The sequence below is a fragment of the Nocardia sputorum genome (assembly GCF_027924405.1).
Classification (GTDB): Bacteria; Actinomycetota; Actinomycetes; order Mycobacteriales; family Mycobacteriaceae; genus Nocardia; species Nocardia sputorum.
Genome location: NZ_AP026978.1, coordinates 1,084,924 through 1,141,230 on the forward strand (window position 1 = coordinate 1,084,924; position 56,307 = coordinate 1,141,230).

The following is a 56,307-nucleotide window of genomic DNA, read 5'->3' on the forward strand; positions in this document are numbered from 1 at the left end:
GATGACGTGCGTGCCGATCACCTCTCCTGTCGCCGGATTGACCGACGTCAGTGCCGTGTCGTGATCGGCCGGTTTGGTGTCGGTGGATGTCACAGTGGGTCTCCTCTTGCCGTCTGCGGTGGACGGTCGATGCGCATGTCCGAGTGGACGGGCAGCCCGTCCTTCCGATGAGAGAATGCTATGCCACAACTCTCAACAGGTCACCAGCTATGCACTAATTGTCTCCGACGCTGTCGGTGGCAAGTGGGACTATCGGGATATGTGCGGACGATATGCGACCACGACCAACCCCGGCAGGCTCGCGGTCGAGTTGGATGCGATCGACGAGACCGGCCCCGCCGACCAGAGTTCTTTCACCAACTACAACGTCGCGCCGACCACGCAGGTGCTCACCGTGGTGGAGCGGCACGACCAGGGCCGTGCGGACGACGACCCGAAGCGGCGCATCCGGCGCATGCGCTGGGGGCTGATCCCGGTGTGGACCAAGGCCGCCGAGCCCGGTGTGCCGGTCAAGGGCAAGCCGCTGTTCAACGCCCGCGCCGACAAGGCGGCCACCACGCCCTCCTTCCGCGACGCGGTGAAGTACCGGCGCTGCCTGGTGCCGATGGACGGCTGGTACGAGTGGCTCGTGGAGCCGAACGGCGAGAAGGGCCCGAAAGGAAAGGTCGCCAAGCATCCGTACTACATGGCGAACGCGGACGGTTCCCGTCTCTACATGGCCGGTCTGTGGTCGGTCTGGCGTGACCGGTCGCAGCCGGAGAGCGAGCCGCTGCTGTCGTGCACCATCCTGACCACCGACGCGGTCGGCGACCTCACCCGGATCCACGACCGGATGCCGCTGCCGATGCCGCAGGAGCACTGGGACGCGTGGCTGGACCCGGATCACCCGGCCCCGGCGAGTCTGCTGGCGACGCCCTCCGAGGACGTGGTCGCCGGAATCGTGCCCCGCGCGGTGCCCACCCTGGTCAACAGCGTGCGCAACAACGGCCCGGAACTGCTCGCGCGAGTGGAGGATCGGAAGGAAGCCGAGCAGATCAGCCTGCTCTGATCGCTCGCTGCCACACCGTCCTTTCCGGCACCGTTCCGAGCGCCCAGCCCGGAGTCACAGCGCGGTCGAGCGCCACCCACGATATGGCTAGCTGCACCACGAGCCAGGCGTCCGGGCCCAACAGTGGACACGCGTCGAGGTGATCGCGACCGTCGTTCGCCACTACTCCCGGCTTCCGATCAACCCGCCTTCACCGGTGTCGGGCGCTGCGGCGTGGCAGACCCATCCGCGATTGGTCGAGAGGACGACCGATGCCACCGTCCAGCGAGCAACATCAGCCACCTGGTATCCCGGCAGAGTGCGAGAGCACGTCGCCGATCGACTGGCTGCCGTACCCCCGCGTAGACGTAACTTCCACTCGTCCTCCGGCAGTACTCCGCGAACTGAGGTGCCGGTGTCGCCGCTGCACGCGACCACACCAGCCCGACTGCCGGTTCCGAGCGAAGCGAGACCGAGCATGCGCCGTTCGCGGCCCGGCTCGTGTCCGAGTGGCCGCCGCGTCCGCGACGAAGTCGCCAGCGGTGGCCACTCGGACACGAGCCATAAGGGGCCGCGAACACGCAGCGCCGCAGTCGCTGCAAAAAAATTACAGCGAGCACTTCACGCTGGGTGAGGCGATATTGAGCCCGCACTTGATGATTCCGGCCACCAGGTCGATCAGCTTGGTGGTGACATTCCCGCTGAGTTTCTCGGCCTTCCCGGCCTTGTCGTCGCTCTTCGAGCCCTGACCGTCGAAGTCGAAGACGGAATCGCTGACGTGCACGACCGGTGCGTTGTCCGGCGCTGCGGCGGCCTCCGGCGCGAGCAGCGTTACCGAACCGAGGGCCAGGACGAGAGCTCCGGACAACGCGACGATCACGGTGCGCACCCGCTGGTGGGTAGACATTCGCATCACATCCTCTCGAGTCGGGTCGATCTGGCCAGTTCAGTAACGCACAGATCGCGCCGATCGTGGCCGAATTACGCCGATGTCACGGGCGCGGTCACCGCGGCGGTCAGCCGGATCAGGTCGGCGGGCGCCAGCTCGATCTCCAGTCCGCGCCGTCCCGCGCTGCACAGCATCCGGTCCCAGGCCAGCGCCGAGTCGTCGATCACGGTGGGCAGCAGCTTGCGCTGGCCGAGCGGGGAGATGCCGCCGAGCACGTATCCGGTGGTCTTCTCCGCCCGCGTCTTGTCCGCCATGCTCGCCTTCGACGCGCCGAGCGCGGCCGCCGCGGCTTTGAGCGACAACGTGTTCGGCACCGGGAGCACGGCCACCGCGAGCGAACCGGTGGACAGTTCGATGACCAACGTCTTGAAGATCTGCGCGGCGGCGACTCCGAGTTCGGCGCCCAGCGCGTCGACCGCCTCGGTGCCGTAGGAGTCGGCGCGCGGATCGTGCTTGTAGGCGTGCACGCGATGGGCCACCTTCGCCTGGGTCAACGCGCGGATCGCCGGGGTCGAGCCTGCTGCCATGGCCAAACCCTAACGGCGGCCGCAACGTGTTTTCCCGCGGTCCGCCGCGAGCCCGTGATCGGCGGGAACACCGGACGGGTCGCGCATGTTGTAGCCGGTACACCGCGCTCGGAAGGAATTCCACGGCGTGAGCAGGCCCTATGGAGATGTGAAGGAGATGCCTGTGCCCGTGCTGCTAGACGACCGTCCGGTGGGGACCGAGGTGTCCCCGGCGGACGGCGGATTCTCCTTCGATGTGCCGATGCCGGTAGATTTGGCAGGTACGGCGATCGAAGGGACAGGTGTGACGAGCGACGATGACGTGGCGGCCGACGATGTCGCCGCCGTCGACGATGCCGAGCTGGCGCAGCGGTTCGAACGGGACGCGCTCCCGCTGCTCGACCAGCTCTACGGCGCCGCGCTGCGCATGACCAGGAACCCGGCAGATGCCGAGGACCTGGTCCAGGAGACCTACGTCAAGGCCTATCAGGGCTTCAAGTCGTTCCGGGAGGGCACCAACCTGCGTGCCTGGCTGTACCGGATCCTGACGAATACCTACATCAACTCCTACCGCAAGAAGCAGCGCCAGCCCGCGCAGTATCCGACGGACGAGATCACCGACTGGCAGCTGGCCGCGACCGCCGAGCACACCTCGCAGGGACTGCGCTCGGCCGAGGTGGAGGCGCTGGACGCGTTACCGGACGACGACATCAAAGCCGCGCTGCAGGAACTGCCCGAGGAGTTCCGCATGGCGGTGTACTACGCCGATGTCGAGGGTTTCCCGTACAAGGAGATCGCCGACATCATGGGCACTCCCATCGGTACGGTGATGTCCCGGCTGCACCGCGGCCGGAAACAACTGAAGGGTTTGCTCGCCGATGTCGCGCGCGAGCGTGGATTCAACCGTTCGGGGGAACGCCAGGAGGTCAAGCAGTGAGTACCGAGCGGGACCCCGATATGGAACTCGATTGCACGGCGGTGCTCGCCGACGTGTGGTTGATGCTGGACGGGGAATGCGACGACGCGACCCGGGCGCGGTTGCAGCACCACATGGAGCACTGCAGTCCTTGTATCGAGGCCTACGGCATCGAGGAGAAGATCAAGAGCCTGCTCAGCCGCAAATGCGGCGGCGATCGCGCGCCCGCCTCGCTGCGTGAGCGGCTGACCATCGAGCTCCGCCGGACGGTCACCACGAAAGAGACTTCGGTCGAGACCTCCGAGTAGCCGTGCGAAACGCGAGCGGCACGCCTTCCTTACGGAAGTGCGTGCCGCTTCGTGCTTGCGGGCCGAGCGTCAGCTCAGGCGTTGGGCCGCTTGCCGTGGTTGGCTGCGTTCCCCTTGCGGCTACGCTTCTTACGTCCGCGCTTACCCATGAGTAGTCTCCCTTCTGATTGAAGGCCATTCTTTCACGTGTGGTTGGCTGTACCGTCAGCGGATACAGGCCAACGAGCGAATGGGGTGTCATGGCTGAGGAAGTGCTCGCCGAACTGGTATCGGTCGTCTACCAGGTGGTGGTCAAGGAAGGCGACGAAGTTCAGGAAGGCGACACTCTGGTGATCCTCGAGTCCATGAAGATGGAGATTCCGGTGGTCGCGGAGTCCAGCGGCACCGTGACGTCGGTCGGTGTGCAGGAAGGCGACGCGATCAAGGCGGGCCACCTGATCGCGGTCATCTCCTGATCGATTGCGGCGGTAGATCTGCATGGCGACACTGAGCGAGCTGCTGGCCGAGCACACCGACCTACCCGGCGTCGCCGTGGATCATCTGCAGCGGGTGGTGGGCGATTGGCAGCTGCTGGCCGATCTGTCCTTCGCCGATCTGCTGCTGTGGGTCGGTGCGGGACCGGTGACGGAGGGCGCGGACATCGTGTGTGTCGCGCAGTGCCGTCCCACCACCGCGCCCACCGTGCACCAGGAGGACCTGGTCGGCACGACCGCCCGGAAGGCCGACCATCCGCAGGTGTTCGAGGCGCTGACCAGTGGCGATATCGTGCGATCCGACAGTGAGGTCGAGGCGTCCGGCGTCTACCACCCGCATCCGGTGCACGCGGTCCGCGAGGCCATCCCGGTGCGCTGCGGCGACGACGTGATCGCGGTGCTGAGCCGGGACACCGATCTGCAACGCTCCCGGGTGCGCAGTCAGCTGGAGAGCGCGTACGTGGCGTGCGCGGACGATCTGTGCCAGATGATCGCCGACGGCACCTTCCCCACCACCGAGGATCGCGCGGCGACCCATTCCAGCCCGCGCGCGGGGGATGGATTCATCCGGCTCGACACCGACGGCATCGTCGTCTACGCCAGCCCCAACGCGCTGTCGGCCTACCATCGGATGGGCTTGCAGTCCGACCTGGCCGGGCAGGATCTGGCGGTCACCACCCGCTCGCTGATCACCGATCCGTTCGACGCCCAGGAAGTGGTCGGCGACATCCAGGCCGCGCTGGCCGGCCGGACCGGTCGGCGGATGGAGGTGGAGGCGCGCGGAGCCACCGTGCTGCTGCGCACCCTCGTGCTGCGCCCGCATGGGGAATTGGCGGGCGCCGCCGTGCTCGTCCGCGACGTCACCGAGGTCAAGCGACGTGATCGCGCGCTGCTGAGCAAAGACGCCACCATCCGGGAGATCCATCACCGGGTCAAGAACAACCTGCAGACCGTCGCCGCGCTGCTGCGCCTGCAAGCCCGCCGCACCGAGAACGAGGAAGCGCAGGTCGCGCTCACCGAATCGGTGCGCCGGGTCACCTCCATCGCGTCGGTGCACGAGATGCTGTCCATGTCGGTGGACGAAGAGGTAGATCTCGACGAGGTCGTCGACCGGCTGCTGCCGATCATGGCCGACGTGGCCACGGTGCACACCGCGCGCATCAAGGTGCGCCGCGCCGGTTCGCTCGGCGTCTTCTCCGCCGAACGCGCCACCCCGTTGGTGATGGTGCTCACCGAACTGGTGCAGAACGCCATCGAGCACGCCTTCGATTCCGGCGAAAACGGCACGGTGACAATCCGTTCCGAGCGTTCGGCCCGCTGGCTGGACGTGATCATCAGCGACGACGGTCGCGGTCTGCCGCCCGGGTTCAGCCTGGAATCCTCCGACCGGCTCGGCCTGCAGATCGTCCGCACGCTGGTCACCGCCGAACTCGGCGGTTCCATCGGTCTGCATCCCGGCGCCGACATCGGCACCGACGCCGTGCTGCGCGTGCCGCTGGGCCGTCGTTCCGGCCGCTGAGTTCGAGCCGACGGAGTCCTCCCGATCGGCTCGGCCGGCCTCGGCAGGGCGCGGTCCTCGGCCGATGGTCGGATCCGTGGCTGATCCCGGTGGATCGATGTGTTGCTCGGAGGTCGCGGGTGGCCGCTGCTCACGTGCCGTTTGCGGCTTGCGGCGTAGTGAGTGCTCGAATGTCCGTATCGAGCGGAATGCGAGGGTGCCGAGCGGATTGCGACCATCCCAACCCGATTGAGAACCAACCACTTTCCCACAGGTCTCGATCTTCCGCGAGTCGAACCGCGGCCGCTGTCGCGCGTAATCCGCGCAGCGGATATTGCGGTCCGGCGCAACCGCATTGGTCGGCTTCCGGGTTTCACCGCGAAGCGAGACCGATCATTTCCACTTCACTGTCCGGTGTGCAAAAACAACACAGCCCGGCACCTATGGGTGCCGGGCTGAAATGCGTTACCGGGCCGGGCTGAATGGCCCGGTAAGGCTTCGTCGTCTGATCAGACGACGGTGCGGGTGCGGGTGCGCGCGTTGCGACGCTTGAGCGCCCGGCGCTCGTCCTCGCTCATACCACCCCACACGCCGGCGTCTTGTCCGGACTTCAGGGCCCAGGACAGGCAGTCAGCGGTTACGGGGCAGCGAGCGCAGACCAGCTTGGCATCGGCAATCTGCGCGAGCGCCGGACCACTGTTACCCACCGGGAAAAACAGCTCGGGGTCCTCATCGCGACAGATGGCCTTGTGGCGCCAGTCCATTCCTCTGCTCCTTTGCTGGGCGCCGCGCAGGGCGCCTACGGTTTGTGGTTCGTTCACTTGTGCGACTCGAATGTTTCCGCACGGTTGCTTGTGAATGCTTTCACGAACACCGTAGATGTCAATAGGCACGCGGTGCACCGTGGGGAAGCTCACGCTCTGAAGGCCCCCGTGATGGGAAGCCTGCCCGGTCCTTTGTACTCGCTCCACCGGGATTTCGCAGCACTACCCGCCATGTTTTTCCCGGTGTTTCGCCCTCAGTGCGGCCGCGGAGCGACCACGGCGAGCACGTCGGGCACGGCAGTGAAATCCACCACGTTGCGCTTCCCGATGAAGTCGCCATCGATTTGCAGGCCGATGGGTTCTTTGGACTCGATTCGTACGGCGGGAACGTCGTCTTCGCGAAATAAATTGCGGGACTTGGGGTTTCCGTCGGCGGCCAGGAGCTGGCGCGCGAGCAGGAGGGTCGGCGCCACGCTCATGGAGCGCACCGCGAACACGCCGAGACCCGTTTCGAACCGGGTGCCGGGGTTGGTGTGCACCGGCGTGGCGTTCAGATAGGTCCACGGTGTGGTGTTGGTAACGAAGGCGTAATGCACGCCGTCTACGGGGTCCCGGCCGGGAATTTCGACCTGAACGCTCGGTTCCTTACGTTTTGCCCGGAAGAATTGCCGAACAGTTGTTCGAACATATCGCGCCGGAGTGGCGCTGCGGCCGCGGGCGCGGCTGGCGTCGATCGCCTCGCAGACGTCGGCGTCCAGTCCGACGCCCGCGCTGAAGCAGAACCAGCGGTCGTCGGCCAGCCCGAGGCCGATCCGGCGATCGGCGTCCAGGGTGAGCAGGTCGATGAGCTGATTGGTGGCGGTCACCGGGTCGGGGGAGATGCCGAGCGCCCTGGCGAAGACATTCGCCGAACCGCCCGGGATCACACCGAGGCGCGGCAACCAGGCTTGACCGTCGTCGAGGACGGGCAGCGGCAGGAAGCCGTTGATGGTCTCGTTGACCGTCCCATCGCCGCCGTGCACCACGATCAGGTCCATCTCGTTGGTGGCTGCCCATTGGGCCAGTTCCGCCGCGTGCCCGCGGTGCTGGGTGTGCGCAACGGTCAGCTGGGTGCGGCTCTCCAGCGCGTGCGCCAGTAGGTCCCGAGTCGCCGGCGTCGTCGAGGTGGCATTCGGGTTCACGATCAGCAGCGTCCGCACGATGGCAGCCTAGTTGGCGGCCGGCCCGCCCCGGAAAAGCGGCGAGCGATGCGCTGGGTGCCGTTGCGGGCGCCCACGCCAGGACGATCGCGCGGACGGGCGGGCCGTAGGCTTGCCGCGTGAACGAGCGTCAGCAAGGCAAGCGAGGACACCGTGCGCCGCCGCGCACGACGGAGCCGACTGCGGGCGGGGCGCGATCGTGAGCGACAAGAGTGCGGCGGTGCCGACGACGGTGCGGGCGGCAGGCGCCCTGGTGACGCTCGAAGGCGTCGTCGCCGTGGGCGTCGCGGTCGTGCTGGTGGTGCGGGGGCTGCTCGGTCACGACCAGTCCGCGACGAGCGGATACGGCACCGCGGCCTGGTTCGGCATCCTCGGCGGCGCGGTACTGGCCGCGGGTGTCGGCCTGCTGCTGGGGAAACGCTGGGGTCGCGCCATCGCCGTCATCGCGCAGCTGCTGCTGCTCCCGGTCACCTGGTCGCTGCTCACCGACTCGCATCAGCCCGTTTACGGCACGGCGCTGGGGGTGGTCGCGGTCGCCGCGCTGGTGCTGCTGTTCGCGCCGCCGTCCACCCGCTGGATGGCCCAGGACTACGGGGTCGAGCCGGAATAGTCCGCCGTGCGCAGCGCCGCCCGGCAGAGCTGGTCGGCGTGCCGGGTGGTTTCCGGCAGCCGGTAGCGCGGGGTCAGCGCGAGCACCTGTGCGCAGGCGGTGTCGAGGTCGATGCGATGTCCGACGGACACGAACACCGGCTTGACGCCGGTTCTGGTGCGCAACGCCCGCCCGACCACCGCGGCATCGAGGGTGATGTCGGTGGCCGCGCCGCGTTCGGGACCGGGTTCGACGTAGTCGCCCCACACGGTCTTCGCCACGCCGATCGTCGGCACGCCGGTGAGCAGTCCGAGGTGGCAGGCCAGCCCGAAGCGGCGTGGGTGGGCGAGTCCTTGCCCGTCGCACACCAGCAGATCCGGTGCGGCATCCAGCTTTTCGAGCGCCGCGAGGGTGGCGGGGATTTCCCGGAAAGCGAGCAGACCGGGAACGTAGGGGAAGGCGGCGACGCCGTGCGCGACGGCGGAGGAGACCGGGCGCAGGGTGCCCGCTGCCAAGACCACTACCGCCGCGGCCACCGCGCCGGTGTGGTCATAGGCGGAGTCGAGCCCGGCCACCGTGCGGAACTGCGCGCCCGGCGGGGTGCGCTCGGAGACCAGTGGCCGCAATTCGTCTTGCATCGCCATCGCCGCTTCGGCAGTGGTGGGCCAGGACGCCGGATCGAGCGGCGGGAACCACGACATACGCGCTACCGCGCGCCGGCGGCCAGCTTGCCGAGCGCGTCGCCCGCCAGCCGGTAGCCCGCCCATTCGGTCTGGGCCACGGCGCCGATCGACTCGTAGAAGTCGATCGATGGCTTGTTCCAAGTCAGCACCGACCAGGAAACGCGGCTGTAGCCGTGGTCCACCGCCTCCTTCGCCAGGGCCGTGAGCAGTGCCTTGCCGTAGCCCTTGCCCCTGGTCTCCGGCTTGACGTAGAGGTCTTCCAGGTAGATGCCGTGCACGCCGTCCCAGGTGGAGAAGTTGAGGAACCAGACGGCGCAGCCGAGCAGTTCCGACTCGTCCGCGACCACGTGCGCGAACACCTTCGGCTCCGGTCCGAACAGCGCGGCGCGCAGCTGCTCGGCGGTGACCGTGCATTCGTGCCGCGCCTTCTCGTAGTCGGCCAAGTCGTGGACGAGGCCGACCAGTCCGGGCACGTCGGCGGGGACGGCGCGGCGCAGCACGGCGCCGCCTAGGTCGACGGCGGTGGTGGCGGTGGGGGCGGGTCGGGTCACAGTGACGCTCCGTTGGGTACCAGGTTGTGCGCGCGGATCGCGCGCGCGTCGTGTTCGTAGCCGAGCACGGTCAGCGCGCCGGTCGACATGGCGAATCGGCGGCCCTCCCGGATGTCGAATTCGGCCCAGCGGGCGATCAGCGCGCGGGAGAAGTGACCGTGCCCCACCAGCACGATATCCCGCTCCGGCAGCGCGGGCGCCACGGCGGCCAGCACCCGGTCGGCGCGCTCCCGCACCTGCTCCCCGGTTTCGCCGTCCGGGACCGGGCCGGTCCAGATGGTCCAGCCGGGCACCGACTCGCGGATCTGCGGGGTGGTCAGGCCCTCGTAGGCGCCGTAGTCCCACTCGGCGAGGTCGTCGTCCACCACGGCGCCGGCGAGCCCGGCGAGTTCCGCGGTGCGCAACGCGCGCAGCCGTGGGCTGGTGCGCACCAAAGGGTTTCGCAGTTCCAGTGTGGCGAGCAAGCGGCCTGCCGCCGCGGCCTGTTCTTCGCCGCGCTCGGTGAGCGGCAGATCGGTGCGGCCGGTGTGCCGCCGCTGCGTGGACCAGTCGGTCTCGCCGTGCCGGAGCAGCACGACACGGGCGTCATCGAGTGCGGACATGCCTCCATGATGGTCCACCGATGATCATGGGGCCGCGCCGGATCGGCCGCCCCCTCGTTCCGGAGGCGACCGTGTCGACATGCCGTGCCGACCGCCGTGGGCTAGGACTCGACCGGGTCCCCGAGCTCGAGCACCACCAGTGGCAGCGGCCGCGAGACCTTGGACTGGTAGTCCGCGAGCAACGGATTGTTCGTCGTCACCCAAGTCGCGAACTCGTCGTACTCGGCTCCCTCCAGCGCCCGCGCCGTGCCGCGATAGGTGGTGGACCCCAGCTCGATGGTGACGGCGGAATCGGCTTTCACGTTGTGATACCAGGCCGGGTACCGGTCCTCGATGAACGAGCTCACGTAAAGGGTTTCGCCGCGGCGCAACAGGCCGAGCGGGACCATGTGCCTCTTACCGCTCCTGGCGCCGGTGGTGGTGAGCAGAATCAGCTCACCGCCTTCGTACGCGCCGCCGACCTTGCCCGCGTTGTCGCGGAACTCCTGGATCACGCCGTCGTTCCAGTGTGCGATGTCGTCGTCGGAGAACTTCTGGTTCCAGGGCGCGTCCGGGTCGTCGTAGGACGTGATGGCGGCGGTGTTTCCGGTTGTGCCGGGCAGGGTTTCGCTCATCCCCGCAGTGTGCCCCACGGCACCGACAAGTTCGCCGGCCTTACCCGAAGGCGTGGAGTTCGCCGTCCCGGAGCTCGAGAACGGTCGTCCCGATCACGGTGAGCGCGATGGGGCTTCCGGCATAGCCGGGCCGCTCCACCGGGATGCGCCCTGTTTCGGCTCCCGTGGCGGGGTCGAGGACAGTGAGCGCGCCGGTGGTGGGCAGCAGCAGCTTGCCCGCCATGAGCGCGGGGGATCCGAGGGCGCCGCCCGCGGTCCACAGGGGGTCGAAAGTGCTGCCGTTCAAGGCGATCAGGCTGTTGCCGGTGAAGACCAGGTAGGCCGATCCGATGCGGGTGGTCGTCGCCGTCTGGCTCAACGGCGCCGAGAGTTGATGCACCACAATCGGATTGCCGTTGCCATCGTAGACGGCCAAGCGCGGCGGCAGCGGCTCGGCGCCCGTCGCGGCGCCGGGGAAGTAGAGCACGATCCGGCTGTCGGACACCGCGATCACCCTGGCTTCCGGGGAATCGGCTCCGGGGCCGCTCAGTACGTGCGAGCCGTACTCCTCCGGCACCGTGTTGTCCTTGGGGGCCGGGTTGAGCACGGTGAGCCGCTCGGCCGGGTCCGCGGGGCAGCGTTCCAGCACGGCGAGCCGGGACGGGCTGGAACCGGACGACAGCAACGTGCAGCCTCGGCGCGGCTGGGTCTTGACGTTCACCGGGGCGTCGACGAAGCCGTACTCCACGGTGCGCACCAGGTCCGAGCGCCACATCTCCAGCCGCTGCGGTCCCTGCGCGAGCAGGTAGGTGCCGTCCACCGACAGCCGCACGTCGCGATCCATGTAGCTGCTGCGCGCGGTGCGACGGGCGCCGCTGTCGCCGGCCAGCATCGTGGCCTGGCTGCAGCCGCGCTCGTCGCGGTAGACGGCGATCACCATGCCGTACTGGCTCTCGACCCCGCACAACGGGATGTCGCGCCGGTACTTCCACAGCTGGTCGCCGGTGCGTGGATCGCGGCCGGTGACCGTGTCGCCGTCGCCGGTCACCACGACGCCGCCGGACACGAGCGCCCGCGCGCTCGCGCCGTCCGACGCGTGCCACAGCTCGCGCAGCGAGGCGGGTAACTGATCGGCCGCCGCCGGGGTCGGCACCGTGGAGGACGCGGTCACCGACTCGGTGCCGTGCGCGTCCCCGCGCACCCACACCACGGCCCCGGCGATCACCACGAGAATCGCGATCGCGACTGCGGAAAGGATATCGGCGCGCGTCCGCCGCTCGGGTGCGAGCACGAGTGCGAGACTAGCCGATCCGGGCGGTCAGGCCGATGCGGCGGCCGCGGGCTCGGCCGCGCTCCCGGTGTCCTCGGTCACCACGTCGCCCTCGCCCGACCGACGGCGCCTGCGCCTGCGGCGAGCGGGCCGGTCGGCCGCGTCGGATTCCGCCGCGGCGCTGTCGTCGTCCGAGGACTCGGCGCTCGGCTCCGCCGTGGCGGGGGTGTCGGTGGCGTCGCCGGTGGTCCTGCGCCGCCTGCGCCTGCGGCGTGCGGGCTTGTCGGCCTCGGCTGCCTGCTCCGTGTCCGCGACCTCGTCGCCCGCCGGAGCGTCGGTGTCGTCGGCGTCGGTGACGTTCGGTGTGCCGTCGATCGGCTGACCGCCGCGGGTGCGCTTGCGGTTGCGCTTGCGCGGGGTACGGGCGGGGCGTTCGACCACGACCGCGTCGGCGTCGCGTTCCGGCTTCGGCTTGCGCACCACACCGGTCACACCCTCGGGAATGCCGAGATCGGAGTACAGGTGCGGCGAGCGCGAGTACGTCTCGACCGGTTCGGGGATGCCGAGCCCGAGCGCGTTGTCGATCGAAGCCCAGCGGTTGAGCTCGTCCCAGTCGATCAGGGTCACCGCGACGCCGGTGCGCCCGGCCCGGCCGGTGCGCCCGATGCGGTGCACGTAGGTCTTCTCGTCTTCCGGGCACTGGTAGTTGATGACGTGCGTGACGTCGTCGATGTCGATGCCGCGCGCGGCGACGTCGGTCGCGACCAGCACGTCGATGGCGCCTTTGCGGAACTTGGTCAGCGCTTTCTCGCGGGCGATCTGTCCGAGGTCGCCGTGCACCGCGCCGACGGCGAAGCCGCGCTCGGCCAGGTCGTCGGCCACCTTCTGTGCCGTGCGCTTGGTGCGCGTGAAGATCATCGTGGCGCCGCGGCTCTCGGCCTGCAGGATGCGCGCGATCAGCTCGCTCTTGTCCAGGGCGTGCGCGCGGTAGACGAACTGCGCGGTGCGATCGTGCACCGCCGAATCGTGCGGTTCCTCGGCCCGGATGTGCGTCGGGCGGGTCAGGAAGGTGCGCGCCAGGGTGATGATCGGCCCGGGCATGGTCGCCGAGAACAGCATGGTCTGGCGCTTGTCCGGGACCATGCCGAGGATGCGCTCGATGTCCGGCAGGAAGCCGAGGTCGAGCATCTCGTCGGCCTCGTCCAGCACCAGCACGCCGATCTTGCCCAGGATCAGGTGCTGCTGATCGGCCAGGTCCAGCAGGCGGCCGGGCGTGCCGACCACCACGTCGACACCGTCGCGCAGCGCCGCGATCTGCGCCTCGTAGGGGCGGCCGCCGTAGATGGACGCGACGCGCAGCGGTCCCTGGTGGTTGGTCAGGTACTTGCTCGCGTTCTCCAGGTCCTTGGTGACCTGGATGCACAGCTCGCGCGTCGGCACGATGACCAGCGCTCGCGGCGTGCCGTCCAGCGGCGTGGTGCCGGATTCCGCGGTGGCGATCCGGTGCAGCAGCGGCACGCCGAATCCGAAGGTTTTACCCATACCGGTGCGGGCCTGACCGATCAGATCTTCGCCGGCGAGCGCCAGCGGCAGGGTCAGTTCTTGAATGGCGAAAGTACGTTCGATTCCGATCTCGCCGAGTGCGCGGACGATTTCCGCGCGCACGCCCAATTCGGCGAATGTCGGGGCGGTATGCGTTGCGTCCAGTTCGGCCGTCAACAGGGTCTCCGCCAGACCTGGTTCCTGATCGACTGTGATCTTGCTCAGGGTTCGTGCCTTCCTCGTAATCACGTCCCGCGCGCACGAGGTGGGGCGGACCGGGCGGTCCACGACGACCACGACTCCGCAGGCGATACTTCACCCGGCCACGCTCCGGATGCCGGGCGCCTGCCGCGAAAAGCGGCGGCTACCTCGCAAGACATCGGCGCGGCGCACTGGTGACGCGGATTGGTGCGCGCACATTTTCTTGTCCAACGAAAACTTCGCACTCGAAAGCGGCCGAGCGTCGCAGCGGCGTCTCCGCGGTGTGCGTGAGCGCGACGTCCGGCGACTCTGTCGAGCGAAACTTTCCGTTGTCCGACGCGATTGTAGCGTGATATTGTGCCTCGCTCGAATTGCCACTGCGGCGCGGTATCGAAAATCCCTCGCACCGCACGTGTGCTTTCGCCGTGCCGGGCGCCCACGTACGCTGCGCCACATGGGAATTCATCCGGCGCGGCAAATCTGGGCGACGCTCGAACCGCTACACGATGTCGTCTATTTCGGAACCGGCGTCAAGGAGGCGGGCGTCGGGATCGGGCTGCGCGGCTACTGGCAGACCTACTTCGCTTTCCGCGCCGCCCCGCTGGGCGCGGTGACGCCCGCCGCCGTGCAGGCGATCTTCGCCGGATTCCATCCCGACATGGTCCGTCGCGCGCTGCCGGAGGCGTGGGATCGGGCGACGCCGCAACGCTGCCTCGCCGCGCGGCTCGACCTGGCCACCGGCCTGCTGCGCGGCGTGGGCGCGGGTGACGCCGTCTGCGCCCGCGCGGTCGAATTGCTGACACCGGTGCAGCGCGCGGCCGATCCCACGGGGCGGGCGCTGTTCGCCGCGAACGCGGCCCTGCCGCTGCCCACCGACCCGGTGGCCGCGCTGTGGCAGCTGACCACCTCGCTGCGCGAGCACCGCGGCGACGGCCATGTCGCGGCCTTGGTGACCCACGGTCTCGATGGACGTCAAGCGCTGGTCGTGCAGGTGGCCGCGGGCAAGGCGCCCGAATCCGTGATGCGGCCCGCGCGCGGGGTGTCGGAGCCGGAGTGGGCGGACGCTTTCGACGAGTTGCGCGCCCGTGGCTTGGTCGCCGGAGAACCGGTCACGCCCACCCTCACCGGCAGCGGCGCGGCGTTGCTGGCCGAGGTCGAAGCCGAGACCGACGAAGCGGCGTGGACCGGGGCGCTCGCGGTGCTGTCGGCCGACGCGATCACGGAGCTGACCACCTCGCTCGCGCCCCTGGTGCGCGCTGTGCAGGAGGCGGTGGTCCCGCCGCTCAACCCGGTCGGCATGGGACCGCGGTGACGCCGTCCGGGAGTTGCCTGTTACCCGCGGTACCGAATATGAGACTCTCTTCGCTGTGAGCCTTGCCGACACCGTCACCCTCGCCGCGCGCAACGCGTGGGCCTTGACCTTCGGCTCCGGCATCGAGGCGCCGGACCCGACTCCCGCGACGATCCTCTGGGACCAGCCGCACCGGCAGCTGCGGCGATTCGAGCGAGCCGACGGAACTGTGCCGGAAGGGGATTCCGCCGTCCTGCTGGTCCCGCCGCTCGCCGCGCCCGCCACCTGTTTCGATCTGCGGCCCGAGCAGAGCTTGGCGCGCTTTCTGCTGGAGATCGGCCGCAGCCCGTACGTCGTCGACTACGGCGCGATCACCTTCGCCGACCGGCGTATGGGCTTCGAGGACTGGATCGACGACATCCTGCCCGAGGCGGTGCTGCAAACCAGCGCCGACCGCGACGGACGCGGGGTCGATCTGGTGGGCTGGTCCCTCGGTGGCACGCTGGCGTTGCTGACCGCCGCGGCGCACCCCGAGCTGCCCATCCGTTCGATCACGGCCGTCGGCTCGCCGCTGGACTACGACCGCATGACCGGCGTGCCGCAGTTGCGCGCCGTCGCGCGCCTCACCGGTGGCCGGGCCACCTCGACCGTCATCCGCGCTGCCGGTGGCGTTCCTGCGACACTGACTCGAATCGGCTACAAGGTCACCGCATGGGACCGCGAGCTCACTCGCCCGTGGTTCGTCGCGAGCAATATCGCGCGCACCGAGGCGCTGGCGAAAATGGAGACGATCGACCGGTTCATGGCCGAGATGCCCGGGTATCCGGGGCGCTTCTACGGACAGCTGTGGGGCAGGTTCATCCTGCACAACGACATCGGGCGCGGTGTCGTCGTCCTCGGCGGACGCCGGATCGAGCTGGCGCGGGTGACCGCGCCGGTGCTGCTGGTCGGCGGGCCCTCCGATGTGATCACCCCGGCTCCCGCCGTCGAGGCGGGCGCTCGCGTGCTCACCGGAGCGGCGATGGTCCGCTACGAGACCGCCCCCGGCAGCCACCTCGGCATTCTGGCCGCACCGACCGCACGGGACACGACATGGAGTTACCTGGAGAAGTTCCTGGCCGAGACCGCGTGAGCCGCGGCGAGTATTACGCTGGGCCGCATGGGAGCACAGTCACCTGCCGCGTTAGGTGTTTCGTCGACCGACCCAGCGAACCTCTTCATCCCCGCGAGCCATCCCGGCGTGACCGACCTGTTCGCGGTGCTCGCCTACGGCGAGATCTCCGCGTTCTACCGGCTGGCCGAGGAAGCCAAGCTGTCGCCGACCTTGCGGGGCAAGGTGGCGGTGGCGACGATGGCCGCGGCCGAGATGGAGCATTTCAAGACGCTGGAGTCCGCGCTGGCCGCGCGTGGTGCCGATGTCTTCGACGCCATGGCGCCGTTCGTGCGCGCGCTGGACGACTATCACGCCTCGACCGACCCCTCGACGTGGCTCGAGTCGATGGTGAAGTTCTATGTCGGTGACGGCATCGCCGCGGACTTCTACACCGAGATCGCGGGCGCGTTGACCCCGGACATCGCCGCGGTGGTCCGCGACGTGCTCGCCGAGACCAGTCATTCCGAGTTCGTCGTCGAGGAGGTGCGCCGGGCGGTCACCGAAAGCCGTTCCGAACGCGACCGGCTCACGCTCTGGGGCAGGCGGCTGCTCGGTGAGGCGATCACGCAGGCGCAATTCGTCATGGCGCAGCGCGACGAGCTCACCGATCTGGTCCTCACCGCCACCGGCGACCTCAACGGCATCGCCGCGCTGATCGAGCGGATGCAGGACAGCCACGCCGAGCGTATGGCGGTACTCGGTATCTGAGCGCGGCTACGCGTTCGCCGCGCGGTTGGGCACCAGCCGCAAACCGGGCGCGTGGGTGCTCGCCCGGTCGACCAGCCAGACGACGACGCTCTGGTCCCGGCGGTCGGATTCCAAGTTCTCGAACGGCACCTCGACCATGCCGTGCACCGGATGGTCCAGGTGCAACGTGCCGGCGCCGGGCGCGCCGACCCGATGCGGCTTCCAGCGGTCGGCGAAACCCGGCAGCCCGCGCAGCGCCTCGATCGTCTCGAGCAGCGCGTCGTCGCCGGGCCAGTGGAGTTTGGCGCGGCAGAGCGCGGAGGTGAAGGTGTCGGCGGCTTCCTCCCAGTTGCGCAGGACGCGCCGTGCCGCGGGGTGCGCGAAGGTATACCAGGCCAGGTTGGGCTGATCAGGTCCGTCCAGCAGGCCCAGCGGGGCGGCGAAATCGGCCCACGCCTGGTTCCAGCCCAGCACGTTCAGTCTGCGGCCGACCACGAAGGCCGGTGTCGGCTGCAACGCCTGCAGGATCGTCTCGATCGTCGCGGCCACCTGTTCCTGTGCGGCTTCGCCACCGGGGCATCGGGATTCGTTGCCGGAAGCCATCGCGAGCATGCCGAAGTACTGGCGGTCGTCGCCGCGCAGCAGCAGCGCGTCGGCCAACGCGTCGATCACCGCGAGCGACGGATTGGTGTCGCGCCCCTGCTCCAGGCGGGCCAGGTAGTCGGCGCTGACGCCCGCACGGACGGCGACCTCCTCGCGACGCAGCCCGGGTGTCCGGCGGCGTCCGCCCTCGGGCAGGCCGACGTCCGACGGCCGTAGCTCGGCGCGCCGGGCGATGAGGAACTCCGCGAATCCGTTAGTGGCCATAGGTCCCATCGTGCCCGGTCCGAGGACGGTTATCCGCGCCCTGTCAGGTCCAGGATAACGGCGGTCTGGCTACCGGACCGCGGTCCGGTCATTGTCGGAGGCATGACATCTACCTCGGAATCCACCACGCTGAAGTCCGGTTCGTGGGCGCTGGACGCCGCGCACTCCTCGGTCGCCTTCACCATCCGCCATCTCGGCATCGCCAAGGTCCGTGGCGGATTCACCCGGTTCGAGACCGAATTCGTGGTCGACGAGTCGGGCGCGGCCACCGTGGGCGCGACGATCTACCTCGACTCCTTCGACACCGGCAACGCCGACCGGGACGCGCACATCCGCACCGCCGACTTCCTCGACGTCGCCAATCGCCCCACGCTGACCTTCCGCGCCAACCATCCGGTGCTCGTCGCGGAGACCTTCGAGGTCGAGGGCGAGGCCACGCTCGGCACGATCACCAAGCCGGTCACCCTGGAGGTCGAGTGGGGCGGGGTGCAGGACTTCGGCCCGACCGGCGACCGGCACGCGGGCTTCTCCGCCACCGGCACCATCAAGCGAACCGATTTCGGCGTCGGCGGCCCGCTGCCCGGCATGCTCAGCGACACCGTGAAGATCGAGCTCGAGATTCAGCTCATCGAGCCGAAGTGAGCTTCTCCGGCGGCCACCACTAGCCTGGACTCGACAGCACAGGACTCTCAGGTTCGGAGGTTGGCCGTGGAGGTCAAGATCGGTATTTCGGATAGCCCGCGCGAGCTGGTGATCAGCAGCGCGCAGACCCAGGAAGAGGTCGAGGCGCTGGTGTCCGGTGCGCTCGGCGGCGACGGCGGCGTCTTGGCTCTCACCGACGAGAAGGGCCGCAAGTTCCTGATCCAGGCTTCGAAGGTCGCCTACGTCGAGATCGGCTCGACCACCGGCGGCCGCGTCGGTTTCGCCGCGGTCTGACTCCCGGTTTCCGGCCGACAAGCAACGAGCCCCTGTTCCCCGATCGCTCGGGGGCAGGGGCTCGTTCGTCGTTGTAACCGCTCAGTCGATGGGATGCAGCGGCACGTGCTTCAAGCCGCCCCACGCGAGGGAGACGGTGGTGTCGACCGCCTCCTCCTTCGGGATCGGCCGATCGGCCTCCAGCCAGTACCGCGCGGTGAACTGGCTCGCGCCGACCAGGCCGACGGCCAGGATGCGGGCCCGGTAGGGGTCCAGGCCCGAGTCGTGCGCGACCAGGTCGAAGACGGCGTCCACACAGGCCTCGGTGGCCTGCTCGACCCGGCGCTGCACCTGCGGCTCGCTGGTGAGGTCGGACTCGAAGACCAGGCGGAAGCCCTGCATCTCGTTGTCCACGAAATCGAAGTACGCCTGCACCGCCGCGCGGACGCGCTGCTTGTTGGAGGTGGTGGAGCGCAGCGCTTGGCGCACGCTGGACACCAGCATGTCCACGTAGTTCTGCAGCACAGCGAGATAGAGCTCCAGCTTGCTGCTGAAGTGCTGGTACAGCACCGGCTTGCTCACTCCGGCGCACTGCGAGATCTCGTCCATGCCCGCGGCGTGGTAGCCGCGCTGCACGAAGACTTCGCTTGCCGCCGCGAGTAGCTGTTGACGTCGCTCGTCGCGCGGAAGCCGGGTACCGCGTTTGGCGGGTGCCATGGCCTCGGACGACGATCGACGGGACGTCATCCGGTCCACGAGGTCAGTCATTTCGGCTCTCCCAGTCGATTCCCCGGCAAAGGGGTGTGCACCGGGTTATCTCATGAACGATACCCGGTTGTTGCCCGCCCGCGGATCGGGGCCGGACAACTGGTGCCACCCGGAGACACATTGTCGCACCGAAGGGGCCGCCGATGTGCCCGTCAGTGGGGATCCGCTGCTGTGAGACTCTGATGACCGTGACCGACCGACCGGAGCGACCACCCGGCGGGCGGCGTGGTGCGCGCCGCCCGGCTGGCTCCGGCGCGCCCGGTTCCGTAGGGTCGGACAGCATGGCGAGAACCTGGCCAGAGGCGCGAACGGATGGTGCGGCTCGGACCGGCGCAGCCAAGCGTTCCGGAGCAGGCGGCGGGTCGCCCGGCCGCAGGACGAGCAAGCGCAAGCGCGGCACGGCACCCGAAACTCCCGCGCCGCAGCCTGATTCGGACCGGCAGCAGTCCGATCAGGACGATGTCGAGGTCTACGATCCGCTCGGCCTCTACTCCCACAAGGCGGAGCGATCCCATCAGCCGCTGCGCGCCCGCTGGGATCCCACGTCACCCGACGACGGCAGGGACCGCGGTCGTCCCGAACGGGACGCCAAGAAGCAGAGCGCCCTCGGCAGATTCGTCTCCACCTACGGCTGGCGGGCATACGCGTTGCCCGTTCTGGTCGTGATCACCGTTCTGGTCGCCGTCGACGCGGTGCGCGCGGCCGACACCGCAAGCTCTGCCGGATCGGATCCGGGGCTCGGGCGACTCAGCCCGGCCACCGCCACCGCGGGCATCATCGGCGCCCCGCCGGGCGACGGGCACTTTCCCACCGATCTCCCCACCGGAGCACTGCCCGACGGCGGCGGGTTCGCCGAGACCGGCGCCGGCTCCTGGCACGTGGTGCCCGGCACCACGGCCCAGATCGGCACCGGAACCGCGACCGTCTTCCGCTACACCGTGGAGATCGAGAACGGCGTGGACACCTCCGGCCTGGGCGGTGACGAGGCCATCGCCAAGATGGTCGATTCCACCCTGGCCAATCCGAAGAGCTGGGTGCACGACCCCAAGTTCGCGTTCCGCCGGGTCGACCAAGGCGACGCCGACTTCCGCGTCTCGCTCACCTCACGCGGCTCCAGCCGCAAGGAGTGCGGTTTCGACATCCCGATCGACACCTCCTGCTACAACGCCGACGATCGCCGCGTGGTGCTGTCGGATGTGCGCTGGGTGCGCGGCGCGCTCGCCTTCGAAGGCGATATCGGCTCCTACCGGCAGTATCTGATCAACCACGAGGTCGGCCACGCCATCGGCTATCACCAGCACCAGGCATGTGAGACCGACGGCGGGCTGGCGCCGGTGATGATGCAGCAGACCTTCGGCACCAAGAACGACGACATCGCCGCCCTCGATCCGCACGGCGTGGTCCCGATGGACGGCAAGCGCTGCCGTTTCAACCCCTGGCCCTACCCGCGGGGGTAAGGGCGGGGCGGCTGTCACGCCGTATCCGGTATACGGAACGATGGACGGGAAGAACGGCCCGGTCGCCGGTGTTGCACAGTGGACCCAGCCCGCCACGGGCGTCATACCGCCGCAGCGATCGGCCAAGCGATTCGAGGAGTCCTGGACGTGTCATCACCCAAGTCCCTGCCGCCACTTGTCGAGCCGGCTGCGGAACTGACCAGGGATGAGGTAGCCCGCTACAGCCGACACCTGATCATCCCCGATCTCGGCGTGGACGGACAGAAACGTCTGAAGAATGCCAAAGTGCTGGTGATCGGCGCCGGTGGCCTCGGCTCGCCCGCCCTGCTGTACCTGGCCGCGGCGGGTGTCGGCACGCTCGGCATCGTCGAGTTCGACGAGGTCGACGCCTCGAACCTGCAGCGTCAGATCATCCACGGCGAATCCGACATCGGCCGCCCGAAGGCCGACAGCGCGCGCGACTCCATCCTGGAGATCAACTCCGGCATCGATGTCCGGCTGCACAAGCTCCGGCTGGAACCGGAGAACGCGGTGGAGCTCTTCCGCGAATACGACCTGATCGTGGACGGCACCGACAACTTCGCCACCCGCTACCTGGTCAACGACGCCGCGGTGCTCGCGGGCAAGCCGTACGTGTGGGGCTCGATCTACCGCTTCGAGGGTCAGGTCTCGGTGTTCTGGGAGGACGCCCCGGACGGGCGCGGCATCAACTACCGCGACCTGTACCCGGAAGCCCCGCCGCCCGGCATGGTCCCGTCCTGCGCCGAGGGCGGCGTGCTCGGCGTGCTGTGCGCGTCGATCGGTTCGGTGATGGTCACCGAGGCCATCAAGCTGATCACCGGCATCGGCGAGCCGCTGCTGGGCCGTCTGATGGTGTACGACGCACTGGACATGAACTACCGCACCATCAAGCTGCGCCGCGATCCGGAGCGTCAGCCGATCACCGAGCTGATCGATTACGAGGCGTTCTGCGGCGTCGTGTCCGAGGAGGGCCAAGCGGCCGCTGCCGGGTCCACCATCACCGCGCGCGAACTCGAGGAGTTGCTGTCGTCGGGTAAGGACATCGAGTTGATCGACGTGCGCGAGCCGGTCGAGTGGGACATCGTGCACATCGAGGGCGCCAAACTCATCCCGAAGGACCGCATCCTGTCCGGCGAGGCGCTGGCCGAGCTGCCCCAGAACCGTCCGATCGTGCTGCACTGCAAAACCGGTGTGCGCTCCGCCGAGGCCCTGGCCGCCCTGAAACGCGCGGGCTTCTCCGACGCCACCCACCTGCAAGGCGGCGTGATCGCCTGGGCCAACCAGGTGGACAAGTCGCTACCGGTGTACTGAGGCGGTAGACGCCGACGCCCCCTACCGGGGCATCGGCGGAGCGAGAACGCGTCGATCGCCGTCGCTCGGGCAGAAGCTGGGGCGCGGCAAGTGCTCGGCCGTCGGAATGGCCTGCGGTGTAGACGCTCAGTGTCAATGTGAGCGGCCGCTGCTGGATTCAGTGGCTGGTGCCCGCTGACCGGGATCCATCATGGCCGTGTGCACTCGGTGTGCGCGTTGCCGAATCCCGATCGCCGAGACCCCCGGTAGACGCGATGGGCGCGGAGCGACAACATATGCCCGACCACCGGTTTCGAGCGAAGCGAGACCGAGCATGTGCCGTTCGCGGCCCGGCTCGTGTCCGAACGGCCGCCGCGTACGCGACGAAGTCGCCAGCGGCGGTCGCTCGGACACGAGCCACAAGAGGGCCGCGAACACGGCGCGCCGGAGGCGCGCCAAATCAGACACGACGTACCGTACGGCCGTGACTTCTGTGGAACCTCCCGAGCATGTGCGTGCCACGTTCGGTCTGCGCGAAGTGACCCCGGTTTCGCTCGGTGACTGGGAAGGCGGTTGGCGCTTCGGCGACGTGGTGCTGAGTCCCGTCGCCGATCACGCGCGCGCGGCGTGGTCGGCGAAGATCCGTGAGACGTTGAAGGTCGATGGTTTGCGGCTGGCGCGTCCGGTGCGGGCGACCGACGGCCGCTACGTGGTGTCCGGCTGGCGTGCGGACACCTATCTGGAGGGCGCTCCCGAGCCACGGCACGACGAGGTGGTCTCGGTGTCGCTGCGCCTGCATCAGGCGACGGCGGATCTGGAGCGGCCGCGCTTTCTCGCCCAGCCACCGGTCGTGCCGTGGGTGGACATCGACGTGTTCGTCGCCGCCGATCGCGCCGCCTGGGAGCCGGTGCCCCTGCGCAGCCTGCGCGCCGGGGGCGCTTCGCTGTCGACCTCCCCGGACGGCCGGCGCAGCATCGAACTGATCGGTCAGTTGGCCACCCTGCGCAAGCCGGTGCAGACCCCGCCGCAGCTGGTGCACGGTGACCTGTTCGGCACGGTCTTGTTCGCGGGCGCGCAGGTCCCCGGACTCTCCGACATCACCCCGTACTGGCGGCCGGTGCCGTGGGCGGCGGCGGTGGTCGTGGTGGACGCCCTGTCCTGGGGCGGCGCGGACGACGGCTTGCTCGATCGCTGGGCGGACCTGCCGGAGTGGCCGCAGATGTTGTTGCGCGCGGTGATGTTCCGGTTGGCGGTGCACGCGCTGCATCCACGGTCGACGCCCCAGGCGTTCCCGGGTCTGGCGCGCACGGCGGACATGGTGCGCCTGACCCTCTGAAGACGAAGTCTCTCTCGGACAACGCGGTTCGATGCGCGGGGTCCTGCTCGTTCGATCCGGCGGGCATTCGGTCCCGGGTTCGGACGGATTCGCAGGTCGCCGCCCGTTGTCGCCAATGTCGGGAATGCCGGATACTCGCGGTAACGCATGTGCGCGCCGCATGTGCCAGGAGACTCTCGCCGAGAGAGGTTGACGAATGCTGTTTGTTATCCCGCGGAGGCCGACCGTGGGGACCGCGTCGGGTGGAGGGCGTGCATGACGACCTTGTCGGACTTGGATCTCCCTAACCTGCCATATCCCAAGTACGCCAGCGCCGGTCTCAATGCGGTCGTCGACGCGGCGAATGTGTATATGCAGAACTCGGTCTTGTTGTTCGCGTCCGGCTGGGACGGCGGGCAGAAGGACATGATCACTTGGCTGGCGGACAAAGATGTATGGGGTAAGGACGGCGGTCTGCTGACCTCGGCCGGCCGAAAGCTCACCCAGGACGGCGCCCAGACGCTCGATCCAGGATCGTCGGTGTTGGTCGACGACTACGAAGAAAAGCGCGGAGCGTTCCTGGACAAAACGTCGGAACTGCAGAAGCAGAACGACAACGTGCAGGAACGTGCTATCGCGAGTTTCGACACCTCGAACAAGGCGTTCCAGGACGTCGTAGAGATCGTCAATGGGCTCAAAAACGAGTTGGGTCGTGCACCCGGAGAGCATCAGCTGACCCAGCTGCCCGATGGAAATTTGCACTTGACCGCCGCCGAGGAAAACCGGTTGCTGCAGTTGATCCTGGAGGGCGTGGACCGTGTGCTCGACACGATCGAAGACGCGGACAGCGGCATGCAAAGGGACGCGGGGAATATCTACCAGATGATTCCGGACCTCCCGCGCAATCCCTACGGCAACGCGCCGGATCCCGGATACCGGGCTCCGTGGGCGCTGCCCGCGAGCGATGCCACCTGGACCCCAGGGAAAGGAACCCCCAACGATATTCTTGCGAAGGCTCGCGAGCAACTGGCGCTCGGTGTCTCCGAATCGGGCGGCAACAATATCCCGGTGTTCCGTGGTCCGAATGGCGAGCTTTACGAGGCGCCTTACAACATCAATGACGCGTGGTGCGCGGCCTTCTCCACCTGGGTGTGGGAGAAGGCCGGTTACAACGTCGACTGGTCCAACCCGAACTACGTGCCTTCTATCTGGAACGACGCCAAGCACATGGGGTTGGCGGCGAATATCTCGAACGCGCAAGCAGGCGACATGATCATTTTCGACTGGGAGGGTGACGGAAACCCCGACCATGTCGGGATCGTCGAGTCCGTGGATCCGCGCACCGGCCGGATCACCACCATCGAAGGAAATTCGGGGGATGCATTGAGGTCCAATCACTATTCCATGAACGCGGGATCGCTCGTCGGCGTCGTCAAGCCGCCGTCCAACCAGGCGAGGGCTTCCTGACGGCTCCGGTGCACCGCGCACGGACTATCGCGACAGTTCCGTGCGCGGCGCGCCGGCCAATGCGCGGCGGTATCAGCTCGACAGGTCGTTCACCGAAGCGGATTCACTGCCGGACAACGAGATGCCCAGGTTCGCGGCGGTGCGATCGACCTCGTCGTCACCGTGCTGGAACTCGATCGCCGAACCCGCCGACAGCACTTCGACGTTGAGGCACAGCGACTGGAGTTCCTTGAGCAGGACCTTGAACGATTCCGGGATGCCCGGTTCCGGGATGTTCTCGCCCTTGACGATCGCCTCGTAGACCTTCACGCGGCCGACGACGTCGTCGGACTTGATGGTCAGCAGTTCCTGCAGGGTGTAGGCCGCGCCGTAGGCCTGCATGGCCCAGCACTCCATCTCGCCGAAACGCTGGCCACCGAACTGCGCCTTACCGCCCAGCGGCTGCTGGGTGATCATCGAGTACGGGCCGGTCGAGCGCGCGTGGATCTTGTCGTCGACCAGGTGGTGCAGCTTCAGGATGTACATGTAACCGACCGCGATGGGATACGGGAAAGGCTCGCCGGTGCGGCCGTCGAACAAAGTTGCTTTTCCATCCGCTCCGACCAGCACGTCGCCGTCGCGGTTGGGCAGCGTCGAGGCCAGTAATCCGGCGAGTTCTTCCTCGCGGGCGCCGTCGAACACCGGGGTCGCGAGATTCGTGTCGGGTCCCGCCGACAACAACTCCTCGGGCAAACGCTCGGCCCACTCCGGGCGCGACCCGTCGGCGAGCTGAACGTTCCAGCCTGTCTTGCCGATCCAGCCCAGATGGGTTTCCAGGATCTGGCCGATGTTCATACGACGCGGCACACCGTGGGTGTTGAGGATGATGTCGACCGGGGTGCCATCCGGCAGGAACGGCATGTCCTCGGTCGGCAGGATCTTGCCGATGACACCCTTGTTGCCGTGGCGGCCTGCGAGCTTGTCACCGTCCTGGATCTTGCGCTTCTGCGCCACATACACCCGAACCAGCTCGTTGACACCCGGCGGCAGATCATCGTCGTCCTCCCGGGAGAACACCCGGATCCCGATCACCTTGCCGGACTCACCATGGGGCACCTTCAACGAGGTATCACGCACCTCCCGCGCCTTCTCCCCGAAGATCGCCCGCAACAACCGCTCCTCCGGAGTCAGCTCGGTCTCACCCTTCGGGGTCACCTTGCCCACCAGGATGTCACCGTCACGCACCTCCGCACCGATACGCACGATGCCACGCTCGTCCAGATCGGCGAGCACCTCATCGGAGACGTTCGGGATATCGCGGGTGATCTCCTCGGCACCCAGCTTGGTGTCACGAGCATCGATCTCGTGCTCCTCGATATGAATCGAGGTGAGCACGTCCTCCTCCACCAACCGCTGCGACAGGATGATCGCGTCCTCGTAGTTGTGCCCCTCCCACGGCATGATCGCCACCAACAGGTTCTTACCCAGCGCCATCTCACCGTTCTCGGTACCGGGGCCATCGGCGATGACTTGCCCGGCCTGGACCCGCTGGCCTTCGTCCACGATCGGACGCTGGTTGGCGCAGGTGCCTTGGTTGGACCGAGCGAATTTGCGCATCCGATAGCTACGCCGGGTGCCATCGTCATGCATGACGGTGACGTAGTCGGCGGAAACCTCCTCCACCACACCGGCTTTTTCGCTGACCACCACGTCGCCCGCATCGATCGCGGCGCGCAGCTCCATGCCGGTGCCGACGATCGGCGCTTCGGATCGGATCAGTGGAACCGCCTGCTTCTGCATGTTCGCGCCCATGAGGGCGCGGTTGGCGTCGTCGTGCTCGAGGAACGGGATCATCGCCGTCGCGACCGACACCATCTGGCGCGGCGAGACGTCCATGTAGTCGACCTCGGCGGAGTCGATGATCTCCACCTCGGAATTCCGGCGACGCACCGCGACTCGCGATTCGATGAACCGGCCGTCGGCGTCGAGTGGCTCGTTCGCCTGCGCCACGACATGCAGGTCTTCCTGATCGGCGGTCAGGTAGTCGACTTCGTCGGTGACCCGGCCGTCGACGACCTTGCGGTACGGGGTCTCGATGAAACCGAACGGGTTGACCCGCGCGTACACCGAGAGATACCCGATGAGGCCGATGTTCGGCCCTTCCGGGGTCTCGATCGGGCACATCCGGCCGTAATGGCTGTAGTGCACGTCGCGGACTTCCAGACCGGCGCGCTCGCGCGACAGACCACCCGGCCCGAGCGCGGACAGGCGGCGTTTCTGGGTGAGGCTCGCGAGTGGATTGCGCTCGTCCAGGAACACCGACAACTGGGAGGTGCCGAAGAACTCCTTGATCGCGGCGACCACCGGACGGATGTTCATCAGCGTCTGCGGCGTGATCGCTTCGATGTCCTGCGTGGTCATCCGCTCGCGGACCACGCGCTCCATCCGCGACAGCCCCAGCCGCATCTGGGACTGGATCAACTCGCCGACGGTGCGCAGCCTGCGATTACCGAAATGATCGATGTCGTCGACCTCGACCCGGACCTCGATGCCACCGGGCGCGGTCATGGTCTTGTCGCCCGCGTGCAGGCGCAGCAGATACTCGATGATCGTGACGAGGTCTTCCTCGGTGAGCACCGGTGAGCCGACCACTTCGCCGGCCTGCAGGCCGAGTTTCTTGTTCATCTTGTAGCGGCCGACGCGCGCCAGGTCGTAGCGCTTCTCCTTGAAGAACAGATTCTCCAGCAGGGTCTGCGCCGACTCCTTCGTCGGCGGCTCGCCCGGACGCAACTTGCGATGGATGTCGAGCAGGGCTTCATCGGTGCCCGACGTGCCGTCTTTCGCCAAGGACGTCATCATCACCTCGGAGAAGCCGAAGCGCTCGGCGATCCGCTCGTTCGTCCAGCCGAGTGCCTTGAGCAGGACCGTCACGGGCTGGCGGCGTTTGCGGTCGATGCGCACACCCACGGTGTCGCGCTTGTCCACGTCGAACTCCAGCCACGCACCGCGCGACGGGATCACCCGCACGCTGTGCAGGTCCTTCTCCGTACCCTTGTCCACACTGTGGTCGAAGTACACACCCGGCGAACGCACCAGCTGCGACACCACGACGCGCTCGGTGCCGTTGATGATGAACGTGCCCTTGTCGGTCATCATCGGGAAATCACCCATGAAGACCGTCTGGCTCTTGATCTCACCGGTGTTGTTGTTGATGAACTCCGCCGTCACGAACAGCGGAGCCGCATACGTCATGTCCTTGTCTTTGCACTCGTCGATCGAGGCCTTGACCTCCTCGAAGCGCGGCTCGGAGAGCGTCAGCGACATCGTCCCGGCGAAATCCTCGATAGGACTGATTTCCGCGAGCACGTCCGCCAGTCCGCCCGCGCTCCCACCGTGCGCCGCCCGCTCGCGCCAGGTAGGCGCACCGATCAACCATTCGAACGAATCGAGCTGGATCTCCAGCAACCCCGGGACATCCAGTGGCTCACGGATTTTCGCGAACGAGAGTCGGTTCGAGGCCCGGGAGAAACCGGCATCGGCAGGCATTGCGGCATCGACATCGGCCTGAGTCGAGACTGTCAAGATGCGTCCTTCCAGCACCTGGTACCGCCCACGCGTTCGCGTGGCCGGCACGTATCTGCTTGTCCTGTGGGCGGTATTCATCACGCACCGTGCTGGACTGTGCCCGAACATGCCTCGACAACAACGGGTAGAAGGTGACACGCAGACAGTGCCACTTTCCACGGTCGATTCGTATTTCGAGAGTTGGACAGCACGCGACCCGGCGCGAAGCCCTAAATTACACCCAAATGAGACCGATGTCGAGGACATCAAAAAATAGACACATGATTTCTTGTGTCTTCCCATGTTTATAGTGGCATCTCGATATGGGCTCCGTCAAGTCTATTGGCGGTAATTCGCCAAATTCACTCGACCGGGTCTCCTGTCGTGGCTGCGGCAGCCGGAGACGGGACGGGCCGTCCGGATACGCGGACGACGGTCACCGCGGCAATCGTGAAGACCGTGCCGCACCACAGCGCCTTCGCGGGCTCACCTGCGTGGTCGACGACCACAGCGGCGACGGCGGGGCCGACAACAGCGCCGATATTGAAGGCGGTGGTGGCCAGCGCGCCGGCGATTCGCGGTGCCGTGGGCGCGGCGGTCTGCACGATCGTGGTGATCAGCGTGGATCCAACGCCGAACGCGACCGCCCCGGACACCGCCGCCATGATCGCCACCCCGGGCAGGGTATGCGCGGTGAGGGCGGCCAGCAGCCACACGACGACGAGACCGCTCGTGCCCAGCGTGACGAGCCGCTCGCGATGGCGGTCGCTGTAGCGGCCGGTGAACGTCACGCCGGCGAACGAACCGAGGCCGAACAAAGCCAGCACGCCCGGAACCCAGCGGCCACCGGCCTCGCCGAGCCCGGCGGTGATCGAGCCGAGGAACGTGAATCCCGCGAAGGTCGCCGCGTTGACCAGGATCGCGACTAGAACCGCGATGCGAACCGGGCGTGTGCCGAGCACCGCCCACTCGTTCCGAAGCTGCGTTGTCGGCCGATCACCGGCTTCCACGGCACGGGGCGCCATCGTCCACACCGGGATCACCGCCGCACCGCTGATGACGGCGACGGCCCAGAACGCGGCCCGCCAGTCCCAGGCCTGCCCCAGCAGCGTCCCGGCCGGTACACCGGCGATGCAGGCCACCGTCACCCCGGATACCACCACCGAGGTGGCGCGCCCGACCATAGCGGGGTCGACCAAGCGCGGCAGGGCCGCCAGCGCGAGAGCGAGGAACCCGGCGTTGGTGACCGCCGCGACGACCCGGGTCGTCAGCAGTACCGCGAAATCGCTGGTCATCGCACCGGCGACATGGGTCACACAGAACAGCGCCAAGAAGGCGGCCAGCGACTGCCGGACCGGCAATCGGCCCGCCGCCATCGCCATCACCGGCGCCCCGAGCACCATGCCCGCCGCGAACAGCGAGGTCAGCAGACCGGCGGTACCGAGCGAGACGCCGAGGTCGACGGCGATCCGCTCCAGCAACCCGGACACCATGAATTCGGACGTGCCCTGCGCGAACACCGCGACAGCCAGCACGAACACCACAATGGGCATAGGAGAACTCCCCGGATACAGGGCGCCACGCAGACACGGCGCGGCGCCCGGGATGGTCGCGGAATTCGGGCGAACGTCGCCCGACCGCGGAGAAACCGACATCGTCCGGCGTTGCGAAAAACCCGCCGATCGCACTACGACCGGCAGTTCTGGACCCGCAACGCCGCCCAGCACATATGCCGGGCGGCTATCGTCTGGACGCCTCCGGAGAATTCACGCCCACACCATAACAACGCACCTCTGTCGGCCCAACGCATTATTCATCCTGCCTAAAGCCCGGTATTCAGTGCGACCGCAGACGAGATATGGCGAGGTGGTTCGCGTCGGGATCCAGAGTTATGGCCGCCGCCCAGACGTGTGCCGCGACGGCGCGCTGGTCGAAGAGGGTGACCCAGGTGTCGGTGGACTCGCGGGTGTCGGTCACCCAGGTGGGCGTCGGTCCGAGTTCGGGCAGGTGGGTGTACGTCAACGAGGTGTAGGCGCGTCCGCGCGCATCGAAAATCGTTGCGGCGCATACCGGGTCGGACGTGGCGCGTTCGCTGAGTCGGCCTGTCTCCGCGGCCTGGATCGCGTCCGGGGGAACGCCGTCGGCCCCGGTGAACATCTCGCCCACCGTCAGGTAGGCGAGGCCGAAACCCCACAGACGACCGGTGAATCTCCGGATCAGCCATTCGGCCGAATCAAGGATGGGAGAGCGCTCGGCATCGGGGTCGAGCACTATCGGGATGTGGGCCGCGTCGTGTGCGGTGATGCTTTCGGTGCGGGCGAATCCCCAGAAGTGCACGGTGTCGGTGTCGGGGGTGTCTGCGCGGCGCTCGGTCATCATTGCCGCGAGCATCGAATCGATCGTGGCGCGGGGTGGGTATCGGATGGTGGAATTCGTGGGCTTCCGCGGCTCGGGGCGCGGACGGTTTCGTCGCTTGGACATGTCCCTCTCGGTTGCTCGCACGGAGTGATGGACTGGGTCAGGCGAGATCGCCCGGCCGGGGTGGGGACGGATCCGGTGTTCGCGCCCGGCTCGCGGACAGCAGAACCTCCCAGAACTGGGCGCGTACCGCGTCCCACAGCCGGAAGTGGCGCGGGAACCATTCGCGAACCTGTGCCAGGTCCGGGAGTGCGCGCTCGTCGAATGCGACGAACCCGCTCTGGCCCAACGGAATCGGCACGGTGTCGCCGTTGTTGCGCAGCCGATAGGCAGGGGTCGGATCGGCGTCGTCACGCAGGAACACGACTTCGATGCGGGTCCCCACTATCCGCCATCCGGCCTGCGCGGTTCCCGCGGTGGTGCGATGCAATCGGGTCACCCTCGCGCGGATTCCGGCGGCGTCGCCAACGCCGACAGCCGTTCCAGCACAGCCTGAATCGTGGGCACATCGTGGAGGTGATCGGCCCTACGACCTTCGTCATGTGACGGGAACCGCATGCCACGTGCGGCGGCGCGTTCCCGGTGACTCACCGCCTGCGGTATCAGCCGTCCCGCGAACACAAGCGTGCGGTACGCCGCCGCCTTCCACGCACACCGCTCGATTCGGCAGGTCAGGTGAGCCCGCATCTGCTCGTGCGCCAGCTGGACGTCCGCGTGGCGGCAGATCTCGGGCGGGACGAGCAAGCCATCCGGTGCTCCACGACCGCCGTGCCGGTGCGACCCGGTGCCGTGCGTCGGCGGCCGGAAATCGCGCGTATTCGGGTCCGACGCGCGGAAATTCGTGACGAAATCGAGTTCTGTTCCGTGGTGTTCGGTCATGTGCATATGCTGCGGGCGTGCTCACGACGGGAGGCTCGAAACGGCAGGCGCGCGACAAACGGCGCATACGCGCCGAACGATTCCCGAGTTGGGCGCACATCGATTCTCGCCGTGGGAAAAAACACGTCACACCGTGGGAGAGCAGGGGAGGACACAGCGGAAATGGTCGGTAGCAAGTCGGACATCAGCCGGACGACGCTGCCGCGTCGCCAGTTGGGCCGCGCACTGCGCGACGCGCGTCAGGCCAACGGCTACACCCTCGAGCAGGTAGCCGAAGTCCTGGAGATCAGCCGATCGTCACTCGGACGGCTGGAGTTGGGGCAGAACGAGAAGGTCAAGGTTCGCGACATCGAGTTCATCTGCCAGTACTACGGGCTACCGGAGGAGCGCACCGGGTACCTGAAATCGCTGGCCGAGCAGGCGCGGGTGAAACCGTGGTGGGAGGACTTCCGGGATCTGGTGCGGCCCGGGTTCAATACTTATGTTCAATTAGAGGCTGCGGCAACAGGATTGCACTTTTTCCAGACGCTCATCATACCGGGTCTACTGCAGACTCCTGACTATGCCCGCAATGTGCGACCATCTGCGTCGATGGGCACATCCGAAGAGACCGACTGGGTAGTGGAACGGAGGATACGGCGATCAGCGATACTCACCCGCAAGCACAAACCGATGCAGGCCGAGTTCCTGGTGCATGAGTCCGCTCTGCGTACTGTTGTCGGTTCTACGCGAATCATGTCTTCGCAATACCGTCATCTCGCTGACATGGGGACGCGGGAGAACGTCTCGATCCGCGTCGTCCCCTTCACTGCCGGATTCCCTGGAGGGGTGGCGGTACCGCCGTACATCATCATCGACTTCCCACCTAACGAGCCGTCTGTTGTCTACACGGAAGGTGCCATAGGGACAATGATTTTCGAGGAGGAAGACGATGTGAACCGCTTCCGGGTGATTCACGAAGCCGTCAAGGGCGCTGCATTGGAAGAGCAACGATCGAGAGACTTGCTCAGGAATATGGCAAGGAGATACGAACAATGATCATCGACCTATCCGGAGCGAAGTGGTTCAAGTCTGTCCACAGTGGTGAGGCCGATCAGTGCGTCGAAATCGCGTGGCTCGGGGCTGGTCACGTCGGTGTCCGTGATTCGAAGAACCCGGCCGGTCCGGCGTTGATCTTCACACCGGGTCAATGGAGCTCTTTCACCGCCTGCATTACGGCTGGTGCGTTCGATCCGCGTTCCGATCTGTGACATCGCGACGAACGGCCCGGGCTTCGGCTTCGCAGCCGTCGTCCGGGCCGTCGTTGTCTCGACTTCTGACGGGCTCACGCCGCGTAACGGCGTTGCCGACGCGTCCACCTCAACGGCGGCTGAGCCAGACTGCTGCCAGTGGGTACGGAGCGATGATCGGGGTCCCGGCGAGGTTCACCGTTCCCGACCAGAGTCCCTGCCGGGGGTCGATGTCATGCAGGTCGAGCCCGAACGGAACGAAGTCGAACGAAACATACGTCTCGTCCGGCCCGACCGGCGTCTGATGCCCACCCCGGCTGGAACCGCCACAGACCAGCACCACCGTCTTCCCGTCCACAAACACTTGCAAGTCACAGTTCTCGAGCGGCGACCCGATCACATTGGAAGGCCCCCGCCCGATGTGATAGGTCCCCGGCGGGATGACACCGTTGCGCGGAAACTCCGGATCCTCAGCGGAGGCAACCGCGGGAACAACAGAGCCCGCCGCAACAGCAAGCACAAACCCAGCCAAGATCTTGCCCAACTTCATCATTCCAACTCCTCGAATAATCAGTCCAACCCAGCCGTATGTCCCAACCCTCACCCAACCCGTTACTGCACTGCCACCCTAGATGCGTGCCCAAACCCGCGACACCACAACGCCGAGAGCCCAATCCCGACCGCTGAGTCAGCCCTCGGCCTGCCATGTCTCGTCACCCAGCGCAGACAGGCGGCCACCAACTGACTGTCTGCTAGTGTTGGCGCACCTGAGTCGTCGCGGGTCGAGAGGGTGGGGATGAGTCGTCGAATCACGTTGGCACTGCTCATCGGTGCGCTGACAGCCGGAGTCGTCGCCTGCGAGGACACCACGAGCGGCACACCGACGACGAGGTCCAGTACGACTGCTGCCCAGGCTTTGTTCAACCCGTGCACGGGGATCCCCGACGATGCGTTGCGGGCAGCCGGGGTCGATCCGAAGACCGAGGAGTCGGGAATCGCCGGTGTGCCGCAATCCGGCTGGGAAATCTGCAGCTGGGATGGGCCCAAGTACTTCGTCACGGTGTTCTCGACAAGACGCACCGTGGCGGAGTTCGAGCGGAAGCCTGGGAATGTCGACTTCGAGGATGTCACGGTCGCAGGTCGTCAGGGTCGGCAATTCAGAGTGGAAGGTGCCTCCAAGAATCTCGATTGCGACGTTCTGTTCCCCGCAACACAGGGTGTCTTGCAGTTGAGGGTTCAGGGCCGGGCAGGTCGTGATGATCTAGAGAACCCGTGCGCGGTCCTCTATCGCGTCGGCGAGTCGATTGTGCCCACACTACCGCGTTGAACAGGGAGGGGACGCATGAGTGAGGAAAATGCATCGGTTTGGGGTCGGCTTGCTAGTCAAGCCAAAGCCGGAGAACTATACCTAGACGATCAGAACGCCGCACTTCTCTGTGCGCAAGCATGTGACACGCGAATCGCGGCGCTCGAATCCTTACGCAGGTTGGCGGGTAACGCACAGAACGTCTCCGGTTTCGGCGATTTCAAAATGGCCGACGATCTGGTCAAGAAGTTCTTGAAGCAAGCGGTGGGTGACTCCAACTCGATCGACCAGATCATCCTCGAACACATCGAGACCGTGAAGAACATGCGTGAGGTCATGGCGATCTCGTTCAAGCGGATCACCGGGCAGGACATCGAGAACGCGACGCAGATCGCGAGTACCACCGAGCAGGTGCGCTGATGGTCAATCCGTTCAGTAACCCAGCGGTCAAGGACGTGGGAGCTACGGTGCTCCGCAACGTTTCCAACTGGGTCTTCGACATCCAGCCGGATGCTGACCCCTTCGCTGTGCAGGACAAATATAACCAGCAGCGAGACGACGTACGCTCGCGGGCCGCCGGTCTGGGCTTCCAGGGCGAATTTCGGCCAAGGGAAGTCCTCGAGACGGATGAGTTCGAACGGTACGACGTCGCCACGCTGCGCAGCAAGGTCGATCAGATCGATCTCGCGACTGTCAGTGGCCTGGTCGAAGCGTGGAACACCATCGCGGAACGACACCAAGAGTCGCTGAGGACCTTCACCGAAGCAATGGCCCGTGCCACCGATGAAGGGGTGTGGCGCGGTGAAGCGCGTAACGCGGCGGCCAGCGCTGTCAGCGACTACGCCGCCCAGGGCGCACAGGTATCGAACGCGGCGCGCCTGACCAGTAGCAAGCTGGCCGAATTGCAAACCGGGTTGGAGCCGACGAAAGAATTGGTCCCGCATGCTCCGGATCATCGCAGTGGTTTCGAGAACGCGATCGGTCTTTTCGCAGGGCGTGCCTGGCGGAATGACGATGTGGCGCAACATAACGCGAAAGCCGAGGCGGTGCGGGTGTTGAGCACCGTCTACGCCCCGGTCGTCATGGAGTCCGACACGAACGTCCCCGTGATCCCCCGTCCGGCGTCGGCTACGAATCCGAGCGGCTCCGACGACGGCAGCATTCCGCGCGGGACGAACAATGGCAGCGGAAACCCGTCGGGGACGTCATCGCCCGGCTCGAATCCCTCCGAGTCGAATTCCATCGACGATCCGACGACTCCGTCGAGCACCGAGTCTTCAGACAACAGCTCCGAAACGCCGGAGTCGACTACGGCGTCCACTACGGAGGAGTCCACCACACCGGCTTCCACCACGCCTTCCGCGACGACACCTGCTTCGACGACGCCCACGCCGAGCACCTCACCGAGTAGTCCCGGCAGCCCGCACCTGAGCACGCCGGGCAGTCCCGGCAGTCCTGGAAGTCCCACCGCTCCGAACGCGCCGGGTGTCTCGGTTCCCTCCAAAGGCACACCGAACAACCCCACCGCGGTTCCGGCTGCCGCGCGGACCGGCGCGTCGCCCGGCCGCGCCGGTGCGAGCGGCATGGGTGGGATGGCTCCCGGTGCGCGGGGCGGCAAGTCGGACGAGGAATCCACCAAGGGGATCCCGGACTACCTGATCACCCAGGAACACGGCAATGAGCTCACAGGGCTCGACGATCTGCCCCGGACGGTACCGCCGGTCATCGGTGACAGCCAGCGGTAAGGACATCACCCGTGCCTGAGGTGCAGAGCTGGCGGTTCACCGCGCTCGAATTCCGGACGTTGTGGGAGTCCACCGGCCGGGATGTGCTGCCCTATCCCTTGCAGCACCAGTACACGACGGAGTTCCGGTCGGAGAGTCTGCGATTGCGGCAGGCCGCGGCGCAGTCGTTGCACCCGCGCATTGATGACGATCTGTTGCGTGCGGTGGAAGTGTTGCTGGCGCCGGAGGCTCGGGTGGAAGTGGCCGGATTCGCCGGCAAACGCAGGGATCGCAAGCTGCGGGCGCATGCGGGAGTGCACTCCCAGCACGGCGCGGTCGCGGTGCAGGAACCGGGACCGGACCCGGAGCACGGCGGTGACGTGGTGTTGACGTTGCTGTCCGCCGGTGAGGTGGCGCGGGCCGTGGTCGATGTGTTCCCGGTCTGCGGCCCGGGAACGGGAAAGCAATTGCAGGCTTCCGCAGAGGAACTCGCGCGGCCACGTCCGCCGGTCCGCGATGCCTGGCGCCCGACGCCGCGAGAGGAGTTCGAGCGGTTCTTCACCCGGGCGATGACATTGATCGGTCACGTCGGCGTCTACGCGATGGGAAGCGTGGACAATCGGCATATCGAGGGTCGCAAAGACTTTCAGCTCAATGACGTCGAAAACGACGGCCGCTACGTCACCTTCGGCACCGACCTGCTCACGATCAAACCCACCACCGCCGACCGCATCGCGGGCACCCTGCAACAAATGATCGCCAAGACCGTCAAGGAAGTGCGCGACGGAGTACACCTACCGTACTGAGATCGGAGGACCCGGGCCGAGCCGCGGGTGCAGGCTGGTGAGTCTGCGTCGGAGCTGGTCGGGGGTCTACCGCTGCTCGTGTTCATAGAAGGCTTCCACGCGACCGGCGTGCCCGTCCTGGTCGAGTTCGACGACATCCAGAACACGATTTCCGTTCTCGCGGCGGTAGAGCAACGCATACCCACCCGGCCGAATCAGCAGCGCCTCCTCGGTGAAGGTGAGGTCCGGCGCCAGAGACAGTCCGAGCTCGAAATGCTTGCGCAACTCCGCCTTGCCATGCAACCGCCCATCAGGACGGTCCCACCGGCGCGCGACGGTCGAAGCGACGAACTCGACCTCGTCCGAGTAGCACGCCATGATGGCGTCGAGGTCGTGCGCGTTCCACGCCGCCAGCCACGCATCTGCATGAGCACGAAAATCCATGCCCGCATTGTCCCAGCCGGATTCGCCACTCGACCCGGCTGCCGTTGCAGCATCAAGTCGTAGAACCCGCGAAACCGAACGCCCGCCCCTCGTCCCGGTGCAGGCCGGAACCCATTGCTGGACCCGAGAGCGGGCGATGGGCGGACGTTCGGCAGGGCGGTTCCGCCGGAGGGGGACGGCGGTTGTCGCGCCCGTGTCCCGCGGGGTCCGGACCGCGGGACAGGTCGGCGGTCAGACGTTCGCGTAGGCCAGCGAGGGGACGCGCTGGATGGCGAAGGAGGACCGCAGGTAGAACCACCAGGTGACGGCGGCCATGACCAGGAACGCCGCGGCGTAGCCCCAGAACGCGGGGGCCATGCTGTGCAGGTGGGTGTTCGACAGCCGCAGCGCCTGCTGCAACAGCCAGCCGCCGGAGGCGCCGACCGCGCCGATGACGCCGATCGCGGCGCCCGCCTGGCGTTTGGCCGACGCGGCGGCTTCGGCCGCGTCGAGGCCGTGCTCGGCGGCGTACTTCTTGGACTCCGCGCTGAAGATGGTCGGGATCATCCGGTAGGTCGAGCCGTTGCCGATGCCGGTGAGCACGAACAGCAGCAGGAACGCGACGAGGTAGAGCGGGAAGCTCTTCAGTTCCAGCCCGGCCATGATCAGCCCGACCGCGATCGCCATACCGCCGAACACGTACAGGGTGATCTTCGCGCCGCCGACCTTGTCGGACACCCAGCCGCCGAACGGCCGGCTGAACGACCCGACCAGCGCGCCGAGGAAGGCGAGGTTGCCGAGCGTGGTGATCCAGCCGATCTTGGCCAGATCCGGGAAGTTGGCCTTGATCAGCGTCGGGAAGGCGAAGGAGAAGCCGATGAACGAGCCGAAGGTGCCGATGTAGAGGACCGCCATCACCCAGGTGTGCCGGTTGGTGAGCGCGAGCCGGTAGGACTTGCCGTCCGACTTGGCGGTGCTGATGCTGTCCATGTAACGCAACGCGCCGAACGCCGCGGCCAGGATGAACGGCACCCAGACCAGCACCGACAGCGTGATGCCGAAGCGGTAGCCGCCCGGGTCCTTGGCCATGATGTGCGTGCCGAGGGTGATCAGCAGCGGCAGCACCAGCTGGGTCTGGGCGACGCCGAGGTTGCCGCCCGCGGCGTTGATGCCCAGCGCGGCGCCCTTCTTGCCCTCGGGGAAGAAGAAGTTGATGTTGGCCATCGAGGAGGAGAAGTTGCCGCCGCCGACGCCCGCGAGCGCCGCCAGCACCAGGAACACCCACATCGGCGTACCCGGCTGGTTGACGAAGTAGGCCAGGCCGAGCGTGGGGATCAGCAGCATCGCGGCACTGAACACGGTGAACGCTCGCCCACCGAAGCGGGGGATGGCGAAGGTGTACGGGATGCGCAGCGCGGCGCCGACGAGGGTGGGCGTCGAGGTCAGCAGCAGCGCGTTGCTCACCGCGGTGGGATTGCCCTTGCCGAGACCGGCGAGGAAGTCGAATCCGGCGGCGCCCATGCTGGTCACGACGGTGCCCCAGATGACCCAGATGCTGAAGCCGAGATTCTCGGCGAACACGGAGAACATCAGATTCTTGCGCGCGGTCTTCGCGCCACCGGATTCCCAGAACTTCGCGTTGTCCGGATCCCAGTGGTCGAGCCAGCGTCCACGTCGTTGATATTCGAAAGTCGTTGTCTGCGACTGCTGGCCGGTGGCTGCTACGGCGGTCATCGGCTTCCTCTCGATTCGGCTCGACCGGCCCTCATCGCGGCGGCGCCGCCGGCGGCTGTCGAGTGCTAGCTACGGTCGAGACAAAGGTATGAGCCGCTTGTTGCGTCCCCGTGGCCCGCGATGACGTTCCCGGCAAATCCGACTCACATCGCGCGGCCTCGAATGGTGACCACTCGGTTACCTGGCGCGATTCAGCGGGCGTCGGGATATTCCGCGATGAGAGAATTCAGGAAGCAGCGCGTCGCCGAGGCGGCCCGTTCGGGATCACCGTCGATCACGGCGTGCACCAATGCGGCGTGCTCCTCGGTGTAGGAGTCGTCGGACTTGGCGGTGCGGGCGCGGATGACCTGTTCGATGATGGGCAGCAGCGAATCGTAGAACTCGAGGTACACCGCGTTGTGACTGGCGACGACGATGGCCCGGTGCAACTGGACGTCCGCCTCGATCGCGGCGGCGGGGTCCTCGTCCCACTTCTTGTCGCGTTCGGACAGCAGGCGCAACAGATTCGCGATGTCGGCGTCGTCGCGGCGGCGCGCGGCCAAGCCCGCGGCGGTGACGTCCAGCGCGAGGCGCAGCTCGAGGACGTCGCGCTCCTCGGCGTCGGCGAAGTACTTGCCCAGGGTGCCGCCGAGGTCGGAGGCGGCGATCACATAGGTTCCGGACCCTTGGCGGCGCTCCAGCATGCCGGCGTGCACCAGCGCCTGGACGGCCTCGCGCACCGTGTTGCGGCCGGTGCCGGTGAGCTCGGTGAGCTCCGGCTCGGTCGGGATGCGGGCGCCGATCGGCCAACGGCCGGAACGGATCTCGGCACGCAGCTGTTCGGTGACCTGGGCGATGAGGCTGGTGCGCCGGACGGGTTGCACCTGGACAGAGTACCGCCCATCACAAATCGTTGCCGGTCTTCATCCGGTCATCCTATGATTTCTCGGTGACTGCGACCCTTCCCGAAACCGAGGCTCGCCAGGAATCAGTCCTGGTCGAGCGCCGTCGACGCGCGCTGACCGAGGGTCGCCTGCTGGTCCTCACCGCCATCGTGATGTCGGCGCTCACCCTGCGGGTCGCCGTCACCGCCTTCAGCCCGCTGGCCGAGCGGATCGGCGCCGAAATCGGTTACGGCGCCGCCGTTGTCGGCGTCTTCGGCATGATCCCCACCGCCATGTTCGCGCTGTCCGGACTGCTCACCCCGGTCTTGGCGGTCCGGCTCGGATTGGAGCGCACCGCGCTGACGGCCATGCTGATGGCGGGTGCGGGCATGGCGCTGCGCGTGCTGATGTCGGGCACCGCCGAACTGCTCGTCTTCTCCGCGCTCGCCCTCGCGGGCATGGGCATCGGCAACGTGGTGATCCCGCCGCTGGTGAAGCGCTACTTCCCGGATCGCCTCGCCGTGATCAGCTCGCTGTACATCGTGATGGTGCAGCTCGGCACGGTCGTGCCCGCCTTCACCGCGGTCCCGGTCGCCGACGCGTACGGCTGGCGCGTCTCGCTGGGGGTGTGGGGCCTGCTCGGCTTCGCCGCGGCGGTGCCGTGGCTGACGGTGCTGCGCGGCAGGCGCGGACGCGACGGTGCGGATACGACGGCGGTGCCGCAGCAGGAGCCGCATTCCGGGCGTGTGTGGCGCTCGCCGATCGCGTGGGGGATGGCGGGCATGTTCGGCATGACCTCGCTCACCACCTACGCCATGTTCACGTGGTTGCCGAAGATCCTGAGTGAGGCCGGCGCGAGCGCCGCGTACGGCGGAGCCATGGTCGGTCTGTTCGCCGTGGTCGGCTTGGTCGCCGCGCTCACCGCGCCGACCGTGGTCGCCCGGTTCCGCAATCCGTTCCCCGTCGTGGTGGGCTGCGCCGTGCTGTTTTTCATCGCGTTCACCGGGCTGCTCCTCGCGCCGATGGCCGCGCCGATCCTGTGGGTCGTCGTGCTCGGTCTCGGTCCGAGCACCTTCCCGATGGCGCTGACGCTGATCAACTTGCGCACCCGCACCCCTGCCGGGTCGGCCGCGCTGTCGGGCTTCACCCAGGGTGTCGGCTACGCGGTGGCCTGCGTGGGTCCGCTGCTGTTCGGCGTGCTGCACACGGCGACGGGTGGCTGGCTCGCCCCGTTCGCGATGCTCGCCGTGGCCGTGCTGGTGCTGCTCGTGGGCGCCTGGCAGGCGTGCAAGCCGCGCCTGCTCGAAGACACCTGGAATTGAGCCCGGCGGCTTGTCGGCGTGAAAACTCACAACTCCGGTTGCGCGGCTGTGCGAACGGAGTAAGGATGGGCGCAACGATTTTCGCGGAGTAGCGCGCGTCACACCTCACCGCGCGCCGAATTCGATATCGGCCCATTTGTGACGCACGGAAACCGTTGTGTCACACGCCTGAAACATTGGCGCGAAACTCACCCCGGATCGCGGGTAATCGTGAGCAACCGTTGATTTGACGGTCATTTCGCGCAGCATTTCGGCAATACCCCTTTCCTACCGTGGAGCCAACCGACATTGGGAGGCCCCGTTGAGCACGCTGACGCGTAACCGTCTGGAAGCGCTGGGACGGACGAAGATCCGCAGGCAGCAGATCGAGCACTGGGATGCCGAGGACGTCGCCGCCTGGGAAGCCGGCGGCAAGGACATCGCCCGGCGCAACCTGATCTGGTCGGTCTTCGCCGAGCACGTCGGTTTTTCCGTCTGGTCGATCTGGTCGGTGATGGTGCTGTTCATGCCGACCGACAAGTTCGGCATCGACCCGGCGGGCAAGTTCTTCCTGGTCGCCATGCCGACCCTGGTGGGCGCGTTCCTTCGGATTCCCTACACCGTGGCGACCGCGCGCTTCGGCGGACGCAACTGGACCGTCTTCAGCGCGGTGATGCTGCTGATCCCGACGCTGCTCACGCTGTACTTCGTCAACCAGCCCGGCACCTCGTACACGACGTTCCTCGTGGTCGCGGCGTTCGCGGGCTTCGGCGGCGGCAACTTCGCCTCCTCGATGACCAACATCAACGCGTTCTACCCGCAGCGGCTCAAGGGCTGGGCGCTCGGCCTGAACGCGGGCGGCGGCAACATCGGCGTTCCGGTGATCCAGCTGATCGGCCTGCTGGTCATCGCGACCCTCGGCAACGGCTACGCCTCGCTGATCTGCGCGGTCTACCTGGTGTTCATCGCGATCGCGGGGCTCGGCGCCGCGCTGTTCATGGACAACCTGCCCAACCAGAAGGCCGACCTGTCCTACATGCTCACGGCGCTGAAGGTGCCGCAGTCCTGGGCGATCGCGTTCCTCTACATCGGCACCTTCGGCTCGTTCATCGGCTACAGCTTCGCCTTCGGCCAGATCCTGCAGATCAGCTTCCGCGCGGGCGGCGACACCGTCGCGCAGGCCACGCTGCACGCCGCGCAGATCGCGTTCATCGGTCCGCTGCTCGGCTCGCTGGCCCGGCCCTATGGCGGCAAGTGGGCCGACCGCATCGGCGGCAGCCGCGTCACCCTCTATGTGTTCGGCGCGATGATGGCGGCGGCCCTGCTGGTCACCGTGGCGAGCACGATGGCCGACAACAACAACGGCGTGGCAGGCGGCGGCGTGATGACCGCTCTGGTCATCGGCTTCATCGCACTGTTCGTGCTCTCCGGCATCGGCAACGGGTCGGTCACCAAGATCATCCCGTCGGTGTTCGAGGCGAAGTCCAGGAGCCTGGACGCCACGCCCGCCGAACGGTCGGCCTGGTCGCAGAACACCTCCGGCGCGCTGATCGGTTTCGTCGGCGCCATCGGCGCCCTCGGCGGCGTGGGCATCAACTTGGTGCTGCGCTCCTCCTACGCGTCCACCAAGTCGGCCACCACCGCGTTCTGGGTGTTCATGGCCTTCTACGTGGTCTGCGCCCTGGTGGTCTGGGCGGTGTTCCTGCGCCGTCCCGGCCTGCGGGGCGTGCCCGCCGACTCCGATGTCGTGACCGAAGCCGAGAGCTTCGTCCTCGAAGCCGAGGCCGGTCAGTCCCAGTCCCCGTCCGCCGGCTCGGCCCGCGCCTGACACCCGATCCAGTCCAGGAGGACCCCCAGATGAACCCCACAGTCGCTCGCAAGACCGCGGTGGTCGTCGGCCACGGAATGGTCGGGCACCGGTTCGTCGAGGCGCTGCGCTCGCGCGACACCGAAGGCCGGTGGCAGGTGATCATCCTCAGCGAGGAGCAGCTGCCCGCCTACGACCGCGTCGGCCTCTCGTCCTACGTCGGCGCCTGGGACGCGAGCGCGCTCGCGCTGCCCGGCAACGAATACACCGGTGACGAACTGGTGGAGCTGCGGCTGGGCCAGAGCGCCGAGTCCATCGACCGGGCGGCGCGCAAGGTGACCACCTCCTCCGGCGACATCCTCGCCTACGACGCGCTGGTGCTGGCCACCGGTTCCTACCCGTTCGTGCCGCCGGTGCCCGGCCACGACCGGCCGGAGTGCTTCGTCTACCGCACCATCGACGACCTCGACGGCATCCGCGCCGCCGCCGAAGCCGCCGGCCCCGGCGCGGTGGGCGTGGTGGTCGGCGGCGGTCTGCTCGGCCTGGAGGCCGCGAACGCGCTGCGCCTGCTCGGGCTGACCCCGCACGTGGTGGAGTACAACACCCGGCTGATGCCCGCCCAGGTCGACGAGGGCGGCGGCGCGATCCTGGAACGCCTGGTCACCGACCTCGGCCTGCACGTGCACACCGGCGTGGGCACCTCCGCGATCGAGGCCGCAGGCCAGGGCGTGAAGGTCACGCTCTCCGACGAGACCGTGATCGATGCAGGGCTGGTCGTGTTCTCCGCCGGTGTCCGCCCGCGCGACCAGATCGCCCGCGACGCGGGACTCGAGGTCGGCCCCCGCGGCGGCATCATCACCGATCTCGGCTTGCAGACCTCCGACCCGAACATCTGGGCCATCGGCGAATGCGCCGCCGTGGAAGGCGTGTGCTACGGCCTGGTCGCCCCGGGCTACAGCACCGCCGAAATCGTCGCCGACCGCCTGTTGGGCGGCGCGGGCGAGTTCCCGGGCGCGGACATGTCGACCAAGCTCAAGCTGCTCGGCGTCGACGTGGCCAGCTTCGGTGACGCGCACGGCGTCACCGACGGCGCGCTGTCGGTCGTGCTGCACGACGCGGCCAAGGGCACCTACGCCAAGCTGGTCGTCTCCGATGACGCGAAGACGCTGCTGGGCGGCATCCTGGTCGGTGACGCCACCGCCTACTCGGCGCTGCGCCCGCTGGTCGGCCGCCCGCTGCCCGCCGAACCGGCCGCGCTGATCTCGCCCGCGGGCGCCGAACTGGGCGCCGACGCGCTGCCGGACGACGCGCAGATCTGCTCTTGCAACAACGTGTCGAAGGGCGCGATCTGCGGCGCGATCGCCGACGGCGCCTGCGACGTCCCGGCGATCAAGAGCTGCACCAGCGCCGGAACCTCCTGCGGCGGTTGCGTTCCCATGCTCAAGAAGCTGCTCGAGCAGTCCGGCGTGGAGATGTCCAAGGCGCTGTGCGAGCACTTCGAGCAGTCGCGCGCCGAGCTGTTCCAGATCGTGCAGGTCACGGGCATTCGCACCTTCTCCGGGCTGCTCGCCAAGTACGGCAAGGGCGCGGGCTGCGACATCTGCAAGCCGACCGTGGCGTCCATCCTCGCCTCCACCTCGAGCGACCACATCCTCGACGGTGAGCAGGCCGCGCTGCAGGACACCAACGACCACTTCCTGGCCAACCTGCAGAAGAACGGCACCTACTCGGTGGTGCCCCGGATGCCCGGCGGCGAGGTGACCGCCGAGCAGCTGATCACCATCGGTGAGGTGGCCAAGGAATTCGGCCTGTACGTGAAGGTCACCGGCGGCCAGCGCATCGATCTGTTCGGCGCGCGCGTCGAGCAGCTGCCGCTGATCTGGAAGCGGCTGGTCGACGCGGGCATGGAATCCGGTCACGCGTACGGCAAGTCACTGCGCACCGTGAAGAGCTGCGTCGGTTCCACCTGGTGCCGCTACGGCCAGCAGGACTCGGTCGGCATGGCCGTGCTGCTGGAGAAGCGCTACCGCGGCCTGCGCTCGCCGCACAAGCTGAAGCTGGCGGTGTCCGGTTGCGCCCGCGAATGCGCCGAGGCGCGCGGCAAGGACGTCGGCGTGATCGCCACCGAGAACGGCTGGAACCTCTACGTCGGCGGCAACGGCGGTCTCACCCCGAAGCACGCGGTGCTGCTGGCCGGTGAACTCGACGACGAGACGCTGATCAAGTACATCGACCGGTACCTGATGTTCTACATCCGCACCGCCGACCGTTTGCAGCGCACCGCTCCCTGGCAGGAGGCGCTGGAAGGCGGCATGGATTACCTCAAGCAGGTGATCTGCGAGGACAGCCTCGGCATCGCCGAGGATTTGGAAGCGGCGATGGCCCAGCACGTCGCCGGCTACCGCGACGAATGGGCCGCGGTGCTGGAGGACGAAGAGAAGCTTTCTCGCTTCGTGTCGTTCGTCAACGCCCCGGAGGAAGCCGATCCGACGATTTCCTTCGACGAAACCGGGGAGCGGAAGGTTCCCGTCCTGCTCGGACTGCCGGAAGTCCCGGTCGCCACGCAGGGGAAATGACCGCTTAACCGCTTGGAAACAGAACGTCGGTACCAATGAGTAAGGCGTTTGGAGGATGACACCGATGACCGTGATCGATACCCCCGGCATCGCCGCAGCAACCACCACGGGGTGGACGCAGGCTTGCCGTCTCGACTACTTGATTCCCGGCCGCGGCGTTGCGGTGTTGCTGAAAGGCGGCCGCCAAGCGGCCCTGTTCCTGCTGGAGAACGGCATGTTGTACGCCGTCGGCAATATCGATCCGATCGGCCGGGCGGCAGTCATGTCGCGCGGGATCGTCGGCGATCGCGGCGGGGTGCCGGTCGTGGCCTCGCCGCTGCTGAAGCAGGCCTTCTCCCTGGTCGACGGGCGTTGCCTGGACGACGAATCGGCGATGCTGCCGGTGTACGCGGTGCGCGTGGACGACGGCATCGTCTCGATTTCCAACGAGCCGGTGACGTCCGCGCTCGCGTCCTCGGATGGATGAACGCCAATGACAACAGTTGACGCGGGCGCGAGCCTGGCCGGATTCACGGTGGGCATCACGGCGGCCCGGCGGGCGGAGGAATTCGCCACCCTGCTGGAACGCCGTGGCGCGACCATCGTTTCGGCGCCGGCCATCCGGATCATCCCGCTGGCCGACGACAACGAGCTGGAGCGGGTGACCCGGCAGCTGGTCGCCGATCCGCCGCAGATCACCGTAGCCACCACGGGAATCGGCTTCCGCGGGTGGATGGAGGCGGCCGAGGGCTGGGGCCTCGCCGAGGAACTGCGCGCGACGCTGGGCACCACCCGCATGCTCGCCCGCGGCCCGAAGGCCAAGGGCGCCATCCGCGCCGCGGAGTTGCGCGAGGAATGGTCGCCCGCCTCCGAGTCCTCCGCCGAAGTGCTCGATCACCTGCTCGCCGAGGGTGTGGAGGGCGTCCGGATCGCCGTGCAGCTGCACGGGGCCACCACCGAGTGGGAGCCGGTGCCCGACTTCTGCGAGGTACTGCGCTGCGCGGGCGCGGATGTCGTGCCGGTGCCGGTGTACCGCTGGGTGCCGCCGGACGACCAGGGGCCGATGGATCACCTCATCGAGGCCGTCGTCACCTCCGGGATCGACTGCGTCACCTTCACCAGCGCTCCCGCCGTGGCGTCGATGTTGATGCGCGCCAAGGAAACCGGACTGCTGGAAGGGTTGCTGTACGCGCTGCGTGGCCGGGTGCTGCCCGCTTGCGTCGGCCCGATCACGGCCGCGCCGCTGGAGGAACTCGGGGTGCCCACCTCGATGCCGGGCCGGGCCCGGCTCGGCGCGCTGGCCCGCCACGTCGCCGAGGAACTGCCGCGACGGGCCAACCGGATCCACGCCGCGGGTCACATCATCAGCGTGCGCGGAGCGTGCGTGGTGGTCGACGGTCAGGTGCGTCAACTGGCGCCCGCGCCGATGGCCCTGATGCGCTCGCTGGCCCGCCAGCCCGGCCGGGTCGTCTCGCGCGAGGACCTGCTCGCCGCGCTGCCCGGCGGCGGGGACGACACGCACGCGGTGGAGACCGCCATCGCCCGGCTGCGCGCCGGACTCGGCACGCCGAAAGCGATTCAGACGGTGGTCAAACGCGGCTACCGGCTCGCGCTGGACCCGGCGGAATGTACCGACAACAATCCACGGCCCACCGCGACAGGAGGACCGCAGGTGCCCGGCGTCGGAATCCCGACCCGGGCACCTCGGTACATCCAGGCTGCGGGGAGCTGGTGAACGCGCCAGCCCTGGTCCTGGTGGCGCACGGGACCCGTAGCACCAAGGGCGTGCAGATGATCGCCGCGCTCGCCGAGGCCGTGACGAAGGAACTCGGTGCCGGGATTTCGGGGCCCGGCACCGAGACCGGGGAAACCCCTCGAGTGCGTACGGCTTTCGTGGATGTGCTCGGTCCGTCGCCCTCGGAAGTGCTGCGCGATCTGGTGGCTCCCACCGGTGAAGCCGTGCCCGCGGTGGTGGTTCCGGCGTTCCTGGCCTCGGGGTACCACGTCCATCAGGACGTACCCCGAGAGGTCGCCGAGAGCGACCATCCCGCCGTGACGGTCACGCCCGCGATGGGGCCGGATCCGGCGCTGGCCAGGATCATGGCGATGCGTCTGCGCGCGGCGGGCTGGTCCCCGGGCGATGCGGTGGTCTTCGCCGCGGCGGGCTCCTCGGACGCCCGTGCCCGCCAGGACGTCCGGCGCGCGGCCGCGCTGCTGGCCGAACGCCTCGGCAGCGGAGTCCGCATCGGCTACGTCGCCACCGGTGCGCCGCGCGTCCCGGATGTCGTCGCGGACCTGCGCGCGAGCGGGGCGAGCCGAGTCTTCGTGGCCTCGTATCTGCTCGCGCACGGCCTGTTCCAGCAGCGCCTCCACGAGTCGGGCGCCGACGGCGTTGCCGAGCCCATCGGCGTGCACCCGGCGGTGGTCCGGTTGATCGCCGACCGCTACCGGGTCGCGGCAGGGGAGCTGGTGCGAGCGCGGGCTCGCTGAGCGATCCACGGGAAAGTCACTCAGGCACGGCCGACGGCGCGGATCCCCAGTATCGTTGACCGAATACCGGCAGGGCTGGTGTCGGGCTCGGAGCGCGTGTGGACGAGTCGGTGCAGAGCCGGTCCCGTCGCAGATGCGCGATCATCGCCGCTTTCTATCGGGCCGCATAGGGATTCACCGGTCCCGACGCGACGAACTGCGACCACGTCTGCACGCCGTCCGGGTGATCCGGGCACGTGTTCAGCCCCGCCCGGAACGCACTCCCGATCCGGCCGGGCACCGGCAGCGGGACGATCCGGCGGGGGCGTTGCCTGGCGGCTTGCCAGACCTGCGCCAGCTGCGCCATCGTCCGTACTTCCGGGCCCCCGAAGTCGGGAGCTCGGCCGAGCGGCTCGCCCTCGGCCAGCTCGGCGATCCGCCGCGCCACATCGGCGGCGGCGACCGGCTGGAAACGGAAGTCCTTCGGCAGCGGCGCGACCGGCCATTTCTCGACCGTCTGCAGCACCGCCGCGATCAGTTCGTGGAATTGGGTCGCGCGCAGGACGGTGTGCGGCACACCGCTGTCGATGACAGCTTGTTCGCAGGCCAGCTTGTTGCGGTAGTACCGGAACGGGATGCGGTCGATCCCGACGATCGACACGTACAGCAGGTGCCGGACGCCTCGCGCGTGCCGCAGCAAGCTCTCGGTCTGGGCGAGGTCCGAGCCGCCCACCCGGCGGGCATCCGTGGCCGCGTGCACGATGACATCGGCGTCCGCCACGGCCTCCGCCAGACCCGCGCCCGTGCGCAGATCGCCCACGTGCGTGCCCGCCCCTGGACGACGGGACAGCACCCGTACGTCGTCGCCCGCTTCGCGCAGCCGCTCGACCACGAGCCTGCCCAGCGCACCGGTTCCGCCCGTGACGAGAATCTTGGTCATGGACAACTTCTACCGATGAATCCGGCGGGCGCGCGAAAACCCGTCGTCACAGTGGCGAGTCGCACAGCGATCGTCCGACCGGCCCGGCGACGACGCGCCGATGTGCCGCCGGATGTGTCCGATGGTCGTCGCGAGCGAAATTGATTGCAGGACAAATGGATCTGTTTCCGGTACGGAACACCGGCGCGATGGTTGAATCGGAGTGCCGGAACCTCGGCAGTCGGGGAGGAGGGCCTGATGCCGGTCGCAGGTGTGGAAGCCGGTTCGCGATGGTGGGCGGCGAGGGACCTCGGCACGTCGGTATCCGACGTGCCGGGGCGTATGGAGACGCTGTGTCGTCAGGGCGCAGGCAGGTCGAGTAGTCGTGTCGATCGGCGTGTTCGGCGACGTCTCGGCGGCGGGACAGCCGACGCGAACGCAGTAGGACGCGAGGCACGGTTGTGAGTGTGGTGCCGAGGCGTCGGACCACCCGTGCGGACACCGGGTACGGCGCGTTCCTGTCCTACAGCGGCGACCGGGACCGGGCGGTGCTTCCGCTGGTCCAGAACGCGATCGAGAAGCTGCCACGGCCGTGGTACCGCTTCCCGCGCATGCGCGTCTTCCTCGACTACAGCGGTGTCTCGATCGGTCCGGAACTCCGGGACAAGATCGTCGCGGGCCTGTCGCGTTCGAAGTGGCTCGTCGTGGTGGCTTCGCCCGAGGCTGCCGGGTCCATGTGGGTCGACCGCGAAATCGAGTGGTGGCTGGCGCATCGGTCTCCCGAGACGATACTGCTGGTTCTCAGTGCCGGGTCCCTGGTTTGGGACGAGGATGCCAGGGATTGGGACCGCGCGCGCTCCACCGCGCTGCCGCCTCGCCTGTTCGGGGTTTTCGCGGCCGAACCCGTATACAAAACGATCAAATGGCGTGAGGACGCGGATGGCGTCCCTCGTCCGGACATCGACGCCATCGCGGTCGGAATCGCCGCGGTGATTCGCGGTGTCTCCGAGGCGGACGTCAAATCCGAGGGTTATCAGCAGACCAGGCGGAACTTGCGCTGGGCGAAAACCGCGATCGGCGCATTGGTCCTCTTGCTCGTCGTGGCGCTGGTGGCGGCGGTCGTGGCCCGGGTGCAGAGCAATCGCGCCGAGGAGCAGGCCAGAATCGCCACGGCGCGGCTCATGGCTTCCGTCGCCGACACCAGGATGGCCACGGATGTCCGCGCCGCGCTGTTGCTGGCCGTCGCGGCGTATCGTCTCGACCCGAGTCCTGCTCACCATGCGGCCCTGCTGCGCGCGAATCTGGCCAGTCCGAGTGTTGCCCGTTACGGTGCCGCACCGGCGGAGGTCACCGTCTTGCAGAGCAGCGCCGACGGAAGGACGGTGGTGGCCGGACTCGCCGACGGGCAAGTCGTGACCTGGGCGCCTGGTGATCCGGCGACGACTTCGGTCGCGCGTCTGCCCGGCACGGTCCTCTCGGTCGCCGTCGCCGCGGACGGCCGGACGGTTCTCGCCACGGACGGCGCCTCGATCACACTGTGGGGCAGGGATTCCGGTCGGCCGGATATCGGCGTGCCCGCTGCGAGCAAAGTCGAGGTCGTCGCCATATCCGCGTCCGGCAGATTCGGCGCGGTGGATCGCACGGATACCAATGCGAGAGAAGGCACCGCAGGGGCGGTCGACATCATCGACACCGCCTCGGGGAAGGTCATCGCATCGCTTCCGACCGAGCGGACGATGACCAGCATGGTGTTCATCGATGACGCGACCTTGCGTCTTCTCGACACCTACGGCAGGGTGCGACAGATCTCGCTTCGAGACGGTGCCGCCGTTGACCTCTCACCTCTCGATACCGGCTACGCCTGCGGCACCGGCCAAGCCGTCGGAGAATTGTCGGCCGACGGGTCGTCGTTCACATGCGCGGTTCTGCCCGGAATTCCGGTGCCGGTTCTCCGGCCGCGTCCGGCGTCGGACGCCGCCCGTCCGGAGCCCGGATATGTAGGTGTCGTCCTGCCCAGCCGGTCGGCTCCAGCCGTGCTCAGCCGCTCGGCGCGCACGGCGGCGGTTCCCAGCGCGGACGCCGGGTTCTACGTAGCGCCCGTGACCGGCGAGATGACACCCCAGGAGCCGCCACCACTGATCACCGGTGCCGCTGTCGACTTCGACCGGAAGCTACTGCGCTTTCTAGGGACCTCTGAAACACAACTGGTCTCGGCGTCCGGGCGACTGATCACCCTGTGGGATCTCGCGCAGCGCGACCGGCTGGCGAAATCCATCCCGGTGCCGATCGTCAAGGGATGCAATGATTGTCCGCCCAGCTTGTCACTGTCCCCGGACGGGCGTACCGCGGCGGTCGCAGGCCAGCACAAGGACCCGGGAAGTTCGGCGCTGAACAGCGACGTCGTGATCATCCAGCAGCTCCGGCCGGACTCGTCCCGTCAATTCTCCATACCAGGCTTGTCCGCAAGCCTCGCGTGGCGCGCGGACAGCGGCATGTTGGTGCTCGCCGCGAATCCGGTCTCCGGCTACGACCGTCGCGTATCCGCCCACCGGCCATCGGTGCAAACGCCCTTCGAGGTGGCGGTGCTGTCGTCTCCGCCACCCACTCACACCGTCAGGGCGGCTGGCGTGTCCACTTCGGGAACCGCTGTGTCTGTGGACGACAGGGGAAGGGTGTACATGCACGACTTGGCCACCGGTGGTATTGATACGGAATTCATCCCCCTGGGCGGTGCGGTCGAGACCCACCAACTCCCCGATGCCCGGATCGATGCGGCCGGAGAATTCCTGGTCATGCGCGATGCCGACGACATATCGGTCTATGACTTGTCGCGAGGGGAGATCACGCACGATATCGACGGCAAAGACGTGCAGGCAATCGAGTTCGCGGGGCGGCATCTGCTGCTCCAGCGGAAGGACAGCATCGAGATATGGGATCGGACCGGCTCGACTCGTGAGCGGACGATCCCCTTCCGTGGCGTTGGAGTCGCGCACCCGCAAATCGCCGCCGCCGCGGACGTGACCGTGGTCGTCGCGAAAGGCGAGACAGGCCGATTGACCCTCTTCGCCGCCGACGGCACGAATCTCGGAGAGCTGGAACCGGATGCCGTCTGGCACGTCGAATCTGCGGTCGCCGTATCCGCTGACGGACGGTACCTTGTGACGGTGAATCCCGGTCCCGCATTCTCCGGCGGCGCGGATGGAACGTTGATCGAACGCGACATTTCACCGGACGGCCTGATTCGGACCGCCTGCGAGCAAACCGGTACCGACCTCACCGACTCCGAATGGAACGCCCTGATGGGAGTTGCGCGCCCCGCACAAGCCCGCTGTCCGTAGTGCGCGTTCGGCTTGCCCACGGGTGTGGCGGCTGCTTCACCGGCGATCGGCGGTCTGTCCTCCTGCGCCGACAGCCCTCGCGTTGCGGCCCGGGCGTTCGGGCGAGCGCGTGAACGACGCGCGGTAGCTGCTCGGAGGCACCCCGACATGGCGGATCATGTGCTGGCGTAGAGATTCCGCCGAGCCGATGCCGCTGTGCCTGGCGACCTGGTCCATCGGCAGCGTGGTGGATTCCAGCAGTTCCCTCGCGCGTTGCAGGCGCTGGTGCAGCAGCCATTTCTGCGGAGTGAGCCCGGTCTCCTCGTGGAAGCGGCGGGTCAGCGTGCGGACGCTGGTGCGCGCGTGGGCGGCCAGGTCGTCCAGCGACAGCGGTGTGTCCAGTCGTCGCAGCGCCCAGGCGCGGGTGTCCGCGAGCGTCAGGCCGTTCTCGGCGGGCAAGGGCGCGTCCACGAACTGCGCCTGCCCGCCCGGCCGCACCGGAGTGACGACGGCGCTGCGGGCGGCGGCGTTCGCTACCGTCGCGCCGTAGTCGGCGCGAATCAAATGCAGGCACAGATCGATTCCGGCCGCCGCGCCGGCGGCCGTGGTGATCGGGCCGTCCTCGATGAACAGCGCGTCGCTGCGAACCGACACGTCCGGATGGTTCGCCGCCAGTTCGTCGGCCAGGCCCCAGTGCGTGGTGGCGGTGCGGCCGGACAGCAGACCCGCCTGCGCCAGAACGAAGGCGCCGCTGCAGATCGAGGTGACGCGCTTGCCCGCGGCCATCGCGCGACGCAGGGCGGCCAGCGTGGCGGCATCGGCGTCGGCGCGGCTGCCGGTGCTCGGCACGATGACGATGTCCGCCTCCTCGATCGCCTCGAGTCCCCGGGAGACGACCACGTCGAAACCGCCCAGTCCGGCGGGCAGGACGCCGGGCACGGCGGTGCACACCAGAATGCGATAGCCGGGTGCACCGTCCACGATCGCCGCGCCGAGCACCGTTTCCGGCATGGCCAGGTCGAAAGCTTTCACCGGGGGAACCGCGACGACGGCGACAGTGTGCATGGCCTGATCCTTGGGATAGTTGGCAATCCGGCCAGTAGCTTACCCGTTCGCGCCACGGCAGGCTCAATGGCACGCGATCGGCGAACGGCACGGCGTGTGCCGACGATCGTGTGTATTCCGTTGCCGCAGAGGAGAAATCACATGCCTACGCAGGTCATCGTCGGACGTGGCGCCACCGCTTCGGCCACCGCGGAGCTACTCGCCGGGTCCGGCGACCGGGTGCGCGTGGTCAGCCGCAGTGGCGCAGGACCCGATCATCCGAACATCGAGCGAATCGCACTGGACGCGCTGGATACCGCCGCGCTGACCGCCGTGGCCGAGGGCGCCGAAACCTTGTTCAACATGGCCATGCCCGCGTATCACACCTGGCCGGAGACCATCCCGCCGCTGTTCGGTTCCATTCGCTCCGTCGCCGAGCGGACCGGCGCGAACTTGGTGATGCTGGGCAATCTGTACGGCTATGGTCCGGCCGACGGCCCGCTGACCGAGCAGTCGCCGCTCGCCGCCACCGGGCCGAAAGGGCTTGTGCGCGCCCGAATGTGGCGAGAAGCCGAGGAGGCGCACCGGGCGGGACGAGTGCGCGTCACCGAGGTCAGGGCCGGGCAATTCATCGGGCCTGGGGCGATCTCCCTGTTCTCCCTCATCGCCCAGCCGAAGATCCTGGCCGGGGAGTTGGCGCTGCTGCCGCAGGAACTCGACCTGCCGCACGCGTACACCGCGGTCGGTGACGCTGCGGCGGCAGTGGTCGCCGCCGCCCGCGACGAGCGCGCGTGGGGCCGCCCGTGGCACGCCCCGGTCATCACCGCCACCGTGCGGGAGCTGGCGGGACGGTTCGCCGCGGCCGCAGGGTCGCCCGAGCCGCGGCTGGCGGTCATGAGCGACCGCGAGCTGACGTTGCTCGGTCTCACCGATCCCTTCTGGGCCGAGTTGTTCGAGACCTACCACATGTCGCACGCGCCGTTCACCGTGGACGACTCGGCGGTCCGCAACACGTTCGGCCTGAAGGCGTCCGATCCGGACGAGGTGTTCGCCCAGGTGGTGGGCGCGGCCTGACCGGGGTGCGCGACAGGTGCGCGCGGTCGTTCGCCCAGGTGCGCGCGGCTTGGCGGGGGTGCGCGGAGTCGTTCGCCCAGGTGGTGCGCGCGGCTCGGCCGGGGTGGTGGGCGGGTGCGCGGGGTCGTTCGCCACCACTCGGCGCACCGGGCTCGAATACTCGGCGTGCGTCCAGTGCACCGCTTCCGCTCGGTGCCGCAGCGCCGTCGTGCCGTCGCCTATGACGTCGTAGACGGTGGCGTCGCCACTGGCGCTACTCGCTCGCTTCGGCTTCGCGCGCAGATCCGCGACCGACAGGTGGTGGGCGGGTGCTGCGGGCTCTCCGGACAAGCACCCGAGGTGAGTCGCCTGGGTCTGCGGCACCTGTCGACAACCTTTTAGCTGGTTGATTGCCATCGTCCGCATGATGTCGACAATGTCGCTATGTCATCGCCGATTACCAGCGATTTCCCGCGCGATAGCGAACACGCCCGTTGAATGCCGGGAGTGCTGAGAAGGGCATGGTAGAAACTCGTTCCATGTACCGGCTCCTGCGATGCCTGGTTCCTCTTCTCGCGGTGTGCGCCGCCTTCGTCCCGGCCACGACCACCGCCGACCCCGGCGCGAGCATCCTCGACGTGCGCCCGCTGGGCGGACGGGAGTTCGAAGTCGTGGTCCACTCGGCGGCGATGGATCGCCCCATCACACTGTGGGTGTCGCATCCGGGTGCGGGCGCACCCGCGCTGTACCTGCTCAACGCCGTGGACGGCGGCGAGGACGGCGGGCCGTGGACGCGGCGCACCGACGTCGCGGCGTTCTTCGCCGACAAACCGGTCAACGTGATCGTGCCGATGAGCGGGCGCGCCAGCTACTACACCGATTGGCTGCGTGACGATCCCGTGCTCGGTCGCGTCAAGTGGACCACGTTCCTGACCAGGGAGCTGCCGCCGGTGCTGGCCGCCAGGTTCGGCATGAACGGCCGCAATGCCGTGGCGGGCCTGTCGATGTCGGCGACCTCCGCGTTGAATCTCGCGATCAGCGCGCCCGGCCTGTATCGGGCGGTCGGCGCCTACAGCGGGTGCCCGCGCACCAGCGATCCGATGGGCCAGGCGATGGTCCGAGCGCAGTTGGGTGTGTTCGGCGCGGACCCGGCCAATATGTGGGGTCCGCCGGGCGACTCGCTCTGGGTGGCGAACGACCCCATGGTGCAAGCCGACCGGCTGCGCGGTGTGGCGCTCTACATCTCGGCGGGCACCGGTGCGCCGGGAGCCCATGAGGCGCTCACTGATCCGAGCATCGACGGCAACCCCGCGCGGCTGGTGGATCGGCTGCTGGTCGGCGGGGCCATGGAGACGGTGATCAACGGCTGTACCCGCGCGTTCGTGGACCGGTTGAGCGCCCTCGGCATCCCGTCCACGGCGAATCTCCGCCCCGCGGGCACGCACGCCTGGATGTATTGGCAGGACGACGTGCACGAGTCCTGGCCGTTGTTCGCCGGCGCGCTGGGCGTCTGACCCGGTCGGCCCGGCGGCAAGGCCGGGCCGACCGGTCACGGGCGGATGTGGTTCGCTACGGATTCCAGGGGTCGAGTCCACCCTCGGGATCGAGGTGATCGAGGTTGGCGACCCGTCTGGCCGATCGCATCAGGGCTTCCCTGGTCATGTCGTTCGGATTCTCGTAGTAATCCCGGGCGGCCTGCTGGTGCATGGTCGCGACCCGGTGGCCGATCGCCCATCGGGTGTCGCGGCCCGCGTTGTCCCACTCGTCCGGCGTGATCGCCGCGCGCAGCGCCCGGTCCGAATGCCAGTTCTGCTCGACCCGCCGCACGAACGCTTGATCGATGTTGGCGCCGGGCGCGGGCGCGTTGCTGTGCCGGACGAAACTGTCCGCCGCGATGACCGCCTGAGCGGCGAACGCATCGTGCGCCTCGTGGCCGACGTGGTTGTCCACCGCCCACGCCGCCGCGATCGCCTTCTGCAACGGTGCGAAGCTGTACGGATTCTGCGACGCCGTCGATTCCTGGACGGAGTACGCCG

Annotated in this window: 56 protein-coding genes (2 of these 56 cut by a window edge); 29 read left to right on the forward strand and 27 right to left on the reverse strand. The window is 67.8% G+C overall.

The window, feature by feature from the left end; translation table 11 throughout:
* On the reverse strand, positions 1–93 hold the 5' portion of the coding sequence (locus QMG86_RS04800) for an aldehyde dehydrogenase family protein (RefSeq protein ID WP_281877906.1). 1,416 nt of this gene lie to the left of the window's left edge; the window shows 93 of its 1,509 coding nt (coding positions 1–93); it begins with the start codon at positions 91–93; the stop codon falls past the left edge of the window.
* A 166-nt stretch (positions 94–259) separates the two neighbouring features.
* Here QMG86_RS04800 and QMG86_RS04805 point away from each other — a divergent pair, with 166 nt between their 5' ends.
* Complete coding sequence (locus QMG86_RS04805) at positions 260–1,048, forward strand: SOS response-associated peptidase (protein ID WP_281877907.1); 789 nt, start codon at positions 260–262, stop codon at positions 1,046–1,048.
* A gap of 586 nt (positions 1,049–1,634) precedes the next feature.
* On the opposite strand, the gene QMG86_RS04810 is transcribed toward QMG86_RS04805, so the two are convergent.
* Both QMG86_RS04810 and ybaK read right to left on the reverse strand, forming a co-directional pair.
* Positions 1,635–1,934, reverse strand: a complete 300-nt coding sequence (locus QMG86_RS04810; protein ID WP_281877908.1) for a hypothetical protein — start codon at positions 1,932–1,934, stop codon at positions 1,635–1,637.
* A gap of 74 nt (positions 1,935–2,008) precedes the next feature.
* On the reverse strand, positions 2,009–2,503 hold the full coding sequence (gene ybaK / locus QMG86_RS04815; protein ID WP_281877909.1) for a Cys-tRNA(Pro) deacylase: 495 nt from the start codon (positions 2,501–2,503) through the stop codon (positions 2,009–2,011).
* A 241-nt stretch (positions 2,504–2,744) separates the two neighbouring features.
* Between ybaK and QMG86_RS04820 the strand changes: the two genes are divergently transcribed.
* A complete protein-coding gene (locus QMG86_RS04820; RefSeq protein WP_083880799.1) occupies positions 2,745–3,419 on the forward strand; it encodes a sigma-70 family RNA polymerase sigma factor in 675 nt (224 codons plus the stop codon).
* A 20-nt stretch (positions 3,420–3,439) separates the two neighbouring features.
* Positions 3,440–3,706: a mycothiol system anti-sigma-R factor gene (gene rsrA, locus QMG86_RS04825; RefSeq protein WP_281880782.1), complete on the forward strand. Its 267-nt coding sequence runs from the start codon at positions 3,440–3,442 to the stop codon at positions 3,704–3,706.
* 74 nt (positions 3,707–3,780) lie between these two features.
* On the opposite strand, the gene QMG86_RS33685 is transcribed toward rsrA, so the two are convergent.
* A complete protein-coding gene (locus tag QMG86_RS33685) occupies positions 3,781–3,855 on the reverse strand; it encodes a 50S ribosomal protein bL37 (RefSeq protein ID WP_022597109.1) in 75 nt (24 codons plus the stop codon).
* Between the two features lie 90 nt (positions 3,856–3,945).
* Here QMG86_RS33685 and QMG86_RS04830 point away from each other — a divergent pair, with 90 nt between their 5' ends.
* Together QMG86_RS04830 and QMG86_RS04835 are read left to right on the forward strand one after the other, a co-directional pair.
* On the forward strand, positions 3,946–4,161 hold the full coding sequence (locus QMG86_RS04830) for a biotin/lipoyl-binding carrier protein (RefSeq protein WP_063022129.1): 216 nt from the start codon (positions 3,946–3,948) through the stop codon (positions 4,159–4,161).
* Positions 4,162–4,183: 22 nt separating this feature from the next.
* Positions 4,184–5,698 (forward strand): sensor histidine kinase, encoded by a 1,515-nt coding sequence (locus QMG86_RS04835; protein ID WP_281877910.1) that lies wholly within the window; start codon positions 4,184–4,186, stop codon positions 5,696–5,698.
* A gap of 488 nt (positions 5,699–6,186) precedes the next feature.
* Here QMG86_RS04835 and QMG86_RS04840 read toward each other — a convergent pair whose 3' ends face one another.
* Both QMG86_RS04840 and QMG86_RS04845 read right to left on the reverse strand, forming a co-directional pair.
* Positions 6,187–6,441: a WhiB family transcriptional regulator gene (locus tag QMG86_RS04840; RefSeq protein ID WP_011211115.1), complete on the reverse strand. Its 255-nt coding sequence runs from the start codon at positions 6,439–6,441 to the stop codon at positions 6,187–6,189.
* A 254-nt stretch (positions 6,442–6,695) separates the two neighbouring features.
* The gene (locus tag QMG86_RS04845; protein ID WP_281877911.1) at positions 6,696–7,640 is read right to left on the reverse strand and encodes a diacylglycerol/lipid kinase family protein; all 945 of its coding nucleotides are present in this window, start codon (positions 7,638–7,640) and stop codon (positions 6,696–6,698) included.
* Positions 7,641–7,839: 199 nt separating this feature from the next.
* On the opposite strand from QMG86_RS04845, the gene QMG86_RS04850 reads away from it, so the two are divergent.
* Positions 7,840–8,250, forward strand: a complete 411-nt coding sequence (locus QMG86_RS04850; RefSeq protein WP_281877912.1) for a hypothetical protein — start codon at positions 7,840–7,842, stop codon at positions 8,248–8,250.
* On the opposite strand, the gene QMG86_RS04855 is transcribed toward QMG86_RS04850, so the two are convergent.
* The 6 genes from QMG86_RS04855 to QMG86_RS04880 form a co-directional block, all read right to left on the reverse strand.
* Positions 8,229–8,930, reverse strand: a complete 702-nt coding sequence (locus tag QMG86_RS04855) for an endonuclease V (RefSeq protein WP_281877913.1) — start codon at positions 8,928–8,930, stop codon at positions 8,229–8,231. The genes QMG86_RS04850 and QMG86_RS04855 overlap by 22 nt on opposite strands.
* A 5-nt stretch (positions 8,931–8,935) precedes the next feature.
* Entirely contained in the window at positions 8,936–9,412 is a 477-nt protein-coding gene (locus tag QMG86_RS04860; protein WP_281880784.1) for a GNAT family N-acetyltransferase, read from the reverse strand.
* Between the two features lie 47 nt (positions 9,413–9,459).
* The gene (locus QMG86_RS04865) at positions 9,460–10,065 is read right to left on the reverse strand and encodes an acid phosphatase (RefSeq protein WP_281877914.1); all 606 of its coding nucleotides are present in this window, start codon (positions 10,063–10,065) and stop codon (positions 9,460–9,462) included.
* 101 nt (positions 10,066–10,166) lie between these two features.
* The gene (locus QMG86_RS04870) at positions 10,167–10,679 is read right to left on the reverse strand and encodes a nitroreductase/quinone reductase family protein (RefSeq protein ID WP_281877915.1); all 513 of its coding nucleotides are present in this window, start codon (positions 10,677–10,679) and stop codon (positions 10,167–10,169) included.
* 40 nt (positions 10,680–10,719) lie between these two features.
* Positions 10,720–11,949, reverse strand: a complete 1,230-nt coding sequence (locus QMG86_RS04875) for an Rv3212 family protein (RefSeq protein ID WP_281877916.1) — start codon at positions 11,947–11,949, stop codon at positions 10,720–10,722.
* Positions 11,950–11,976: 27 nt separating this feature from the next.
* Positions 11,977–13,716: a DEAD/DEAH box helicase gene (locus QMG86_RS04880; RefSeq protein WP_434086192.1), complete on the reverse strand. Its 1,740-nt coding sequence runs from the start codon at positions 13,714–13,716 to the stop codon at positions 11,977–11,979.
* A 409-nt stretch (positions 13,717–14,125) separates the two neighbouring features.
* Between QMG86_RS04880 and QMG86_RS04885 the strand changes: the two genes are divergently transcribed.
* The 3 genes from QMG86_RS04885 to QMG86_RS04895 are packed head-to-tail and all read left to right on the forward strand — an operon-like array spanning position 14,126 to position 16,823.
* Positions 14,126–14,983 (forward strand): SCO6745 family protein, encoded by an 858-nt coding sequence (locus QMG86_RS04885; RefSeq protein ID WP_281877918.1) that lies wholly within the window; start codon positions 14,126–14,128, stop codon positions 14,981–14,983.
* Positions 14,984–15,038: 55 nt separating this feature from the next.
* Positions 15,039–16,094 carry an alpha/beta hydrolase gene (locus QMG86_RS04890; RefSeq protein ID WP_281877919.1) on the forward strand — a complete coding sequence of 352 codons (1,056 nt, stop codon included), beginning with the start codon at positions 15,039–15,041 and terminating at the stop codon, positions 16,092–16,094.
* A 27-nt stretch (positions 16,095–16,121) separates the two neighbouring features.
* Positions 16,122–16,823: a ferritin-like fold-containing protein gene (locus QMG86_RS04895; protein ID WP_159847411.1), complete on the forward strand. Its 702-nt coding sequence runs from the start codon at positions 16,122–16,124 to the stop codon at positions 16,821–16,823.
* Positions 16,824–16,829: 6 nt separating this feature from the next.
* Here QMG86_RS04895 and QMG86_RS04900 read toward each other — a convergent pair whose 3' ends face one another.
* Positions 16,830–17,669 (reverse strand): helix-turn-helix domain-containing protein, encoded by an 840-nt coding sequence (locus tag QMG86_RS04900; RefSeq protein ID WP_281877920.1) that lies wholly within the window; start codon positions 17,667–17,669, stop codon positions 16,830–16,832.
* Positions 17,670–17,771: 102 nt separating this feature from the next.
* Between QMG86_RS04900 and QMG86_RS04905 the strand changes: the two genes are divergently transcribed.
* Together QMG86_RS04905 and QMG86_RS04910 are read left to right on the forward strand one after the other, a co-directional pair.
* A complete protein-coding gene (locus tag QMG86_RS04905; protein ID WP_281877922.1) occupies positions 17,772–18,311 on the forward strand; it encodes a YceI family protein in 540 nt (179 codons plus the stop codon).
* A gap of 66 nt (positions 18,312–18,377) precedes the next feature.
* On the forward strand, positions 18,378–18,605 hold the full coding sequence (locus QMG86_RS04910; RefSeq protein ID WP_159847420.1) for a DUF3107 domain-containing protein: 228 nt from the start codon (positions 18,378–18,380) through the stop codon (positions 18,603–18,605).
* 81 nt (positions 18,606–18,686) lie between these two features.
* On the opposite strand, the gene fasR is transcribed toward QMG86_RS04910, so the two are convergent.
* Positions 18,687–19,352 carry an HTH-type transcriptional activator FasR gene (fasR, locus tag QMG86_RS04915; RefSeq protein WP_040869167.1) on the reverse strand — a complete coding sequence of 222 codons (666 nt, stop codon included), beginning with the start codon at positions 19,350–19,352 and terminating at the stop codon, positions 18,687–18,689.
* A gap of 281 nt (positions 19,353–19,633) precedes the next feature.
* Between fasR and QMG86_RS04920 the strand changes: the two genes are divergently transcribed.
* From QMG86_RS04920 to QMG86_RS04935, 4 genes are all read left to right on the forward strand, one after another.
* The gene (locus QMG86_RS04920; protein WP_281877924.1) at positions 19,634–20,809 is read left to right on the forward strand and encodes a DUF3152 domain-containing protein; all 1,176 of its coding nucleotides are present in this window, start codon (positions 19,634–19,636) and stop codon (positions 20,807–20,809) included.
* Positions 20,810–20,956: 147 nt separating this feature from the next.
* Entirely contained in the window at positions 20,957–22,141 is a 1,185-nt protein-coding gene (gene moeZ, locus QMG86_RS04925; RefSeq protein WP_281877925.1) for an adenylyltransferase/sulfurtransferase MoeZ, read from the forward strand.
* A gap of 463 nt (positions 22,142–22,604) precedes the next feature.
* Positions 22,605–23,456 carry a TIGR02569 family protein gene (locus QMG86_RS04930; RefSeq protein WP_195091448.1) on the forward strand — a complete coding sequence of 284 codons (852 nt, stop codon included), beginning with the start codon at positions 22,605–22,607 and terminating at the stop codon, positions 23,454–23,456.
* Between the two features lie 255 nt (positions 23,457–23,711).
* Positions 23,712–24,902 (forward strand): C40 family peptidase, encoded by a 1,191-nt coding sequence (locus tag QMG86_RS04935; RefSeq protein WP_281877926.1) that lies wholly within the window; start codon positions 23,712–23,714, stop codon positions 24,900–24,902.
* Between the two features lie 72 nt (positions 24,903–24,974).
* Here QMG86_RS04935 and rpoB read toward each other — a convergent pair whose 3' ends face one another.
* The 4 genes from rpoB to QMG86_RS04955 all read right to left on the reverse strand — a co-directional run bounded on the left by rpoB (position 24,975) and on the right by QMG86_RS04955 (position 31,293).
* Entirely contained in the window at positions 24,975–28,481 is a 3,507-nt protein-coding gene (gene rpoB, locus QMG86_RS04940; RefSeq protein WP_434086193.1) for a DNA-directed RNA polymerase subunit beta, read from the reverse strand.
* 326 nt (positions 28,482–28,807) lie between these two features.
* Positions 28,808–29,998 (reverse strand): Cmx/CmrA family chloramphenicol efflux MFS transporter, encoded by a 1,191-nt coding sequence (locus QMG86_RS04945; protein ID WP_281877927.1) that lies wholly within the window; start codon positions 29,996–29,998, stop codon positions 28,808–28,810.
* 283 nt (positions 29,999–30,281) lie between these two features.
* Positions 30,282–30,836 (reverse strand): hypothetical protein, encoded by a 555-nt coding sequence (locus tag QMG86_RS04950; protein ID WP_281877928.1) that lies wholly within the window; start codon positions 30,834–30,836, stop codon positions 30,282–30,284.
* A 127-nt stretch (positions 30,837–30,963) separates the two neighbouring features.
* Positions 30,964–31,293, reverse strand: a complete 330-nt coding sequence (locus QMG86_RS04955; protein WP_281877929.1) for a hypothetical protein — start codon at positions 31,291–31,293, stop codon at positions 30,964–30,966.
* Positions 31,294–31,538: 245 nt separating this feature from the next.
* Between QMG86_RS04955 and QMG86_RS04960 the strand changes: the two genes are divergently transcribed.
* Together QMG86_RS04960 and QMG86_RS04965 are read left to right on the forward strand one after the other, a co-directional pair.
* Positions 31,539–32,780 carry a helix-turn-helix domain-containing protein gene (locus QMG86_RS04960; RefSeq protein WP_281877930.1) on the forward strand — a complete coding sequence of 414 codons (1,242 nt, stop codon included), beginning with the start codon at positions 31,539–31,541 and terminating at the stop codon, positions 32,778–32,780.
* Entirely contained in the window at positions 32,777–32,992 is a 216-nt protein-coding gene (locus QMG86_RS04965) for a DUF397 domain-containing protein (RefSeq protein WP_281877932.1), read from the forward strand. The genes QMG86_RS04960 and QMG86_RS04965 overlap by 4 nt, the downstream gene beginning before the upstream one ends.
* A gap of 109 nt (positions 32,993–33,101) precedes the next feature.
* Here the strand turns inward: QMG86_RS04965 and QMG86_RS04970 are convergent, their stop codons facing one another.
* On the reverse strand, positions 33,102–33,524 hold the full coding sequence (locus QMG86_RS04970) for a hypothetical protein (RefSeq protein WP_281877934.1): 423 nt from the start codon (positions 33,522–33,524) through the stop codon (positions 33,102–33,104).
* Between the two features lie 261 nt (positions 33,525–33,785).
* Here QMG86_RS04970 and QMG86_RS04975 point away from each other — a divergent pair, with 261 nt between their 5' ends.
* A complete protein-coding gene (locus tag QMG86_RS04975; RefSeq protein ID WP_281877936.1) occupies positions 33,786–34,298 on the forward strand; it encodes a DUF3558 domain-containing protein in 513 nt (170 codons plus the stop codon).
* A gap of 89 nt (positions 34,299–34,387) precedes the next feature.
* On the opposite strand, the gene QMG86_RS04980 is transcribed toward QMG86_RS04975, so the two are convergent.
* Together QMG86_RS04980 and QMG86_RS04985 are read right to left on the reverse strand one after the other, a co-directional pair.
* Complete coding sequence (locus QMG86_RS04980; RefSeq protein WP_281877937.1) at positions 34,388–35,305, reverse strand: hypothetical protein; 918 nt, start codon at positions 35,303–35,305, stop codon at positions 34,388–34,390.
* Positions 35,306–35,343: 38 nt separating this feature from the next.
* The gene (locus tag QMG86_RS04985) at positions 35,344–35,862 is read right to left on the reverse strand and encodes a hypothetical protein (RefSeq protein ID WP_281877939.1); all 519 of its coding nucleotides are present in this window, start codon (positions 35,860–35,862) and stop codon (positions 35,344–35,346) included.
* Between QMG86_RS04985 and QMG86_RS04990 the strand changes: the two genes are divergently transcribed.
* Together QMG86_RS04990 and QMG86_RS04995 are read left to right on the forward strand one after the other, a co-directional pair.
* Entirely contained in the window at positions 35,861–36,022 is a 162-nt protein-coding gene (locus QMG86_RS04990; RefSeq protein ID WP_281877940.1) for a hypothetical protein, read from the forward strand. The genes QMG86_RS04985 and QMG86_RS04990 overlap by 2 nt on opposite strands.
* 11 nt (positions 36,023–36,033) lie before the next feature.
* Complete coding sequence (locus QMG86_RS04995) at positions 36,034–36,807, forward strand: ESX secretion-associated protein EspG (RefSeq protein WP_281877942.1); 774 nt, start codon at positions 36,034–36,036, stop codon at positions 36,805–36,807.
* Positions 36,808–36,873: 66 nt separating this feature from the next.
* Here the strand turns inward: QMG86_RS04995 and QMG86_RS05000 are convergent, their stop codons facing one another.
* The 3 genes from QMG86_RS05000 to QMG86_RS05010 form a co-directional block, all read right to left on the reverse strand.
* Entirely contained in the window at positions 36,874–37,230 is a 357-nt protein-coding gene (locus QMG86_RS05000; protein ID WP_281877943.1) for a YybH family protein, read from the reverse strand.
* 231 nt (positions 37,231–37,461) lie between these two features.
* On the reverse strand, positions 37,462–38,943 hold the full coding sequence (locus tag QMG86_RS05005) for an MFS transporter (RefSeq protein WP_281877944.1): 1,482 nt from the start codon (positions 38,941–38,943) through the stop codon (positions 37,462–37,464).
* 191 nt (positions 38,944–39,134) lie between these two features.
* Positions 39,135–39,806, reverse strand: a complete 672-nt coding sequence (locus tag QMG86_RS05010) for a FadR/GntR family transcriptional regulator (RefSeq protein WP_281877945.1) — start codon at positions 39,804–39,806, stop codon at positions 39,135–39,137.
* A 65-nt stretch (positions 39,807–39,871) separates the two neighbouring features.
* Between QMG86_RS05010 and QMG86_RS05015 the strand changes: the two genes are divergently transcribed.
* The 6 genes from QMG86_RS05015 to QMG86_RS05040 all read left to right on the forward strand — a co-directional run bounded on the left by QMG86_RS05015 (position 39,872) and on the right by QMG86_RS05040 (position 47,959).
* Positions 39,872–41,128 (forward strand): MFS transporter, encoded by a 1,257-nt coding sequence (locus QMG86_RS05015; RefSeq protein WP_434086155.1) that lies wholly within the window; start codon positions 39,872–39,874, stop codon positions 41,126–41,128.
* A gap of 301 nt (positions 41,129–41,429) precedes the next feature.
* Entirely contained in the window at positions 41,430–42,935 is a 1,506-nt protein-coding gene (locus QMG86_RS05020; RefSeq protein ID WP_434086156.1) for a nitrate/nitrite transporter, read from the forward strand.
* A 29-nt stretch (positions 42,936–42,964) separates the two neighbouring features.
* Positions 42,965–45,490 carry a nitrite reductase large subunit NirB gene (gene nirB / locus QMG86_RS05025; protein WP_281877947.1) on the forward strand — a complete coding sequence of 842 codons (2,526 nt, stop codon included), beginning with the start codon at positions 42,965–42,967 and terminating at the stop codon, positions 45,488–45,490.
* 64 nt (positions 45,491–45,554) lie between these two features.
* Entirely contained in the window at positions 45,555–45,956 is a 402-nt protein-coding gene (nirD, locus tag QMG86_RS05030; RefSeq protein WP_159849573.1) for a nitrite reductase small subunit NirD, read from the forward strand.
* A 6-nt stretch (positions 45,957–45,962) separates the two neighbouring features.
* Positions 45,963–47,204, forward strand: coding sequence for a uroporphyrinogen-III synthase (locus tag QMG86_RS05035; protein WP_281877948.1), 1,242 nt, complete (start codon positions 45,963–45,965; stop codon positions 47,202–47,204).
* Positions 47,201–47,959: a sirohydrochlorin chelatase gene (locus QMG86_RS05040; RefSeq protein ID WP_281877949.1), complete on the forward strand. Its 759-nt coding sequence runs from the start codon at positions 47,201–47,203 to the stop codon at positions 47,957–47,959. Before QMG86_RS05035 ends, QMG86_RS05040 begins: the two co-directional genes overlap by 4 nt.
* A 154-nt stretch (positions 47,960–48,113) precedes the next feature.
* On the opposite strand, the gene QMG86_RS05045 is transcribed toward QMG86_RS05040, so the two are convergent.
* Positions 48,114–48,878 (reverse strand): SDR family oxidoreductase, encoded by a 765-nt coding sequence (locus tag QMG86_RS05045; protein WP_281877950.1) that lies wholly within the window; start codon positions 48,876–48,878, stop codon positions 48,114–48,116.
* Positions 48,879–49,324: 446 nt separating this feature from the next.
* Between QMG86_RS05045 and QMG86_RS05050 the strand changes: the two genes are divergently transcribed.
* Positions 49,325–52,195 (forward strand): TIR domain-containing protein, encoded by a 2,871-nt coding sequence (locus QMG86_RS05050; RefSeq protein WP_281877951.1) that lies wholly within the window; start codon positions 49,325–49,327, stop codon positions 52,193–52,195.
* A gap of 36 nt (positions 52,196–52,231) precedes the next feature.
* Here the strand turns inward: QMG86_RS05050 and QMG86_RS05055 are convergent, their stop codons facing one another.
* The gene (locus tag QMG86_RS05055) at positions 52,232–53,239 is read right to left on the reverse strand and encodes a GlxA family transcriptional regulator (protein WP_281877952.1); all 1,008 of its coding nucleotides are present in this window, start codon (positions 53,237–53,239) and stop codon (positions 52,232–52,234) included.
* 141 nt (positions 53,240–53,380) lie between these two features.
* Here QMG86_RS05055 and QMG86_RS05060 point away from each other — a divergent pair, with 141 nt between their 5' ends.
* Positions 53,381–54,292, forward strand: a complete 912-nt coding sequence (locus tag QMG86_RS05060) for an NAD-dependent epimerase/dehydratase family protein (RefSeq protein WP_281877953.1) — start codon at positions 53,381–53,383, stop codon at positions 54,290–54,292.
* A 518-nt stretch (positions 54,293–54,810) separates the two neighbouring features.
* Positions 54,811–55,785 carry an alpha/beta hydrolase gene (locus tag QMG86_RS05065; RefSeq protein ID WP_281877954.1) on the forward strand — a complete coding sequence of 325 codons (975 nt, stop codon included), beginning with the start codon at positions 54,811–54,813 and terminating at the stop codon, positions 55,783–55,785.
* Positions 55,786–55,840: 55 nt separating this feature from the next.
* Here the strand turns inward: QMG86_RS05065 and QMG86_RS05070 are convergent, their stop codons facing one another.
* Positions 55,841–56,307 carry the end of a hypothetical protein gene (locus QMG86_RS05070; protein ID WP_281877956.1) on the reverse strand. Its footprint extends 1,855 nt past the window's final position, so 467 of the gene's 2,322 nt are visible here — the last part of the coding sequence; its start codon lies beyond the right edge, outside the window; it ends in the stop codon at positions 55,841–55,843.

What these genes read in the sequence shown, in the direction of transcription:
- QMG86_RS04805 (WP_281877907.1), top strand. Translation starts at nt 260, where the DNA reads ATGTGCGGACGATATGCGACCACGACCAACCCCGGCAGGCTCGCGGTC.
- QMG86_RS04810 (WP_281877908.1), bottom strand. Translation starts at nt 1,934, where the DNA reads ATGTCTACCCACCAGCGGGTGCGCACCGTGATCGTCGCGTTGTCCGGA.
- ybaK (WP_281877909.1), bottom strand. Translation starts at nt 2,503, where the DNA reads ATGGCAGCAGGCTCGACCCCGGCGATCCGCGCGTTGACCCAGGCGAAG.
- QMG86_RS04820 (WP_083880799.1), top strand. Translation starts at nt 2,745, where the DNA reads ATGCCGGTAGATTTGGCAGGTACGGCGATCGAAGGGACAGGTGTGACG.
- rsrA (WP_281880782.1), top strand. Translation starts at nt 3,440, where the DNA reads ATGGAACTCGATTGCACGGCGGTGCTCGCCGACGTGTGGTTGATGCTG.
- QMG86_RS04830 (WP_063022129.1), top strand. Translation starts at nt 3,946, where the DNA reads ATGGCTGAGGAAGTGCTCGCCGAACTGGTATCGGTCGTCTACCAGGTG.
- QMG86_RS04835 (WP_281877910.1), top strand. Translation starts at nt 4,184, where the DNA reads ATGGCGACACTGAGCGAGCTGCTGGCCGAGCACACCGACCTACCCGGC.
- QMG86_RS04840 (WP_011211115.1), bottom strand. Translation starts at nt 6,441, where the DNA reads ATGGACTGGCGCCACAAGGCCATCTGTCGCGATGAGGACCCCGAGCTG.
- QMG86_RS04855 (WP_281877913.1), bottom strand. Translation starts at nt 8,930, where the DNA reads ATGTCGTGGTTCCCGCCGCTCGATCCGGCGTCCTGGCCCACCACTGCC.
- QMG86_RS04865 (WP_281877914.1), bottom strand. Translation starts at nt 10,065, where the DNA reads ATGTCCGCACTCGATGACGCCCGTGTCGTGCTGCTCCGGCACGGCGAG.
- QMG86_RS04870 (WP_281877915.1), bottom strand. Translation starts at nt 10,679, where the DNA reads ATGAGCGAAACCCTGCCCGGCACAACCGGAAACACCGCCGCCATCACG.
- QMG86_RS04885 (WP_281877918.1), top strand. Translation starts at nt 14,126, where the DNA reads ATGGGAATTCATCCGGCGCGGCAAATCTGGGCGACGCTCGAACCGCTA.
- QMG86_RS04895 (WP_159847411.1), top strand. Translation starts at nt 16,122, where the DNA reads ATGGGAGCACAGTCACCTGCCGCGTTAGGTGTTTCGTCGACCGACCCA.
- QMG86_RS04900 (WP_281877920.1), bottom strand. Translation starts at nt 17,669, where the DNA reads ATGGCCACTAACGGATTCGCGGAGTTCCTCATCGCCCGGCGCGCCGAG.
- QMG86_RS04905 (WP_281877922.1), top strand. Translation starts at nt 17,772, where the DNA reads ATGACATCTACCTCGGAATCCACCACGCTGAAGTCCGGTTCGTGGGCG.
- fasR (WP_040869167.1), bottom strand. Translation starts at nt 19,352, where the DNA reads ATGACTGACCTCGTGGACCGGATGACGTCCCGTCGATCGTCGTCCGAG.
- QMG86_RS04920 (WP_281877924.1), top strand. Translation starts at nt 19,634, where the DNA reads ATGGCGAGAACCTGGCCAGAGGCGCGAACGGATGGTGCGGCTCGGACC.
- QMG86_RS04935 (WP_281877926.1), top strand. Translation starts at nt 23,712, where the DNA reads ATGACGACCTTGTCGGACTTGGATCTCCCTAACCTGCCATATCCCAAG.
- QMG86_RS04945 (WP_281877927.1), bottom strand. Translation starts at nt 29,998, where the DNA reads ATGCCCATTGTGGTGTTCGTGCTGGCTGTCGCGGTGTTCGCGCAGGGC.
- QMG86_RS04950 (WP_281877928.1), bottom strand. Translation starts at nt 30,836, where the DNA reads ATGCTCGCGGCAATGATGACCGAGCGCCGCGCAGACACCCCCGACACC.
- QMG86_RS04965 (WP_281877932.1), top strand. Translation starts at nt 32,777, where the DNA reads ATGATCATCGACCTATCCGGAGCGAAGTGGTTCAAGTCTGTCCACAGT.
- QMG86_RS04970 (WP_281877934.1), bottom strand. Translation starts at nt 33,524, where the DNA reads ATGATGAAGTTGGGCAAGATCTTGGCTGGGTTTGTGCTTGCTGTTGCG.
- QMG86_RS04980 (WP_281877937.1), bottom strand. Translation starts at nt 35,305, where the DNA reads ATGTTGCGCCACATCGTCATTCCGCCAGGCACGCCCTGCGAAAAGACC.
- QMG86_RS04990 (WP_281877940.1), top strand. Translation starts at nt 35,861, where the DNA reads ATGGGTGGGATGGCTCCCGGTGCGCGGGGCGGCAAGTCGGACGAGGAA.
- QMG86_RS04985 (WP_281877939.1), bottom strand. Translation starts at nt 35,862, where the DNA reads ATGCCGCTCGCACCGGCGCGGCCGGGCGACGCGCCGGTCCGCGCGGCA.
- QMG86_RS05000 (WP_281877943.1), bottom strand. Translation starts at nt 37,230, where the DNA reads ATGGATTTTCGTGCTCATGCAGATGCGTGGCTGGCGGCGTGGAACGCG.
- QMG86_RS05005 (WP_281877944.1), bottom strand. Translation starts at nt 38,943, where the DNA reads ATGACCGCCGTAGCAGCCACCGGCCAGCAGTCGCAGACAACGACTTTC.
- nirB (WP_281877947.1), top strand. Translation starts at nt 42,965, where the DNA reads ATGAACCCCACAGTCGCTCGCAAGACCGCGGTGGTCGTCGGCCACGGA.
- nirD (WP_159849573.1), top strand. Translation starts at nt 45,555, where the DNA reads ATGACCGTGATCGATACCCCCGGCATCGCCGCAGCAACCACCACGGGG.
- QMG86_RS05035 (WP_281877948.1), top strand. Translation starts at nt 45,963, where the DNA reads ATGACAACAGTTGACGCGGGCGCGAGCCTGGCCGGATTCACGGTGGGC.
- QMG86_RS05045 (WP_281877950.1), bottom strand. Translation starts at nt 48,878, where the DNA reads ATGACCAAGATTCTCGTCACGGGCGGAACCGGTGCGCTGGGCAGGCTC.
- QMG86_RS05055 (WP_281877952.1), bottom strand. Translation starts at nt 53,239, where the DNA reads ATGCACACTGTCGCCGTCGTCGCGGTTCCCCCGGTGAAAGCTTTCGAC.
- QMG86_RS05060 (WP_281877953.1), top strand. Translation starts at nt 53,381, where the DNA reads ATGCCTACGCAGGTCATCGTCGGACGTGGCGCCACCGCTTCGGCCACC.
- QMG86_RS05065 (WP_281877954.1), top strand. Translation starts at nt 54,811, where the DNA reads ATGTACCGGCTCCTGCGATGCCTGGTTCCTCTTCTCGCGGTGTGCGCC.